Annotated in this window: 59 protein-coding genes and 1 pseudogene (1 of these 60 cut by a window edge); 22 read left to right on the top strand and 38 right to left on the bottom strand. The window is 61.0% G+C overall.

The genetic code is table 11. The features are described 5' to 3' along the window. Positions 1–558, bottom strand: the 5' portion of a protein-coding gene (locus tag AC1DUP_RS24900) for an inorganic phosphate transporter (RefSeq protein WP_113301503.1). Its footprint begins 447 nt before the window's first position; 558 of the gene's 1005 nt are visible here — the first part of the coding sequence; the start codon lies at positions 556–558; its stop codon lies off the left edge, out of view. Beyond that, positions 558–1202 carry a DUF47 domain-containing protein gene (locus AC1DUP_RS24895; RefSeq protein ID WP_113301504.1) on the bottom strand — a complete coding sequence of 215 codons (645 nt, stop codon included), beginning with the start codon at positions 1200–1202 and terminating at the stop codon, positions 558–560. Before AC1DUP_RS24895 ends, AC1DUP_RS24900 begins: the two co-directional genes overlap by 1 nt. A 113-nt stretch (positions 1203–1315) precedes the next feature. Here AC1DUP_RS24895 and AC1DUP_RS24890 point away from each other — a divergent pair, with 113 nt between their 5' ends. Further along, positions 1316–1888 (top strand): NUDIX hydrolase, encoded by a 573-nt coding sequence (locus AC1DUP_RS24890; protein WP_477835176.1) that lies wholly within the window; start codon positions 1316–1318, stop codon positions 1886–1888. Between the two features lie 149 nt (positions 1889–2037). Beyond that, positions 2038–2511: a hypothetical protein gene (locus tag AC1DUP_RS24885; RefSeq protein WP_477835174.1), complete on the top strand. Its 474-nt coding sequence runs from the start codon at positions 2038–2040 to the stop codon at positions 2509–2511. An 18-nt stretch (positions 2512–2529) separates the two neighbouring features. Here AC1DUP_RS24885 and AC1DUP_RS24880 read toward each other — a convergent pair whose 3' ends face one another. The 9 genes from AC1DUP_RS24880 to AC1DUP_RS24840 form a co-directional block, all read right to left on the bottom strand. Then, entirely contained in the window at positions 2530–3372 is an 843-nt protein-coding gene (locus AC1DUP_RS24880; protein WP_477835172.1) for an isocitrate lyase/PEP mutase family protein, read from the bottom strand. A 111-nt stretch (positions 3373–3483) separates the two neighbouring features. Further along, a complete protein-coding gene (locus AC1DUP_RS24875) occupies positions 3484–4245 on the bottom strand; it encodes an ABC transporter permease (RefSeq protein WP_113307655.1) in 762 nt (253 codons plus the stop codon). Next, positions 4242–5168 carry an ABC transporter ATP-binding protein gene (locus AC1DUP_RS24870; protein ID WP_113301508.1) on the bottom strand — a complete coding sequence of 309 codons (927 nt, stop codon included), beginning with the start codon at positions 5166–5168 and terminating at the stop codon, positions 4242–4244. The genes AC1DUP_RS24875 and AC1DUP_RS24870 overlap by 4 nt, the downstream gene beginning before the upstream one ends. Positions 5169–5616: 448 nt before the next feature. Then, entirely contained in the window at positions 5617–6198 is a 582-nt protein-coding gene (locus AC1DUP_RS24865) for a cation efflux transmembrane domain-containing protein (RefSeq protein WP_477835169.1), read from the bottom strand. Positions 6199–6343: 145 nt separating this feature from the next. Continuing rightward, entirely contained in the window at positions 6344–6826 is a 483-nt protein-coding gene (locus tag AC1DUP_RS24860; RefSeq protein ID WP_477835167.1) for an N-acetyltransferase family protein, read from the bottom strand. A 93-nt stretch (positions 6827–6919) separates the two neighbouring features. Then, on the bottom strand, positions 6920–7210 hold the full coding sequence (locus AC1DUP_RS24855) for a hypothetical protein (RefSeq protein WP_113301511.1): 291 nt from the start codon (positions 7208–7210) through the stop codon (positions 6920–6922). A gap of 7 nt (positions 7211–7217) precedes the next feature. Further along, positions 7218–7454, bottom strand: coding sequence for a hypothetical protein (locus AC1DUP_RS24850; protein WP_113301512.1), 237 nt, complete (start codon positions 7452–7454; stop codon positions 7218–7220). 399 nt (positions 7455–7853) lie between these two features. Beyond that, a complete protein-coding gene (locus AC1DUP_RS24845; protein ID WP_113301513.1) occupies positions 7854–8789 on the bottom strand; it encodes a flagellin N-terminal helical domain-containing protein in 936 nt (311 codons plus the stop codon). A gap of 172 nt (positions 8790–8961) precedes the next feature. Beyond that, a complete protein-coding gene (locus AC1DUP_RS24840; protein ID WP_477835164.1) occupies positions 8962–9195 on the bottom strand; it encodes a DUF982 domain-containing protein in 234 nt (77 codons plus the stop codon). Positions 9196–9457: 262 nt separating this feature from the next. On the opposite strand from AC1DUP_RS24840, the gene AC1DUP_RS24835 reads away from it, so the two are divergent. Further along, positions 9458–10189 carry a Crp/Fnr family transcriptional regulator gene (locus tag AC1DUP_RS24835; RefSeq protein WP_477835162.1) on the top strand — a complete coding sequence of 244 codons (732 nt, stop codon included), beginning with the start codon at positions 9458–9460 and terminating at the stop codon, positions 10187–10189. A 58-nt stretch (positions 10190–10247) separates the two neighbouring features. Here the strand turns inward: AC1DUP_RS24835 and AC1DUP_RS24830 are convergent, their stop codons facing one another. Next, on the bottom strand, positions 10248–10742 hold the full coding sequence (locus AC1DUP_RS24830; protein ID WP_477835160.1) for a sigma-70 family RNA polymerase sigma factor: 495 nt from the start codon (positions 10740–10742) through the stop codon (positions 10248–10250). A 171-nt stretch (positions 10743–10913) separates the two neighbouring features. Continuing rightward, a complete protein-coding gene (locus AC1DUP_RS24825; RefSeq protein ID WP_477835158.1) occupies positions 10914–11309 on the bottom strand; it encodes a response regulator in 396 nt (131 codons plus the stop codon). A gap of 207 nt (positions 11310–11516) precedes the next feature. On the opposite strand from AC1DUP_RS24825, the gene AC1DUP_RS24820 reads away from it, so the two are divergent. Continuing rightward, positions 11517–11873, top strand: coding sequence for a VOC family protein (locus tag AC1DUP_RS24820; protein ID WP_113507728.1), 357 nt, complete (start codon positions 11517–11519; stop codon positions 11871–11873). A gap of 34 nt (positions 11874–11907) precedes the next feature. On the opposite strand, the gene AC1DUP_RS24815 is transcribed toward AC1DUP_RS24820, so the two are convergent. The 3 genes from AC1DUP_RS24815 to AC1DUP_RS24805 all read right to left on the bottom strand — a co-directional run bounded on the left by AC1DUP_RS24815 (position 11908) and on the right by AC1DUP_RS24805 (position 15828). Next, positions 11908–12489, bottom strand: coding sequence for a DEAD/DEAH box helicase family protein (locus AC1DUP_RS24815; RefSeq protein WP_477835155.1), 582 nt, complete (start codon positions 12487–12489; stop codon positions 11908–11910). Positions 12490–12702: 213 nt separating this feature from the next. Continuing rightward, a complete protein-coding gene (locus tag AC1DUP_RS24810; RefSeq protein ID WP_477835153.1) occupies positions 12703–14058 on the bottom strand; it encodes an extensin-like domain-containing protein in 1356 nt (451 codons plus the stop codon). A 201-nt stretch (positions 14059–14259) separates the two neighbouring features. Then, positions 14260–15828, bottom strand: a complete 1569-nt coding sequence (locus AC1DUP_RS24805) for a peroxidase family protein (protein ID WP_477835151.1) — start codon at positions 15826–15828, stop codon at positions 14260–14262. 509 nt (positions 15829–16337) lie between these two features. On the opposite strand from AC1DUP_RS24805, the gene AC1DUP_RS24800 reads away from it, so the two are divergent. Then, positions 16338–16721 (top strand): nuclear transport factor 2 family protein, encoded by a 384-nt coding sequence (locus tag AC1DUP_RS24800; RefSeq protein ID WP_477835149.1) that lies wholly within the window; start codon positions 16338–16340, stop codon positions 16719–16721. 34 nt (positions 16722–16755) lie between these two features. On the opposite strand, the gene AC1DUP_RS24795 is transcribed toward AC1DUP_RS24800, so the two are convergent. From AC1DUP_RS24795 to AC1DUP_RS24785, 3 genes are all read right to left on the bottom strand, one after another. Beyond that, entirely contained in the window at positions 16756–17085 is a 330-nt protein-coding gene (locus AC1DUP_RS24795) for a hypothetical protein (protein ID WP_113301520.1), read from the bottom strand. Continuing rightward, positions 17082–17507, bottom strand: a complete 426-nt coding sequence (locus tag AC1DUP_RS24790; RefSeq protein ID WP_477835146.1) for a hypothetical protein — start codon at positions 17505–17507, stop codon at positions 17082–17084. The genes AC1DUP_RS24795 and AC1DUP_RS24790 overlap by 4 nt, the downstream gene beginning before the upstream one ends. A 358-nt stretch (positions 17508–17865) precedes the next feature. Beyond that, entirely contained in the window at positions 17866–19686 is a 1821-nt protein-coding gene (locus tag AC1DUP_RS24785) for a methyl-accepting chemotaxis protein (RefSeq protein ID WP_113301522.1), read from the bottom strand. 298 nt (positions 19687–19984) lie between these two features. On the opposite strand from AC1DUP_RS24785, the gene AC1DUP_RS24780 reads away from it, so the two are divergent. The 3 genes from AC1DUP_RS24780 (at position 19985) to AC1DUP_RS24770 (ending at position 21603) form a co-directional block, all read left to right on the top strand. Beyond that, positions 19985–20371, top strand: a complete 387-nt coding sequence (locus AC1DUP_RS24780) for an acyl-CoA thioesterase (RefSeq protein ID WP_113301523.1) — start codon at positions 19985–19987, stop codon at positions 20369–20371. Positions 20372–20375: 4 nt separating this feature from the next. Further along, on the top strand, positions 20376–20960 hold the full coding sequence (locus tag AC1DUP_RS24775; RefSeq protein WP_113301524.1) for a hypothetical protein: 585 nt from the start codon (positions 20376–20378) through the stop codon (positions 20958–20960). Positions 20961–21108: 148 nt separating this feature from the next. Next, complete coding sequence (locus AC1DUP_RS24770; RefSeq protein ID WP_477835143.1) at positions 21109–21603, top strand: hypothetical protein; 495 nt, start codon at positions 21109–21111, stop codon at positions 21601–21603. Between the two features lie 90 nt (positions 21604–21693). On the opposite strand, the gene AC1DUP_RS24765 is transcribed toward AC1DUP_RS24770, so the two are convergent. The 8 genes from AC1DUP_RS24765 to AC1DUP_RS24730 all read right to left on the bottom strand — a co-directional run bounded on the left by AC1DUP_RS24765 (position 21694) and on the right by AC1DUP_RS24730 (position 29718). Further along, on the bottom strand, positions 21694–22866 hold the full coding sequence (locus AC1DUP_RS24765) for a DUF1501 domain-containing protein (RefSeq protein WP_477835141.1): 1173 nt from the start codon (positions 22864–22866) through the stop codon (positions 21694–21696). Between the two features lie 111 nt (positions 22867–22977). Further along, positions 22978–24507, bottom strand: coding sequence for a DUF1800 domain-containing protein (locus AC1DUP_RS24760; RefSeq protein ID WP_477835139.1), 1530 nt, complete (start codon positions 24505–24507; stop codon positions 22978–22980). A 120-nt stretch (positions 24508–24627) separates the two neighbouring features. Beyond that, positions 24628–24981 (bottom strand): DMT family protein, encoded by a 354-nt coding sequence (locus AC1DUP_RS24755; RefSeq protein WP_113301528.1) that lies wholly within the window; start codon positions 24979–24981, stop codon positions 24628–24630. An 81-nt stretch (positions 24982–25062) separates the two neighbouring features. Next, positions 25063–26250, bottom strand: a complete 1188-nt coding sequence (locus AC1DUP_RS24750) for a GGDEF domain-containing protein (protein WP_113507737.1) — start codon at positions 26248–26250, stop codon at positions 25063–25065. A 200-nt stretch (positions 26251–26450) separates the two neighbouring features. Further along, positions 26451–27704: an MFS transporter gene (locus AC1DUP_RS24745; protein ID WP_477835136.1), complete on the bottom strand. Its 1254-nt coding sequence runs from the start codon at positions 27702–27704 to the stop codon at positions 26451–26453. 184 nt (positions 27705–27888) lie between these two features. Further along, positions 27889–28479 (bottom strand): hypothetical protein, encoded by a 591-nt coding sequence (locus tag AC1DUP_RS24740; protein WP_162765410.1) that lies wholly within the window; start codon positions 28477–28479, stop codon positions 27889–27891. A 175-nt stretch (positions 28480–28654) separates the two neighbouring features. Then, a complete protein-coding gene (locus AC1DUP_RS24735; RefSeq protein ID WP_477835133.1) occupies positions 28655–28936 on the bottom strand; it encodes a hypothetical protein in 282 nt (93 codons plus the stop codon). Then, entirely contained in the window at positions 28933–29718 is a 786-nt protein-coding gene (locus AC1DUP_RS24730) for a DUF899 domain-containing protein (protein ID WP_477835131.1), read from the bottom strand. The genes AC1DUP_RS24735 and AC1DUP_RS24730 overlap by 4 nt, the downstream gene beginning before the upstream one ends. 118 nt (positions 29719–29836) lie before the next feature. On the opposite strand from AC1DUP_RS24730, the gene AC1DUP_RS24725 reads away from it, so the two are divergent. Both AC1DUP_RS24725 and AC1DUP_RS24720 read left to right on the top strand, forming a co-directional pair. Beyond that, the gene (locus AC1DUP_RS24725; protein ID WP_477835129.1) at positions 29837–31057 is read left to right on the top strand and encodes a helix-turn-helix domain-containing protein; all 1221 of its coding nucleotides are present in this window, start codon (positions 29837–29839) and stop codon (positions 31055–31057) included. A gap of 30 nt (positions 31058–31087) precedes the next feature. Further along, a complete protein-coding gene (locus AC1DUP_RS24720) occupies positions 31088–31720 on the top strand; it encodes a Vgb family protein (RefSeq protein ID WP_477835127.1) in 633 nt (210 codons plus the stop codon). Positions 31721–31870: 150 nt separating this feature from the next. Here AC1DUP_RS24720 and AC1DUP_RS24715 read toward each other — a convergent pair whose 3' ends face one another. Beyond that, positions 31871–32560: a type 1 glutamine amidotransferase domain-containing protein gene (locus AC1DUP_RS24715; protein ID WP_113301536.1), complete on the bottom strand. Its 690-nt coding sequence runs from the start codon at positions 32558–32560 to the stop codon at positions 31871–31873. 339 nt (positions 32561–32899) lie between these two features. On the opposite strand from AC1DUP_RS24715, the gene AC1DUP_RS24710 reads away from it, so the two are divergent. Beyond that, positions 32900–33166, top strand: coding sequence for a hypothetical protein (locus AC1DUP_RS24710; RefSeq protein ID WP_477835125.1), 267 nt, complete (start codon positions 32900–32902; stop codon positions 33164–33166). Positions 33167–33398: 232 nt separating this feature from the next. Further along, on the top strand, positions 33399–34232 hold the full coding sequence (locus AC1DUP_RS24705; protein WP_477835123.1) for a hypothetical protein: 834 nt from the start codon (positions 33399–33401) through the stop codon (positions 34230–34232). Positions 34233–34330: 98 nt separating this feature from the next. Here the strand turns inward: AC1DUP_RS24705 and AC1DUP_RS24700 are convergent, their stop codons facing one another. From AC1DUP_RS24700 to AC1DUP_RS24690, 3 genes are all read right to left on the bottom strand, one after another. After that, positions 34331–35134: a class I SAM-dependent methyltransferase gene (locus AC1DUP_RS24700; protein ID WP_477835121.1), complete on the bottom strand. Its 804-nt coding sequence runs from the start codon at positions 35132–35134 to the stop codon at positions 34331–34333. Positions 35135–35302: 168 nt separating this feature from the next. Beyond that, positions 35303–36160, bottom strand: a complete 858-nt coding sequence (locus tag AC1DUP_RS24695) for a peptidoglycan recognition protein family protein (RefSeq protein ID WP_477835119.1) — start codon at positions 36158–36160, stop codon at positions 35303–35305. Between the two features lie 31 nt (positions 36161–36191). Next, positions 36192–37097: a hypothetical protein gene (locus AC1DUP_RS24690; protein ID WP_477835117.1), complete on the bottom strand. Its 906-nt coding sequence runs from the start codon at positions 37095–37097 to the stop codon at positions 36192–36194. A 175-nt stretch (positions 37098–37272) separates the two neighbouring features. Between AC1DUP_RS24690 and AC1DUP_RS24685 the strand changes: the two genes are divergently transcribed. Continuing rightward, positions 37273–38019, top strand: a complete 747-nt coding sequence (locus AC1DUP_RS24685) for a hypothetical protein (RefSeq protein WP_477835115.1) — start codon at positions 37273–37275, stop codon at positions 38017–38019. A 123-nt stretch (positions 38020–38142) separates the two neighbouring features. On the opposite strand, the gene AC1DUP_RS24680 is transcribed toward AC1DUP_RS24685, so the two are convergent. Together AC1DUP_RS24680 and AC1DUP_RS24675 are read right to left on the bottom strand one after the other, a co-directional pair. Then, positions 38143–38595, bottom strand: a complete 453-nt coding sequence (locus tag AC1DUP_RS24680; protein WP_477835113.1) for a TspO/MBR family protein — start codon at positions 38593–38595, stop codon at positions 38143–38145. Between the two features lie 87 nt (positions 38596–38682). Then, a pseudogene (locus AC1DUP_RS24675) lies at positions 38683–39585 on the bottom strand (AraC family transcriptional regulator). Positions 39586–39678: 93 nt separating this feature from the next. On the opposite strand from AC1DUP_RS24675, the gene AC1DUP_RS24670 reads away from it, so the two are divergent. Next, positions 39679–40416, top strand: coding sequence for an SDR family oxidoreductase (locus AC1DUP_RS24670; RefSeq protein ID WP_477835111.1), 738 nt, complete (start codon positions 39679–39681; stop codon positions 40414–40416). A gap of 182 nt (positions 40417–40598) precedes the next feature. Here AC1DUP_RS24670 and AC1DUP_RS24665 read toward each other — a convergent pair whose 3' ends face one another. After that, positions 40599–41474 (bottom strand): NmrA/HSCARG family protein, encoded by an 876-nt coding sequence (locus tag AC1DUP_RS24665; protein WP_477835109.1) that lies wholly within the window; start codon positions 41472–41474, stop codon positions 40599–40601. A 111-nt stretch (positions 41475–41585) separates the two neighbouring features. Here AC1DUP_RS24665 and AC1DUP_RS24660 point away from each other — a divergent pair, with 111 nt between their 5' ends. The 6 genes from AC1DUP_RS24660 (at position 41586) to AC1DUP_RS24635 (ending at position 49721) form a co-directional block, all read left to right on the top strand. Beyond that, positions 41586–42503: a LysR family transcriptional regulator gene (locus tag AC1DUP_RS24660; protein WP_477835107.1), complete on the top strand. Its 918-nt coding sequence runs from the start codon at positions 41586–41588 to the stop codon at positions 42501–42503. Positions 42504–42586: 83 nt separating this feature from the next. Beyond that, the gene (locus AC1DUP_RS24655) at positions 42587–43345 is read left to right on the top strand and encodes an adenylate/guanylate cyclase domain-containing protein (protein ID WP_477835105.1); all 759 of its coding nucleotides are present in this window, start codon (positions 42587–42589) and stop codon (positions 43343–43345) included. Between the two features lie 140 nt (positions 43346–43485). Beyond that, on the top strand, positions 43486–44055 hold the full coding sequence (locus AC1DUP_RS24650) for a TetR/AcrR family transcriptional regulator (RefSeq protein ID WP_113312236.1): 570 nt from the start codon (positions 43486–43488) through the stop codon (positions 44053–44055). 137 nt (positions 44056–44192) lie between these two features. After that, a complete protein-coding gene (locus AC1DUP_RS24645) occupies positions 44193–45389 on the top strand; it encodes an efflux RND transporter periplasmic adaptor subunit (protein ID WP_477835102.1) in 1197 nt (398 codons plus the stop codon). Positions 45390–45395: 6 nt separating this feature from the next. Continuing rightward, the gene (locus tag AC1DUP_RS24640) at positions 45396–48554 is read left to right on the top strand and encodes a multidrug efflux RND transporter permease subunit (protein ID WP_477835100.1); all 3159 of its coding nucleotides are present in this window, start codon (positions 45396–45398) and stop codon (positions 48552–48554) included. A gap of 369 nt (positions 48555–48923) precedes the next feature. Next, complete coding sequence (locus AC1DUP_RS24635) at positions 48924–49721, top strand: class I SAM-dependent methyltransferase (protein WP_477835098.1); 798 nt, start codon at positions 48924–48926, stop codon at positions 49719–49721. A 402-nt stretch (positions 49722–50123) separates the two neighbouring features. Here the strand turns inward: AC1DUP_RS24635 and AC1DUP_RS24630 are convergent, their stop codons facing one another. The 3 genes from AC1DUP_RS24630 to AC1DUP_RS24620 all read right to left on the bottom strand — a co-directional run bounded on the left by AC1DUP_RS24630 (position 50124) and on the right by AC1DUP_RS24620 (position 52527). Then, positions 50124–50501 carry a cytochrome c-type biogenesis protein gene (locus tag AC1DUP_RS24630; RefSeq protein WP_113301666.1) on the bottom strand — a complete coding sequence of 126 codons (378 nt, stop codon included), beginning with the start codon at positions 50499–50501 and terminating at the stop codon, positions 50124–50126. A gap of 196 nt (positions 50502–50697) precedes the next feature. Further along, a complete protein-coding gene (locus AC1DUP_RS24625) occupies positions 50698–51444 on the bottom strand; it encodes an SDR family oxidoreductase (protein ID WP_477835096.1) in 747 nt (248 codons plus the stop codon). 183 nt (positions 51445–51627) lie between these two features. After that, positions 51628–52527 carry a helix-turn-helix domain-containing protein gene (locus AC1DUP_RS24620; RefSeq protein WP_477835094.1) on the bottom strand — a complete coding sequence of 300 codons (900 nt, stop codon included), beginning with the start codon at positions 52525–52527 and terminating at the stop codon, positions 51628–51630. A gap of 185 nt (positions 52528–52712) precedes the next feature. On the opposite strand from AC1DUP_RS24620, the gene AC1DUP_RS24615 reads away from it, so the two are divergent. Continuing rightward, positions 52713–53294, top strand: a complete 582-nt coding sequence (locus AC1DUP_RS24615; RefSeq protein ID WP_477835092.1) for a hypothetical protein — start codon at positions 52713–52715, stop codon at positions 53292–53294. Positions 53295–53307: 13 nt separating this feature from the next. Beyond that, on the top strand, positions 53308–53925 hold the full coding sequence (locus AC1DUP_RS24610) for a hypothetical protein (RefSeq protein ID WP_477835090.1): 618 nt from the start codon (positions 53308–53310) through the stop codon (positions 53923–53925). Between the two features lie 403 nt (positions 53926–54328). On the opposite strand, the gene AC1DUP_RS24605 is transcribed toward AC1DUP_RS24610, so the two are convergent. Next, positions 54329–54445: integrase core domain-containing protein (locus AC1DUP_RS24605; RefSeq protein WP_477835395.1), on the bottom strand; the 117-nt coding region annotated here is incomplete at its 5' end.

The raw sequence follows: 54445 nt of genomic DNA, 5'->3' as shown, positions 1-54445 counted from the left end.
ATAGAGCGAGGCCGAGATGAACTGCATGAAACGGAAGGTGCGGTCGACGGCAAAGGGCGTCTGGCGCACGAACATCCAGGAAACCACGAGGACGAAGAACAGCGCCAGGAAAAAGCCGATCGCCGGCGAGAGGAAAATCGCGCCCACCGTCTTCAACAACCCGCTCCAGACGATCGAGCTGACGCCGACCTTCGCGAGCCCCGCTCCGACAAGCCCGCCGACCAGCGCATGCGACGACGATGAGGGTATGCCGAACAGCCAGGTGACGATGTTCCAGACGATCGCCCCCATCAGCGCCGCAAAGATCACCTGCGGCGAGACGATGGCCGGGTCGATGATGCCGGTGCCGAGCGTTTCGGCAACATGCAGGCCGAAGAACAGAAAGGCGATGAAATTGAAGAAGGCGGCCCATGCGACGGCATATTGCGGCCTCAGCACCCGGGTGGAGACGATCGTCGCTATCGAGTTTGCCGCATCATGCAGCCCGTTCAGAAAATCGAAGAACAGCGCCACACCGATCAGGCCGACCAGCAGCGGAAGGGAGAGAGAGGCTTCCATCAGACGTTCTCGATGACGACGCCGCTGATTTCGTTGGCCACGTCCTCGAACCGGTCGACGATCTTTTCCAGGTTGGAATAGATCTCGCTGCCGATCATGTAGGCCATGGCATTGCCGCTGGGCCCATGCCGGCGATAGAGGTCCTTCAGCCCTTCGTCATGCAGCTCGTCGGAGCGTCCCTCGACCCGGGTGATCTCCTCGGCAATCGCCGACAGCCGCGAGGCATTGGCGCCGATCTTGTCGAGCAGCCCGATCGCCTGCTGCATCAGGATCGCTGCCTTGATGATCTCGCCGCCCATTTCCCGCATCAGCGGATCGAAGCTCGACTGCTCGAAGAGCCGGATGATCTTCACCGTCTTGTGCATCATGTCGATAGCATCATCCATGGACTGGATCAGATCCTTGATGTCGCCGCGGTCGAAAGGCGTGATGAAGCTGCGGCGGATCGCCAGCAGCACCTCGCGGGTGATCTGGTCGGCTTCGTCCTCCAGCGCGACGATACGGTCGCAATTTTCCTGAACCGCCTCGCCTTTCAGGAGCTTCTCCATCGCCTCGGCTGCTGCCACCACGGTTTTCGCATGCCTGGAGAACATATCGAAGAAGCGGTCCTCCCGCGGCATCATCTTGCGAAACACGCTCATCATCTCGGGCGATCCTTCCCTGTGCGAACGACTGTCCATAGGAGACTGTCATAAATCTGTCATAAAGCGTCGCAGGCAATTGATCGAAAAAGTAAAATTTGACAATGCTAGATGTCATGAAATCCAATAAAAAAGGCGCAAAATCCCGCGCCGGCACATCCCAGCCACTGCTGAAGCAACTTGCAGCGAGGCCCGAGAAGCTCTTCTCCGGCGCCTTTCGCCAGCAATATGGCGCGCTCTGCTTCCGTCGCGGGAATGCCGGCCACGATAACAAGAACCCCGCAAACAAGAGTCCCGAGATCGAGATCCTCGTCGTCACCACGCGTGACAGCGGCCGATGGATCATTCCCAAGGGCTGGCCGATGAAAAAGAAGAAACCGCATGAAGCGGCCGCCATCGAGGCGTGGGAGGAAGCCGGCGTGCGCGGAGCGGTCAGCAAGCATCCCATTGGCCGCTACACCTATCTGAAGGAACTGGACGACGGTGACGTCGCTCCCTGCATCGTCGATATCTTCCAGATCGAGGTGGAGGCAGCACAAAGCGAATTCAGGGAGGTCGGCCAGCGCGTGCTGGACTGGGTCAGCCCCGATGAAGCGGCACGGCGCGTGCGCGAACTCGAACTGAAATCCCTGCTCGTCGATTTTCGCCCCCGGCACGGCAAGCAGAAACAGCGCAAGAAGAATGGTTGATTGGCAGGCATCCGGGTTCTGTTATCTTGCACTTACAACCATCACCTGTTTGACGCCGGGCCGCCATCGTAAAGCGGCGGATAAGCCGCAATTCGAGTCCAGCTTCGCGCAACTGGCAGGAATTGGCCTGCCCGAATGGGGAAACACCGATGCCCGGAGCATCATCGAGCGCGCGCATGCAAACAGGCTTCCATGCGATTTTCGTCCTGTTGGTCCTCTGCCTGCGGCCAGCAGTCGGGATGCCGCGATGTCCTCCGCAGAATGAGCTGCTGGCAAAGGCGAAGGTGGTGGTCGAGGCCAGGGTGAAATCGCTTTTCATCGGCGAATCCGGTTTGGTCGTGACGAACGAATTCCCGACCCGGATGATCCGGGCGGATCTGGAGATCAGGAGGGTCATTAAAGGCGAATTCGCCGGAAAGGAGGTGACGATGTATGGCGCAATGTTTCCCCCAGGACCGTACCGGGAGTTGAGCCTGATGGCATTAGTGGCCGGGTATGACGGTCACGACACCTTCGAGTGGGAGCTCTCATCTTACGAGCTCGGCGATACCGGCATGTCGCTCTTCGTAATGAGCGACTGCATATACTACAAATTTCCCGACCTCATCACCAATCCGCAATGAGAGGCCATCGATGCTGCCCTACTGCCGGTCGCCCTGCTTCTCCTGCGACATGAGCTGGCTGAGCGTGGCTGCCGGGATCGCATCGGCGGCGTAGGTGAAGGTGCCCGACGATTTCACCTCCTCGGCCGCCCGCAGCAGTGCACCAAGTGCCGCGCGCGCAAAGGATCCGCCCACGCTCACACGGCGCACGCCGGCAGCCGAGAGTTCGGCAACGCTGTAGCGCGGCCCTTTCAGGCCCATCACCACGTTGACCGGTTTGTCGACGGCGGCGCAGACGGTTCGAATGGCGTCGATATCAGGCAGCCCGGGCGCATAGAGCACATCGGCGCCGGCTGCAGAAAAAGCCTGCAGTCGCCGGATCGTGTCATCGAGGTCGGGCCGGTTCCAGAGAAAATTTTCTGCCCTCGCCGTCAGCAGGAAAGGCAGTGTCCGCGACGCTTCCGCGGCGGCCTGCACGCGTTCGGCGGCCTGCGACAGATCATAGATTGGCCTTGCCGGATCGCCGGTGGCGTCTTCGATCGATCCGCCGATAAGACCGACTTCGGATGCCAGCCGGATCGTCTCGGCACAGATTTCGGGCGCCGCACCAAACCCGTCTTCGAGATCGGCCGAGACGGGAAGATCGGTCGCACCAACGATCTCGGCGGCATTGTCGAGGATCTCGCCCCGCGTCAGGCTCGCAAAGGAATCCCGCTTGCCTTTCGAAAAGGCATAACCGGCGCTGGTCGTCGCCAGGGCCTCGAAACCGAGGCTCGTCAAAATCCGTGCCGAGCCGGCATCCCACGGGTTCGGAATGACGAATGCCTCATCCCGGTAGTGCAATGCCTTCAGCCGCTCGAACTTCGCCTGTTGCTCCGCCACGACTCTCCTCCTCCGCAAATGACAGCGAGGCCAGACTAGCAGTCGCGAACAAAATGTGAACGATTTTGTGCCGCCTGACCGGATTTTGTTCGGTGGCTGTCGCCCGTCCGCTCAGTTGCGCAGCCTGTATCCCGTCTTGAAGATCCAGCCGAGCGTGCTCAGGCAAATCACCAGAAACAGCGAGATCATCCCGAGACTGACCAACGGGTTCACATCCGCGATCCCGAAGAAGCTCCAGCGGAAGCCGCTGACGAGATAAAGCACCGGATTGAGATGGCTGACGGCCTGCCAGAAGGGCGGCAGCATGGTGATCGAGTAGAAGCTGCCGCCGAGGAAGGTGAGCGGCGGAACGACCAGCATGGGGATGAGGTTCAACTGCTCGAAATTCGTCGCCCAGATGCCGATCATGAAGCCGAACAGGCTGAAGCTGATCGCCGTCAAAAGAAAGAACAGCACCATCATGAACGGATGTTCGATCCGGACATCGACGAAGATATTGGCCGTCACCAGGATGATGACGCCGATGAGCAGCCCCTTGGTGGCCGCCGCCCCGACATAACCGATCAGGATCTCCGTCATCGCGACCGGGGCCGACAGGATTTCGTAGATCGTGCCGGTGAATTTCGGAAAATAGATGCCGAAGGAGCCATTGCCGATGCACTGGCCGAGCAGGGTCAGCATGATGAGGCCGGGCGTGATGAAGGCACCGTAGGAGACGCCCTCCACCTGCTGGATGCGCGAGCCTATGGCAGCACCGAAGACGATGAAATAGAGCGAGGTGGAAATGACGGGCGAAATGACGCTCTGCAGCAGCGTGCGCCGGGTCCGCGCCATCTCGAAATAATAGATCGACTTGATCGCTTCGAAGTTCATCTTGCGCCTCCTACCAGCGATACGAAGATGTCTTCGAGCGAGCTCTGGCGCGTCGAGAGATCCCGGAAATGGATGTTGTTTTGCCCGAGCCGCGTCAAAAGCGACGCGACGCTTTCATGCTCGTTGTGGGTGTCGAATTCATAGACCAGCCGGTTGCCCTCGGCCTCGATCGACAGGCCGTTGCCGGCAAAGCAGTCCGGCAGTTTTTCAAGCGGTTCGTTGAGTTCGAGGATGAGTTGCTTGCGGCCGAGCTTGGCCATCAGCGCCTGCTTGTCTTCGACGAGCAGCAGCTCGCCGCCGTTGATGACGCCGACACGATCGGCGATTTCTTCCGCCTCTTCGATGTAGTGCGTCGTCAGGATGATGGTGACGCCCTCGCCCCGCAGCCGCTCGACGACATGCCACATGTCCTTGCGCAGCGTCACGTCCACGCCGGCTGTCGGCTCGTCGAGGAAGAGGATGGACGGTTCGTGCGACAGCGCCTTGGCGATCAGCACGCGCCGCTTCATGCCGCCCGAGAGCTGGCGCAGCGTATTGTCCTTCTTGTCCCAGAGAGACAGGTCGCGCAACACCTTCTCGATATGGGCGGGGTTGGCCTTCTTGCCGTGCAAACCGCGCGAAAAGCTGACCGTATTCCACACCGTCTCGAACTGGTCGGTGGTCAGCTCCTGCGGCACCAGGCCGATCAGCGTGCGTGTGGCGCGGAAATCCTTGACCACGTCATGGCCGTCGACGACGACCGTGCCGCCGCTCGGATTGGCGATGCCGCAGATGATCGAGATCAGCGTCGTCTTGCCCGCCCCGTTCGGCCCGAGCAGCGCCAGGATTTCGCCACGCTCGATCTCGAGGTTGACGCCCTTCAGCGCCTGGAAGCCATTTGCATAGGTCTTGGTGAGATTTTGGACGGAAATGATTGGTGCCATGGGGCTCTTTGCGGATATCAGGTCAATTCGCCCGCTATATAGCCCCTTTGTGAAACTTTGACATCCCGAGGGGCCTGAACACTGAATTCACACCATCGGCCTATCCGCCAATAATGTCGGGCATCGGTTGCTCATCCACAGGCCAAATCAGCCGATGAAAAGAAAGTCGTCTCCCGGCTCCCGATGTCATCAATCGGTGATGTTCGTCCCGCATAAAAACACGCGAGGACAGCACCGGCTCCCGCCCGCCGCCACCCTTTTGCGGAGCCGCCCTCTCGGCGATCTCGTTACGCCTTTTCTGCTGTCCTCGGCATTGTAGTGAAATTTATTATCAGTCACGAAATGCCAGGAACCGGCCAGTATCCTCTGTTCAGCCGCGTTCGTCTAAGCCGGCCCTAGGCCGGCTTTCTTTTTTCTGCGTGTCGGCCGCTTCGTTCGAAAACGCAGCTTAAGGCACGGCCTCACGCTCTTCCCGCGCCGCCTCCCAGACTTCCTTCGCCGCATCGAGGTTCATCAAGGCAATGGCAAGTCCGACGAGGAGATCGGGCCAGATCGAATGCCAGAGATAGGCCGTCATCAGACCAGCGGCGATGATGGCGACATTGGCGGCCGCATCGTTGCGGGCCGACAGAAATGCCGCCCGCGTCAGCGAGCCGGCGGCATGGCGGTGGGCGGCAAGGATATAGGCGCAGAAGAGATTGACGGCGAGCGCACCAAGTCCCGCAAGCGACAGCGGCAAAGGCAGCGGCGGCACCGGATGAGCAATCTTGCCCCATGCCATCAACAGGAAGGCAAGCGCCGGCACCAGCAGGATGCCCGCCATGCCCATGCCGACCCGCGCCCGATTCTTTGCCGACCATGCCATGGCGAAGAAGATCAGCAGATTGACCGAAGCATCTTCGAGGAAATCCACGCTGTCGGCGAGCAGCGAGACGGAACCGATCGCCAGCGCCACGGCAAATTCCACGCCGAAATAGCCGAGATTCAGGAGCGCAACCGTCATGACGGTGCGTCTCAATGTCTGCTCCATATGCTGTTCCCCTACCCGAATCCGGCCAGACGTCGTGAATACCCCTGCCCAATCCCTCCCCACAAGCGGAACGACTGACGTCGGGCGCCCCTTCACTCGCCTGAAACAGCAGTCAGGCGCGGCAACGGGGTCTATAATCCGCAGCTTAGAGATCCCTGAACATCACGAGCGCATCGACATAGCCGAGATCAGGATGATTGAACGCGCCCGGAAGCCGCCCGACGACCTGGAAATCGAGTGACTGCCAGAGCCGAACTGCCCGCTCGTTGGAACTGACGACGAAATTGAACTGCATGGCCCGGAAGCCGCGCTGGCGCGCATGGGCAAGCGAGTGCTGATGCATGATGCGCGCGACACCCTGGCCCGCCGCTTCGCGCGCGGTCATATAGCCGCAATTGCAGACGTGATTGCCGCCGCCGGCTTGATTGGCCCTGATATAGTAGGTGCCGATGATGCTGCTGCCGTCATCGGCGACGAAGGTTTCCTTGTCGGGGCCGAGCCAGTAGTCGAGCGCATCGGCCTCGCTCATGTCGCGGTCGAGCGTATAGGTTTCGCCCGCCCGGACGACAGGTTCCAGGATCGCCCAGATGGCGCTGCGGTCTTCGGCTTTGGCAGGTCGGATCAGCATGGCCTGATGTTTGCACGACCAGATGGCGCTCCGCAACTGCGGCATGGCGCCCGGAAGCAGGCAGCGGAACAGGAAGACGTGGAGGGATCTGCTTCAGTCGTTGACGCTCTCGAGGATATCGTCGAGCAGCCGCTCGGCATAGCGCATCGTCTCGAATTGCTCTTCCGGCGACAGCTTGTGTGCAACGCATTCCGCCCGGATGGCTGTTCTCAGCTTGGCCAGCAGGGCCGCCTGTTCATAGGGCGTGAAAGCGCTGTCGCGAACGGTGATCTTCGCGATCGTTTCCAGAATGGCGATCCTCCCCTCCACCTGCCTTGTCGAACCGACATAGAACGGCCGCTGCGACCGGAGGTTTCGGCGCGGGAATGTTACGACATTGCTCATGGTGCCCTCACAGGGCCGGCGTCTTGAAATCGGAACCTGACAGCATGGTGTGCAGCTTGTGCTCGCTGTCGGCGCCCTGCCGGTAAAGGTCGATTGTTATGCGGGCGAGTTCACGCGCCTCTGTGCAGTCGCGTGACCAGCCGCGCTCGGCGCAAAGCTTGTCGAAGGCCTTTTGCACGATCGCAAGCTCCACAGCACCGATCCAGCGGTCCACAGGTGCATCCGTTATAATCTTCGGTTGCATGATCTCCTCCCGATCGCTCCATAAAGATGCTGCCAAACGCATGAAGGAGAAGAGAGTTCCACACAAAATGCAGGACGCAAAAAGAATCCCGGCAGGCGCTGGAAAAGGCCGGTTTCAGGGTCTGCCGTGCGGCGTTGGCTTGCATAAATGGAAAAACCAACGCGATGAAAACCGCCTTACCGGGTGCGCGCGGCTACTGTTCGGAAAATTACAAACGCAACCTACAATCGTCATGGCAGTCTATGTCAACGCGAAAGGTCAGCCCGCTCTCTGCTCGACGAGGCGCTGCCACAACAAGCTCCATGTCATTCTTCCGCGCTCGTGCCTGCACGAGGAGGGAATGAGGGCCTGCTAAACCTCTATGTTCTTCACGCTGCGCCTCGTTAAACTGCACCCCGTTTAACCGCGGAAGAGTGACAGGATGTTCTGCGGCGCGCTGTTGGCGATGGAGAGCGATTGCACGGCCAGCTGCTGCTGCGTCTGCAGCGCCGACAGCCGCGATGACTCCGCCTCCATATTGGCATCGACCAGCCGGCCGACGCCGCTGTCGACGGAATCGCCGAGCTTGGAGACGAAATCCTCCTGCATGGCGATGCGCTTCTGCAGCGAGCCGAGCTCGGAAGCCGTGGCAACCATCTGGCCCAACGCCTGCTCCACATCCTGCAGCGCGTTGCCGATGCCGCCTGACGTGGTGAGCGTCGTGATGTCGAGCGCGTAGACCGACTGGCCGGATAACTTTCCAGCACTCGTGCCGAGTATGCCCTCATTGAGATTTTCGAGGCTGCCGCCGGTCGCCCAGGCACCGAACATGGTATTCGAATCAGTGAGATTGCTGCTCCTGGCAACGTAATCCGTCAGCGTCACCTTCACATTGCCATTGCCGTCGCGCACGAAGGAGGACACGACCGATCGGGTCGTCAGGTCGATGGCGATCATCCAGTTCTCGCCGGAGAAGGAGGCCGACCGGGCGATGCTCAGCAACTGATCCTGCAGCTGGTCGATCTCTTCCTGCACCTTGCTTCTGTCGACGCCCTTCTCCGAAGCGGCGACGAGCTTTGCCTTGATCTCGCTTACCACGTCCACGGCGCTCGACATCGCGGTATAGGCCGTGTCCACCTTGGCCGCACCAAGGCCCAGCGCATCCGAAACTGCCGAGAGCGCCTTGTTGTCCGAACGCATGGTCGTGGCGATCGACCAGTAGGCGGCGTTGTCGGCGGCCTTGTCGATCCTGTATCCCGAGGAGACGCGATGCTGCGTATCCTGAAGGCTGCCGTTCACGTTGCGAAGTGTCTGAAGTGCGGCAATGGCGGAATTGTTCGTGATGATCGACGACATCAAAAGCTCTGTTATTCAACGAGAAAGCGATCATTGGACAGGAGAATCGATGCGTCATGCACCCGGAAGATGAAGGAACTTATCGGCGGAACAAGGTTAACAATTCCTTGCTAAATTACCTCTTGATCTGATGGCCGACCACACCACCTGCCCTCATCAGGCGATGGCAATGTCAGGCTTCGTCCTCACTCGACCAGTTGACGCCGGCGGCATCCGCCGCTTCGATGAAGGCTTCCCGCGCCTCGTCGGGCAGAAGCTGGCCTTCCGAGACGGCCGCAAAGGAGGCAAGAGCATGCTCGAAGGCCAGACCGTGGGTGACTGGCCATCTCTCCGCAAGGAGCGCTGCCGCATGGCCCGTACCACGCACGGTAATGGGGTTCACCTGGCCCGGAAGCCGGATATGCAACGGTGTGGTCCAATCTGACATAATGAATAGCGGGCTGCCCTGGATCGACTGTTTCCGCGCAGCGAACGCGGCGACCAGAACAAAGTTCCGGCCCGAGCGCTCCAACTGCCTCAAACAGGATCACCATTTGGTGACAAGTCTGGAGCCTCCGGAGCGCGTAAGCTGAACGGCGGTAGCCATTCCCACCAGAATCACCGCCGAATTCAGCTGCGACCGGGAACTTCAACGACAGTCCGGAGTCTTGAGACTGAAGAGGAAGATCATGGACAAGGCGCTTTATACGGCGGGTAATAACATCTTGCTCGGAAGGATGGACGAGGAGGCGAGACGGCACCTCACCCCTTACCTTGAGCCGCTCGCCCTGCCGCGGGGCTTTGCGCTTTCTGCCTTGGGTCAGCAGGTGGAACATTGCTATTTCATCGAGGACGGCATCGCCTCGATCATCGCGAGATCGGCGGGCGAACGATCGAGCGAGGTCGGCATTGTCGGGCGCGAAGGCATCGTGCCGCTGACGCCGATCCTCGACAGCGCGCACGCGACCTTCGACATTTTCATGCAGGTGGAAGGGCATGGTTCGCGCATCGTCGTGGAGCCGTTGCGGGAATCACTGGAGGCCGTGCCGTCGCTGCGCAGGCTCCTGAACCGCTATGTCCAGACCTTCATCGTCCAGGCGGCTTCCACCTCGCTTGCCAATGCCAATCATTCCATCGAGGCGCGGTTGGCGCGATGGATCCTGATGTGCCACGACCGCCTCGACGGCGACCGCATCGGCCTGACACACGAGTTCCTGGCCCTCATGCTCTCGATCAGACGTGCCAGCATCACCACCGCGCTGCATGAGCTGGAAGGCAGGCAACTCATCTGGTCGGAACGAAGCATGATCGCTGTCCGCAACCGGACGCGCCTCGAAGAATTTGCCGGTGATTCCTATGGTCGCGCTGAGCAGGAATATCGCCGGCTGATTGGCGAACTGAAACAGCGGGATACCGTTTAGCGATTATTGGCTGGCGATAATGCGGCTTACGGCATCGGACCTAATCGACGCGCGGTATCTAATGATAATAGCCGATATCGTGCGCAATGCGCTGGCGGGCGCGGTTCACCCGGCTTTTAATGGTGCCAACAGGGCAATGGAAATGGTTCGCCGCTTCCTCATAGGAGCGCCCGTCCACGAAGACGAAGGAAAACGCGGCGCGGTATGGCTCCGGCAGGTGTCCGCAGGCAGCTTCCAGCTCATGGCCGCGCAGATGCCATTCCTGGTCGGCCGGCACGCTGCCCTGTGACGAGACGCACTCATCCGAACCGAGCGTTTCGCGCTGTTTGATCCGGAAGCGCGTGCAGAAGGCATTGCGCATGATCGTGAACAGCCAGGATTTCATCCTCGTGCCCTGTTTGAACTGCTCGATATTGCCGAGCGCCCTGACCAGCGTTTTCTGCACAAGATCGTCCGCATCCGTGGATGTCCGGTAAAAAGTGCGGGCAAATGCCCTGAGCGCTGGAATGAGCGTGACCACTTCCGCTTGAAGAGTTTCGGGGGAATGTTTCATGTCCAGCTCCCTGGCCCTCGGTACGGAGGGCCTTGATACGGAGAACCCCTAATATCGAGGGTCTCCGATGCTCAGGGAAAGGGATGCAGCCTTCTGTTCGTTCCATAACCTGATGTCTTGGTACGATACCGCACAATAGGCATGCTGACGGCATTCGAAGCCGGGCGAACCTCAGTCGCTATTTTCGCGCGGCGCAAAGAGCGCCTTGGCGATCTCGGCAAGTGCGGCGAGGCTCTCGGTGAGGCGGTAGCCGCCGTATTTCGCGCCAATATCCGCGTCGGCATGAGGCAGCGCAAAAACAAAGGGTATTCCGGCATCCTGCAGCCGCTCGGCGAGTGGAAACACCGTCTCGCCCTCGAGGCCGATATCCAGAATGGCGCCGTCGATCCTGATAATATTGAGCAGCGCCAGGCCGATCTCCACTGACGACGCAGGCCCGACGATGACGACGCCGGCCCGCTCCAGCGCAAGCCGCACTTCGTCGGCAACCAGATCACCTCTCCCGACAATGAGCAGATGCTTTCCCGTCAGGAGCCTGAGATCGCCGATCTCCATCCATCCCCGCAATCGCCTCATCCCCCCGGGATCATGCCCGGGATCAGGCTGAGTGTTCCTAACTGCTCACCACGGCAATGGTTTCCGGCGCAAGTCAGGATATCTGGCGCGCCTGTGACAAGGCAGCCAAAATCGGCTTGTTCCGGCCGGACGCGCCGTGGCAAACTCCGCCGCAAGTGCCTTGCTGGCGCATCGTACGAGACGTCATGGGAGGCTGTCGTGCCACTGAACCGATTGGTGATCTATGCCGGCGATATCGAGGAGACGGCCGCATTCTACGAGACGCATTTCGGCTTCAAGCCCATGCAATTGCCTGGCGACCGGATCGTCGAGCTGGTCTCGCAGGATGGCGGCGCCAACATCATGCTGCATCAGGCCGCAAAGGGCCAACGCAGCGGCCAGTCAACCGTCAAGCTGGTTTTCGATGTCAGGGATATCGAGGCATTCTGCGCCGAATGCGCCGGAAATGGTTTGATATTCGGGCCGGTCCACAAGGCGGACGGCTATGTCTATGCCAACGCCAAAGACCCGTGCCAGAATCCGATCCAGGTTTCCAGCAGGGCCTTTCGGACCTGATGTTGAGGACGTGCTGAAGCGTCGGGCCGCGCGTTTAGCTGCGGAGGTGGCTCGAGAGAGCCTGCACATGCCGATGAACAGCAGCCGCACTCACCTCTGCCGACATGGCGGTGACGTCGAGGTTGAGCGTATTCGCATGCTCGGGGTCGAGCACCTCCAAGGTCCGGCTCCGCTCCCGCGAGGCCTCGGCATTCACCGATTTCAGCCGCTCGCGCCGTTCCGGTATCGCGACACGCCGCGCCAGCTCCTCCGCCTCGCAGAAAAGCCGCACCGGCACCAGCAGCGATCCCCGCTTCTCGGCGGCATCAGCAATCTGCCGGAAGGTGCGATGGCTGCGCTCGTCGCCCTGAATGCCGGCATGGGTGAAGATGAAATTTGCCGAGGGCGCGCAGGAAGTCACGATCGTATCCAGCACCGTCTGCCGTATCCTGCCCGTCTGCTCCCATATCTCCGCCGGCAGCGGCTTTGCCGGATCGTGGTCGAGGACGCCGAGCACTGGATTGTTGACCCAGTGATTGTCGATGATTTTCGCTGAAAACAGTGGGCTCAGCCGCTTGGCTATGGTGAGCTTGCCCGTGCCCGGAAAGCCGATGAGCAGGAGGAAAATGCCGGTCATGATGGTGCGACTTTGAAAATATTGCTTACGCTATGCCGGCAATCTGACCACTTACGCCGTCGTCTGCAAGGGCTTGCGAGAGCGCTTTAATTTCGAAGGGCTTCTGTCAGTCGAACCAATTTTCGATGTCGCGCAAATCTTCTCAAGGACGCGCAAGCTGTCGACGCGATCTCGGCACCATCGAGGTCACGCAGACCTTTCCCCGATGTCAGCCTATTTGCAGACGCCTCTTCCGCTTCTGCGCGACATGAGGTCGAAGTGGAAATGGTTCCAGTGCTCCGGATTGTAGCCGGGCCCGAGAACCGTGTTGAAATATTTGCAGCTGTCGCTGCGCACGGCCTTGAGCAGCCGCCCTTCGCGGAAGGAGAACAGGCCCTTCTTGCGCACGTCGATCTCGTGGCCGTCCTTCAGCACGAACTTGCCGACATCGATGGCGTTGCCTTTGGCATGTTCCGAAATCGGATTGTATCGCTGGCGGCTGTTATTCATGCGCCGGCAGGAATAGCCGCCGAGCGGCTGGATGGTCTTGATACCGGTCCAGTAACGGAAGCGGGCCGAGGGGGCGAGTTCGTTCTTCACCCATTTGGCAAAGGCGAGTGTCACCTGGCAGTTCAGCACCACCGCCGGCTTGACGCCGATATTGCCCGAGAGGCCCTTCAGCGACACCGGATAGGCCACCTGGCAGGAAGGCCCGTTGGAAATCGGCGGGCGATCCTCGAAGATCACGCCCATGCGCTTCAGCTCACGCCGGCATGACAATTCGGAAGACGGCATGACGCCGGGATCGATCGGAGCCGCCGGCTCGCTCATCATCGGATTGTTCGGCCGCAGCATGGCGACTTCTTCCGGCTCGTCCTCTTCGGGCACGCGCGTCGGGGCGAGAACCGGGCTGCCGTCATTCCACGTCTGCGCGCGGTTGCCCTGTACAGTGCGCATCGGCGCGCGGTTCATTTGCGCGGCGGCAACCGGCTGCGGCATGTTCCGCTGATTGAGCTGGGTGGGATTTTCCGTGCCGATGCCGTCGACGACAGGCTCGGTGGCATTGCCCTCGGCGATCTGCTGCTGTTGCTCCTGCGCCAGGCCGACGACCGGCTGATTGCCTGGCCCGGCACCGAGCTCCTCATCCATGTTGACACCGCCCTGGGGAACGGCGAGCGGCTGCACGCCTCCCCAGTTGCCGTTAGATGCCTGTTGCGGGCTCTGTTGCGCCAGGGCTTCATCGCTATCGATCATCGGCAGGCGCCGCTGCCCCTGCTGTGTCATGCCTAAGGGCTGGGATTGCTGCGCCGGAGAGCGCATCTGCTGGCCTGAGCCAGCAAGGTTCGGCGTATCGAGATAGTCGATCTGCCCCTGCGTATTGCCGACAGGCGCTCTCGCGACGGGATAGGGTTGCTGGCTCTGGACCGGCGCCATGCGCACCGCGCCGTGCGCCGGCGTAATGGAACTGACGCGCGTGCTGCTATCGACATTCTCGGGCGGCACCAGCCCATCGCTGATCGAACAGGTCGTCAACGCCGTGGAAAGCAGGACTGGCAGGGCGATACGCCGGAGAAGGGAGATAAACGCCATACTTATCGCTTCCGCATGCGGTTTGTGATCGGAAAACCTCGATTCAAATTTAATTAAAAACGGTGAATGAAAGCTTTACGTGTGGAGGATGACCGATCAGGAGCGTTCGCACTCGTCAGAGAGGTATCTGCATGCCGGTAGGAATGATGGCGGCGTATCCCGTAGCGCAAGCCTTGCTTTGGGCAGCGCCGCCACCCAAGCCTACCCGTTCGTGAAATTGATCAGATCCGCAATCGTGAAATGCCCCCTCTCCTTACCCGGCAATGTCGGCCGCCATTTCGGCCATTGCGCCAGGAAGGAATGGCGATCTTCCGCGATGAGGCCGGCGATGACCTCGGCGATGATCGTGCCGCCGACGGGTCCGAGATGCTTGCTGTCGGCTGCTATCTCCGCCTCGCGCAGGATATAGAACCACAGCGGCGCATTGCCCTCGAAGATACCGGGATTCTGTCTCAGCACCTTGCCGCGCGCCGCTTTCACATCGGCATCCTCGCTGTCGAAAAGTTGCTTGTCCGTCAGCGCCTCCATTTCCATGTGCCGCGCGACCGCCTGCCCCGACGGCAGGCCAAGCCGCCAACCGCGAAGCAGGTTGAGAGCCGCAAGCGCCCTGCGGATCTTGATAGGCTCCTGCTGGTGATCGGGCAGGCTTGTCAGCGGATCGACCAGCAGCGTATCGATCTTGTAGGACGGCTGCGGCAGCACGGCGCCTGGAGGCGGCGGTCCATCGGGCGTGACCCCGTCGAAGAAGAAGGACCAGTCGATCGCCCAGAAGCCGGGCAACTCGCGAAAACCGTTCAAATTCGCCAGCGGATGCTGCGCCACATCCATCAGCGAGAAGATCGGAATACGATTGAACGTCGCCTGCTTGCCGTTGAACGGCTGCTGCACGGGATTAGGCGCCTTGACGATCCTGTTCAGGGAGTAGCTCGGCCGCACCATGGAATGACCGTAGCGATAAGCGGCAACCGAGAATTCGACAGGGATGAAAGCGTAGCGGCCCTGCGGATTGTAGAAGCGGATATTGGGCTTTTCGCCCTTGCCGACGATGACGCGCTCATATGTCTCCCGGCCGATGATACGCCGCAGAAAATCATGCAGCACGATCCACTGATAGTGCCAGCGCACCGTCTGCTGACAGAGCTCGAAATCACGAGTGCCGAGCGTATCGACCACCTTGTTGTGGAACCTCAGGAAGGTGGTGTGGAGCTGCGAGACGATGACATTCTCGTCGTTGCGCTTGTCGCCGAGCAGCGCACGGCGGATCTTTGCGGTGTTTCGCGGCAGGTCGGGACGCTTCTTCCGCGCCTGGTCGAAATCCTTGTCGTCCCCGAGCAGCATGTGCAACTGGTCCTCCTCATAGAGGAAAGGCTGGTCCGACGGTCCCGAGCCATAGACCGAATCGAGATCCAGGCGCGGCGTGCGAAAGTCCTGCAAGGCATCGGGGTCGTTGAAGCGATCGAGCGATGAGGCCGGATCGAAGGTAATGTCGTGATCGAGAAACTGGCCGAAATAGGTAAAGCCGGCCGGAATGGTTGGGTTCTCGTCTTCCGGCTCTTTCTCGTTGAGCGCCACATCGACAGGCTCGTGCTTCTCGATCTTCTCTGCGAACTCCCCCTGAAACATCGTCTTTGCGAGATCGACGAGCGCGTCCTCGGTATAGGCGGCGGACGGCAGGTTGCGGAACATGCGCCCGAACCTCTGGTCGCGAACGCTCGATTGCGCGACGTTATCCATGCCCCTCACGGGCGAACCATGCTTGCTCTGGGCCATTTCGGGCCTCCCTCGGTTACAAAGCTGGAATGCGATGGCGAAAATCTAGGTTTCCGTATGCACGTTGGCAGCGATGAGATTGAGTGGCAGCGGCTGGATGCGGATGAGTGCAGGCGGCGGATAGTCATTCGCCGACCGAAAATTGCGGGAAATAGACAACGGCCGCAGCAAGGCGGCCGTGACAATGGTCTCGGATATGTATGGGATGCGGAGAAGTGTACTGGCTTTTATGTCGGTAGCAATCGCTGCCCTGATATCTCGCCTCTCAAGTACAACTTAGATTAAGCATATCGGCAGGGTGTTTGCAATGATATTCTCCTTGTACTTGAATATATGACTCCTGATAAATCATTTTTCTCAGTATGTTATTCGCGAAATCGTCAAATTTCACAGGCAAGGCCTTCCGATGACTGCAACTATCGAACGATCAGGAAAGTGTCAGCGCCGGCAGCAGTTGCAGCCTCATGCTCTCGTCGCCGGGTTGTCGGCAAATCTTGGGAAGAGATGAGATGAGCGCCATCGAACCCGGCATTGACGAGATCCGCGCCCGCGAAGAAGCCCTGCACCGCCGGGATGTCCGCCATTCCAGTGATGCGCTCGAAGAGCTGCTCGCCGAGGGTTTCCACGAGTTCGGATCGTCGGGTCGGGTCTACAGCCGCGACGTCATGATCGAGCTCCTGCTGCAGGAACAAGACAGCGCCGAGGACGGGGAGCTGCAGTCCGCCGACTACGCGCTGACACCGATTTCAGCCGATGCGGTGCTGTTGACCTACCGCACATGGCGCAGACAGGCGGACGGATCAGAACGCCATGTGCTGCGCAGCTCCATCTGGAAACATGACGGAGGAAGATGGCAGCTGCTCTTTCATCAAGGCACGCCGACGCGGGCGTAGGCGGAAGGTTTTTTGAGAACGGCTGCAGACAGCCTCAAATCAGCGGGAAACCAATCGCCCCGTTTACAACCTGCGCGACTGCGCCAAGCGCAGCATCAATAGCTCGTTGCGCCGTGATGAGGCCGATTCCCTCAATGGTCAGAAACACAGCGCGAGCTGCATTCTTATGCATCTCCAGAAGCACACTGGCCTCTGCCTTCGACACCTGCCCGGTCACGTAGAGCTTGGTGATCTGCGCGAGCGTCTGCGCCAGCTTCTTGGCTTCGCCCTTCGCATATTCCTTCACGGTGGCCCAACCGTCTTTGAGGATACCCTTGAACGCCTCAAGAATGGATTTGCCGAGTCCGGCGACGTCGAGGCTCATGATGCTCCTCCTCCGAGCTTCTTCTTTTCCAACTCCAGTTTCAGTATTGCGCCGAATTCGATATCGAATAGCGATTTGATTGGCCCGACGAAAACCGGGTTGAAGGCGGAGCTGCCGCGACCGGCCGCTTCCACTGTCGCGCCATATTCAACCCGACAACTGACGCTGACATCGATACCGTTGGTCTGAACCGTATGTTTCTGCGCATCCGTCAGCGGCGCCGTCACGCAGCCTTTGTGCAGCAGCGTCATGTAAGCGAAATTCTCCTTGATGAGCTTGACCTGCTCGACCGTCAGGCTGTTCGCATTGATCGACTCCGTCCTGATCTCCAGGGAGTCGAGATCGACCGCCGCCTTCTGATAGAAATGCTGATTGGCAGAGAAGTAACGATCGCTGCGCGAAGGCGACGAACTCATCTTCACCAGAAAAGTGTCGATGTCTTTCTGGAGTTGCGTGGCCGCAGCGTCCGTCTGTTCGTCATAAGACGATATCGTCGATATACACGAAGAAAGTGGAAATGTAATGAAAACGACGGCAAGACTTCTTAGAAGAAAGCCCATCATAAACACCAAAAACCGAACCAGATGAAGCGCAATAAAACTTTAAATTTCACTTAAAGTAAAGTGCAATCATATACTGACGCAAAGCGAATTTGTGTCCAAAAAACCTTGCGCATTGCGCCGATATGACCCCGATATTTTGACTGGAATTTTCCTTGCGACAAAAGAAACGGGCCACAGCGAATAACACTGTGGCCCGATCGTTACGCCGCCCGGGTCCTTAAGCAGCCCGCTCGTACCGAGCACCCTGCGCTACCTGCCCCCGCAACCGGAACTTCGACAAGAGCGACCGCAGCTGCTGGCTCTCTTCCGCCAGCGTCTGGCTCGCAGCCGTCGTCTCCTCGACCATCGCGGCATTCTGCTGGGTCATCTGGTCCATGTGGTTGACGGATGTGTTGATCTCATGCAGCCCCGTCGCCTGCTCCCGGGCCGCGGTGGCAATCGAGTCGACATGGGCGTTGACGCGGTTGACGAGCGCCTCGATCTCGACCAGTGCATCGCCGGTGGAGCGCACCAGCGCCACGCCACCCTGGACTTCCGTTGCCGAGCTCGAAATCAGCGCCTTGATCTCCTTGGCCGCATTGGCCGAGCGCTGCGCCAGTTCGCGCACTTCCTGAGCCACGACTGCAAAACCGCGACCGGCTTCACCGGCACGTGCGGCCTCGACGCCGGCGTTCAGCGCCAGGAGATTGGTCTGGAAGGCGATCTCGTCGATAACACCGATGATCTGGTTGATGCGGCTCGAACTATCCTCGATGCGGCTCATGGCCGAGACGGCGTTGCGGACGATCTCGCCGGATTTGCCCGCACTCGTCTTGGTTTCCGCCACCATGTTGCGGGCCTCGTTGGCGCGTTCGGAGGCGGTGCGAACCGTGGCGGTGATCTCGTCGAGAGCGGCTGCGGTCTCTTCGAGTGCTGCAGCCTGCTGTTCGGTACGCTTGGAAAGATTACCGGTCGCCTGGCTGATATCCCGGGCGCTGTCATTGACGATATGGCTCGATTCCGCGATCGCGTTGATGACGCCGTTCAACGCATCGACCGCAGCGTTGAAGTCGCTGCGAAGCTTGGCATAATCCTGGCCAATATCGTCGATCGCGACAGTCAGGTCGCCGGCAGCAAGCCGTTCCAGTCCGGCGCCGAGCGCCTGCATCGCCGCAGTCTGGCGTTCGGAGGATGAGCGCAGGCTCGCCTCGTTGCCGCGCCGCTCGCCCTCGATCTCCCGCTGGCGCTCGTCCTCGCGAACCCGAAGCTCGGCACGCTCGGCGACGGAATCGCGCAGCACGATCAGCGATTTCGCCATCTGGCCGATCTCGTCACGCCGGTCGGCATCGGTGATATTGACCGAGGCATCCTCATCGGCAATTGCATTCATCGCCGTCTTCAGCCGGGCAACCGGCGAGGTAACGCTGCGCACGATTGCATAGGCGATGGAGAGCGTAGCGATGGCGCCGAGCAGGCAGAGCGCCGCAGCCCATATCGCATTCTGGCGGTAAAGAGCAGCAAGGTCGTCTGCATAGACGCCGGTGCCGACGACCCAGCCCCAGGGCGCAAAGCCCGCCACATGCGAATATTTCAGGACTGGCTGATCGGCGCCCGGCTTCGGCCAGTAATAATCGACGAAGCCCTGCCCGCTCGCCTTCACCGTATTGACGAATTCGACGAACAGGAACTTACCGTTCGGATCTTTGTTCTGCGACAGATCTGTGCCGTTGAGCTCAGGCTTGACCGGGTGCATCACCATGGTCGGATGCATGTCGTTGATCCAGAAATAGCCGGTGCCGCCGCCGTAGCGCATGGAAGCCATCACTTCCTTGGCAGCAGACTGCGCCTGCTCGCGGGTCATCGTGCCCGCCTGCTCCAGCTTGTAATATTTGTCGAAGATCGCAAGCGCCGTGGCGTCCATCTGCGCCAGACCAGCTTTGCGCTCGGCCTCGAGCTGGCGATAGGAATAGTTGAGGAAGAAGATCATCGTTGCGGCCAGCACGGCAAGCGCGAAGGCGACGAGGCTGTAGAGGCGGGTTGAAATCCTGATGTTGCGCATGGGGTTCCGGCGGCTCTCATATGTGACAATGAGCAGATACTGATGGAGGCCGCTTACCGGACGGTAAAGCTTGATTAGAATATGACGAAATAACGTAACGTGAGGCAATCAGGCGCAGCACCAACCTTAGATCAAGCACTTGAATTCGAACCAAATTTTAACGGCTGGGAATTTTGCGCAGCCAGCGGATATTTTTTGCGGGCCCGCCCGGAACAGCCGGTTTTGCGGGCCTTCGCACCGCCCGGCCTTTGCATTAGGGTGATTCCAAATGAATCACCGGCCAGATGAGGAGCCCTTGATGACCGATGCCGCCAAGCCGACAGGCGAACTGACCTTGCGTACGCTCGCCATGCCCGGAGACGCCAATCCGGCCGGCGATATCTTCGGTGGCTGGGTCATGGCGCAGATGGACCTTGCAAGCGGCATCCGCGCCGCCGAGCGCGCCAGGGGTCGTGTGGTGACGGCCGCGGTCAAGGAAATGGCCTTCGAACTGCCGGTCAAGATCGGCGATACGCTGTCGATCTATACCGAGGTGGAGCGGGTCGGCCGCACCTCCATCACGTTAAGGGTAGAAGCCTGGGCGCACCGCTCGCGCTATAACCAGCAGGAAAAGGTCACCGCCGGCACATTCATCATGGTGGCGCTCGACGAAGACGGAACACCCAAGGTCGTCCCGCAGGAGTGACATCATGCAGGCGGCGGCGACACCGGAGGTTTACGTCTACATCCGCACCGTGATGTCGATGGTCATCGGCCTCTCGCTCGCCCGCCTGCTGACCGGCCTCGGCGGCATCGTGCAGTCGCCCGGCAAGTTCAGGGTCTACTGGGTGCATCTCGGCTGGGTCGCCTCGATGTTCCTGTTCATCATCCATTTCTGGTGGTGGGAATATCGCCTGCAGTCGCTCGCCGTCATCTCCTTCGGCGTCTACCTCTTCCTCATCAGCTTCTGCTGCCTGTTCTTCTTCCTCTGCGTGCTGATCTTCCCGACGACGATCGAGGATTACGGCGGCTACGAGGAATATTTCATCTCACGGCGCAGATGGTTTTTCGGCATGCTGGCCGTGACCTATGCGGTCGATTTTCTGGATACGCTGCTGAAGGGGAAAGCCTATCTGGCAGCACTCGGGTGGGAATATCCGCTGAGGAATGCCGTCTATATCGTCCTTTGTATTGTCGCGGCGTGGACGGCGAACCGGCGGTTTCATGCGGTGTTTGTCAGCGCGGGACTCATCTATCAGATCACCTGGATTTTCAGGCTTTACGATTTGATCTGAGGAAAAAAGCCCCCCTTGCGGGGCGGGATTTAGGGCAGGATCTTCATCCCAAGCATCAAAGAAACAATGCCGCCCCTCGACCAGCTTCGCGCAAGTAAAGGCAAGCATTGTCCGGCGCATCAGGATGATCCCGATCAGGAGACTACCCATGCGCATCGATGGAAGCACGCCAAGCTATTCCGCGTTTTCGACCCAGAAGAAGGGCGCAGCCGGCGGTTCGGCTTTCGCCGCCAGCCTCGACGATATCGGCCAGCCGGTCGATCAGGATACGTCCGAGGGAGAAGAAGAAGGCGGCTCCTACGATTTCACCCACATGACGCCAGCCGAAATGCGCGATCTCACCGGCGATCTCTATGATTCCGGCGATCTCGACCTCGCGCAGGTCCTTCAACTGCAACTGTCCGGCGTGCCGCTCGGCAAAGTCGGGCCGAACGGGACCCTCATCCCCTTCTCGGACGCTGAAAAATCCGCCTACGACAACACCTCGCAGGATTTCCTCGGCATTGCCAGTAACACCGTCGACAAGATCGAAACTCAAGGCCGTGCCAGCGACCCGACTTCGGGCTATCAGAGCTGGCAGGGCATTCTTTCCGTCCTGAATAGCCTTCAGGTCAATGGCGGGGCTGAGGATGAGGCGATCTGACCGGTCGGCTTTTCAGCTTCCCGACGTAATTTGAGAGGGATCGGCACGCCTGCCCTCTCACTTTGCGTTCCGGCTTCAGGGTCAGAGCGCTCAAGCCCGCAAAAACTGCGATCCCTTGTCGAAACTCAGCCCCGGGAAAATCTTCCCCGACAGATCCTCCGCCGACACATCGAACTGCCGGTAGAGCATCGCGGCAGCAAGCTCGCGCACATCCGCCGTCGGCATCAGGTCGCGGTCGTCGAGCAGACTGCCATCTGCGAGCCCAGGCCATTTGCCGAGAATCCTCCCGCCATCGATCGCACCACCAGCCAGCACTGCGCAGCCGCCTGTGCCGTGATCCGTGCCGCCGGAACCATTCTCGCGCACCGTGCGGCCGAACTCCGTCATGGCAAGCACCACCGTCTTCGACCACAGATCGGGACCGAGCGTGACCTTCAGTGTCGTGATCGCCTGCGCCAGATCCTGCACCGGCCGCTTGAACTGGCCGAGTTGGCCGACATGCGTGTCCCAGCCGGTGATCGAGAAGCTGGCAATGCGATAGTCGCCTTTCAGCATGTTGCTGGCAAGGGCCGCCACATCGGTGATCTTCTCGCCGCGCTGGCCTGTCGGCTCAGCCATCATGGAAGCACTGTTTGCCCGCATCGCCTCGTCCATCGCTTTCGCAAAGGCCGGGTCGCCGGCATAGAGCCGCATCAGGAATTGCGTCTCATCCTTGGCCGGCCCGAGATTGGAGTCCGACGCCCAGACATCGACATTGTTCGGCCCGGTCAGGATCAATTCGGTGGAGGTGTTGACGTCGATCGCCTTCCTCGCATCCGAGCGCGGGACGACGGCCAGCGCCCGGTTCAGCCAGCCGGTCTTTTCCTCTGCCACATGCTCGCCGCCCGATTCCAGCATGTCCTGCCCGTCAAAATGGCTGCGCTGGTCGCGATAGGGCGTGGAGACGGCATGCACGAAGGCAAGCTCTTTCGCCTTCCAGAGCGGCATGAGATCGGCCGCCGCCGGATTGAGCCCGAAATGCCCGTCGAGATCGATGAGCCCCTTGTCCGGCGTCAGCGAGAGCGTCGGCCTGAAGGCCGCAAAGCCGGCATCGCCATAGGGCTGCACCAACGCGAGCCCGTCCATCGCGCCGCGCAGCACGATCGTCACGAAGCGGTTGTCGCCGGGCATCGCCGCAAAGGTGACGGGCGTGAAAACAGGCGCTGCGGCCAGGCAGCAGGCGGAAGCGAGGAAACCGCGGCGGGAAAGCGTAAACTCTGTCATGACGGGCTCCTAAAGCAATTCCAGCAAAAGTGCTTAAGTGGTTTTGCGTCCGGAATTGCGTGAAAAGAGAGAGATAGAGGATGTCCGTATTTTGAAGAAAACGGAGATCCTCTATCGCCGGTTGAATTCGGGAGAAGCGAGAACCAGCGTCAGACCACTGGTCCTGTTCGGCGCCTGCGAGACGACACGGATCGTCTCGTCGCGGGCGGCATCGGCCAGCGTCGCCTTCAGGAATTCGCGCGGATCGACATCCCTGCCGAACTGGGCGCTGGCGCGCCGCGCCCATGACAACCGCTCGGAAAGCTGGCTGGCGGTAATCCAGGCGGAGAAATTCTCCTCGAAGCCGGCCGGGCTCGGCGGCAGCCATGTCGGCTGGCCCATGCGGCGAAGAGCGCCCTGCCCGAGCGAGCGCGCCATCTGGAAAGCCTTGCGACGCTTCATGCGCGCCTCGTCGTCAGGGCTTGGCGGCGCCTGCATCATCGCCTGTCCGTCGGTTGCGGGCGCCGCATCCTTTTTCGGCGTCGCCATCATGTCGTCGCTGTCGGTATCGTCCTGCCGATAGGCCTGCATGAAGGCGGCGACATCGCCGGTGTCAGCACCGCTGTTCAGCGCCCGAAGCCCGGTGACGATATAATCAAAAGGCTGGCGCGCCTTGGCGCCCTCGTCCCGCCAGGCGGCCGGGTGGTTGAGCATGGCGCGGCAGACGGCGGACAGTTCCCCATCCGTTTTCTTCCACGCCTCGCTCATAGCCTGGATCATCTCCTGCGGCGGCTGGTCGGAGATGAAATGCACCGCGAGCTTGCGGCTGATATGCTCGGCCGTTTTCGGATTGACCGCGAGATCGTCGAGCATGGCAAGGTAATCCTTGCGCGTGCGCTTCGCCCCGCCGTAGCTCACACCAAGCACCTCATGTTCGCCAGGCTCGGAGATCTGCGGCCGGAAGGCGGTCTCCATTTCCTCCTGGTCGACTGTCAGCCCGGTCAGCACCATGGCCGCCGAGCGCACGTCGGCTTGCGTGTAACCGCTGCCGGCGCCGAGTGTGTGCAATTCCAGAAGTTCGCGGCCAAAATTTTCGTTCAGCCCCTTGTTGCGCCGCATGCCTCCCTTGGAATCCGGCCCCAGCGACTGCGCCTGATCGAGATAGATCAGCATGGAGGGATGCTCGGTGGCGCTGCGCAGCAACGTCGCGAACTTGCCGCCCATGTAAGGACGGATCGCTTCGGCCTCGTAAAGCGGTACGATCAGCCGCATCGGCAGGCTCTTGTTGGCGCTGGTGGAGAAATGATTGGTCCAGAAAGTCGCCAGCCGTTCGTTGAAACCGTCGGGCGAAAGCACCGATTGCATGAGCCGTGCATTGGCATCCATCTGGAAGAGCATTTGCGCGCGACGCTGCAGGAGCCGCCGCTGCTGCCGGCGGGCGAGATCGTCGCCATCGGCCTGACGGATCTGTCGCAACCGGTCCTGCAGATCGAGGATCGCAGTATGCCGCGCCTCGACACCGCCGACCGGAAAGCCCGGCACGATATCCGCGCCGCGCATCACCTGCCCGATCAGATCATCCTTCGTCTGCGGCGGGGTCTCGCCCGGCCGCAACCCGTAACCGAAACGGATTGCCGCCATCGTCGAAAAAGACAGGCTCATGACCGTTCACCTCCTCATCACCTGATGGTGACAAGGTCTCAGCCAATTGCGACGGCAGGGTGTAGGAAATGCGGCGATTTCCCGACATGGACGATTTGTAATCTGTTGAAATCGTTGGATTCAACCCCGGAAAATGAACGAAGCACCCACCGCAATCAGAGCAAAGCCGATCGCATGGTTCCAGGTCAGGTTCTCACCAAGCCAGAAGACCGAGAAACCCGAGAACACCAGCAGGGTAATCACTTCCTGCATGGTCTTCAGCTGCGCCGTGGAATAGACCGCCGAGCCCATGCGGTTGGCGGGCACTGCAAGGCAATATTCGAAGAAGGCGATGCCCCAGCTGGCGAGGATGGCGAGGAAGATCGCGCTGCCCTTGTGTTTCAGGTGCCCATACCAGGCAAACGTCATGAAGACATTGGAGACAACGAGCATGATCACCGGCCAGAAGGCGGCCGGGTTGAGCGAAAAGGGCATGGGCTGATCCTGTAGCAAATACTGAAATGGGTGGAAACGCACCATTTACCGGAGGTTTCCGGGCAATCAAGACCCGATCGCTCAGCAGCCGTGCTTTTCGGATGCGCGATAAAGACGCGGTCCGGACATGTCGCTGGGGGGCTCGCCTTCGACCATCACCTTGTTGCGTCCTGCCTCCTTGGCGGCATAGAGCGCCTTGTCGGCCCGGGCGATCTGCTCATAGAGGGAATGATCGGCCGAACTGGTGCCGGCGACACCGAAACTTGCGGTGATCTTGCCGTCGAAGCCGATCGCCTTGCGGTCGGCGCCGGCAAAGGCAAGCCGCACCCTGTTGGCGAAATCCGCGCCCGAAACCAGCGGCGTTGCCGGCAGGAAGGCCACGAATTCCTCGCCGCCGAAGCGCGCCGCAAAGCCGCCTTCCGGCAGCCGCAACTGCAGCATCTCGGCAAAGGCCTGGATGACAGTATCACCAGAGCCATGGCCGAAGGTGTCGTTGACCCATTTGAAATTGTCGATGTCGCAGATGATGACAGCGCCTTCGGTGCGCCCGTTGTCGGCCACCATCCTGTCGAAGCCGCGCCGGTTCAGCATACCCGTCAGCGGATCGCGCTCGGCGGCATCGCGGTGCGCGTTGATCATATCGAGTGTGGACGCCGCAAGCGCGGAAAGCGCAAACATCAGAGCGAAAACCGAGGCGCCCACCTGCATGAAGAAGGCATATTGCGAGGCAAGAAAACCATCAGGACCACCATAGGAGGGCGCGATGAAAACCAGGACGGCATTGCGGACGAGGATTTCGGCAACGACGAGGCCGGAGACGCCAAGCAGCACCCGGTCGGCTCCGTGGCGGATGCGGCGCAGGCTCTCGATGATGCCGAAGGTCAGGAGAGCGGCGCAGCCGAGATCGTCGAGCAGCAATTCGGCCGGAATGCTTTCGGCAACCAGCGACGAATAGAGGATGCCCGCATAGGTCACCAGCGTGAAACCAAGGCGCCAGCGCAGATAGGACGGCCGCCCGAAGCGGGCAAGCAGCGCGCCGCCATAGAAGAAGAAAGCCGCAAGAAACAGGGCATCGGCAATCAGCGAGGCATACTGGTCCGTCAGCGCACCCGCCGTCAGCGGCATCAAAAAGGCAACAGCGGCAAAGAGATAACCCGGCCCCCAGAGCTTCGCCTCTCGCGACCCGAACCGGCCGACAATGAGAAACGTGCAGCCGAAGGTCAGCATCATGACCGGTAACAGGAAGGCGAAATTTTCGGTAGAACCCATAAATCCTCGCGGCGGGACGCAATACATGACCGGCGCTCGGGATACGCTAGGACTATGACCTTAAAAAAGGAGAAACCGGCCGGGCCTAGAAAATCGTACCAGAATTAAGCATTCGCGCGGACACACGCCCCAATGAAACAGTCAGCGCGCAAGGAAAGGCCGGCAGCTTTCGCCACCGGCCTTCGTAGCCACGGGCAGCGCTAGATTCTCATCGCGCCACGCGGCTCTTCGGCTTCCTCCATGCCGAAACGCACATCCTTCTTCTCGTGGCCGAACCAGGAGAGCACCGCGACTGCGACGGCAACTAGGGCGGCTACTATGACCAACGCGCTAGCGTAGTCACCGTTCCAATGAAACGCCAAACTCGCCTGCATCGTCGCATTGCCCGAGGCCAGCAGATTGCCGAGCTGATAGGCGAAGCCGGGGAATGTGCCGCGCACTTCGTCGGGAGAAAGCTCGTTGAGATGCACGGGCACGATGCCCCAGGCGCCCTGCACGAAGAACTGCATCAGGAAGGCGCCGATCGCGAGCAGCACCGGCCCCGGCGCATAGGCCCAGAGAGGGGCAATGGGCACGGCGATCAGCGCGGCGATGACGATCGCTCGTCTGCGGCCGATGCGCTGCGACAGCGCCCCGAAGAACAGCCCTCCGAGGATGGCGCCGATATTGTAGACGATGGCGATCGCGCCGACTGTATAGCTCGAATAGTTGCGCTGGGTTTCGAGGAAGGTCGGGTAGATATCCTGCGTGCCGTGACTGAAGAAATTGAAGGCGGTCATTAAAAGCACCGCCCATATGAAGAGCGGAATGTTTTCGCGCAACACCGTTAGGAACGGCCGACCACCACCCTGCTGCTGGCGTTTCAGGAAGGCCGGGCTCTCTTGAACGCTGCGGCGGATATAGAGCACCAGCAGCGCGGGCAGAACACCGACGAAGAACATGCCGCGCCAGCCGATGACGGGGAAGAGCAGGAAGAACAGCAGCGAAGCAAGCAGATAGCCGGAAGGGTACCCCGCCTGCAGGATACCCGAGACGACGCCGCGGCTTTCCTCCGGCACAGTCTCCATGACGAGCGAGGCGCCGACACCCCATTCCCCGCCCATGGCGATGCCGTAGAGCGCGCGCAGCACCAGGAACACGGTGAGGCCGGTCGAAAAACCGGTGAGGAATTCGAAGAGCGAATAGAGCATCACATTCACCATCAGCGTGATGCGCCGCCCGTATCGGTCTGCCGCAAGCCCGAAGATCAGGGCGCCGAGCGCCCGCATGGCAAGGGTGAGAAAGATCGCCACGGAGACCGTGGGAACGTCGGTGTGAAACTCTTCAGCGATATATTTGAGAACGAAGACGAGAATGAAGAAGTCGAAGGCGTCGAGCGTCCAGCCGAGATAGCTGGCGATGACGGTGTTGCGCTGCTGCGGGGTGAGCGCGCGCAGACTTGCCAATGCGGACATATGCGTTTCCTCCGTCCGAAAGCGGCGGCGAGGCGGGGCAATTCCGGATGCCGTCGGAAGGGGTGTGCCCAGGATGGGCATTGGCTGCCGGGAGACAGCGAGGCGGAAACGTCAGGGTTATTGACCCGGTTCCATCACGTTGGCGCGATTGGGGATCGTACAAACAGGCAACCAGAAGCCAGATTTACTTCTCCGTTGTGTCATCGTTACCGCCTGGAAGGCCGCTCGCGATCCCATTCCAAGTCCTTGAAATCCAGTTTCCGTCATCGAAAGGTCCGTCAGGCGCAGCACTCCTGCGGAGATCGTAATCAAAGACTTCCAGAACGGTGCCGCTGGTCGATCCAAATTCCGACCTCGCGTATTCCGCATCCCTGAAGCGCCTCTCGAGCCGGACAAACCGTTTGTCTTTTGGGCGGAACCAGACATGCATATCAGCCTCGATGGATTTCTGGTGCCACATGCCGCTGTAATGCCAGACGGACTCACCACCCTCCATCTCTTCGGCGATGAACGCGCAGGATGTGTATTTTGGGCCGTTTTCGTCACTGAGAGCCCGCTTCAAGCGGGGATAACGCTCCCAGTCCGCCGCCTCCACCCGCTTGTGATACTCCGTATCCTGATTGAACCGGTGCTCAAATTGAAGCTTGCGCTCGCCATCCGCATCAATATCGTAGAGCTTCTCGCTGTATATCGTGGTCGACCGCGTCGCGGCATAGGCGTCATTCAACTCCGCACAGGACGGGTCCAGTTTTTCCTCCTGGCTGAAAGCCGACACGGAGGCCGTCAAGGCTATCAACAGCCCGCACGAGATCGCAAATCTCCGCAATATTCCGCCCCCAAAACAGCGCCGACATTAACCTGGGCTTCATACGACTTATTCGGGCACACAGGCAATATGCAACGTTTGGTCAAATTTATCCCAAGGCAATGATATGCCGAACCTCCGCCGCCTACGGGCGGCGAAAGCCTCCCTCGCCGCCCATCCACTTGAGCCAAGGCCCGATATGGAACAGGCTCATCAACACATACATCAGCACCATGCCGCTGAAGACCGACGCCCCCTGCATCTGCATGCCGCTCATCGAGCAGATCATCTCGGCCACCGGCTCACTCGCCGAAAGAACTGCCATCACCGCAAAGACCGGTGCCGCCGCCAGCGACAGCCACCGCGCTATGCCGGACAGAATCGGGCCGGCGCTGCCGCCGGCCCCCATTCTAGAAGGCGTGCTCATTGCCCTGCCCCATACCGGTCGTGGTGACGCCACCACACACCTTCCTCGTTGCGGCCGAGCGGCGCGCGGTCGAGCCACTGGTACATGCCCCAAACACCGTCAAGCCCCCGGGCATAGGAGGAATAGGTGTGATAGATCTCGCCGTCCTTCATCACGAAGGCGCTGAGACCGGGGCGGTCGCGGGTGAAAGTGTTGATGTCGGTGCCGGTCATCGAGGCGATCAGGTCCGCCGGGCTTTGTTCGGCTGATGGCTGCTGCTTCTGCAGCACGGCCGGGATCGGTGGTTCGCGGCGGTAGTTATAGTCGATGCCGCCACTCTGCTGTTCCTCCGGCGTGAACCAGACATTGAAATCCCGGTTGAAATCGCTGCCATCGGACGAGGCCCAATCGAAAGTCCAGCCCATGCGGCGCTTGAATTCCAGGAGTTTTTCAAGCGGCGCACGGGAGACGGCGCTGAAGGCGACGTCATGATTTTCCAGATGGACCACGACGCCGTTGAAGCCGTCGGCGATCGACGAGCAAGAGGGGCAGCCGGCCGTATAGTCCGGGCCGAACATGAAGTGATAGACGAGCAGCTGCGAGCGGCCCTTGAAGAGCTCCGAAAGCGACTTCATGCCGGTTTCCGTCTCCAGCCGATAATCCTTCTCGATCTTCACCCAGGGCAGATCCCGGCGCATGCCGGCGATCTCGTCGCTGCGGCGCGTCAGCGCCTTTTCCTGATCCAGGAGCGCAATGCGCGCCTGCAGCCATTCCGCCCGTGTTCCGGTTTTGTGCATCATCATGGGTCTTCTCCTCATTAGCGTTGAAACTTCGGTGCCGGCCGGCCCGTTGCCTGCCGATAGGGAATAAACTAGGTCTTGTTGCCCAAGAGGTGGGAGTTACAAGTGTGACGGGATTCCGATGGACTCGCTGATCGTTGCTGCCGCACAGGCGCTGGCCGCCGGCGATGCGCTGGGCGCGATGAAGCGCGTGGCCCTGCGCGACGACCCGCCGGCGCTCGCCCTGCGCGGCATTGCCATGGCTCAGCTCGGCGATCTCGCCCGCGCCAAGGCGCTGCTGAAGAGTGCGGCCCGCGCCTTCGGCCCGCGGGAGGCGGTGGCGCGCGCCCGCTGCATCGTCGCCGAAGCCGAGATCGCTCTGGTCTCGCGCGATCTCACCTGGCCGGAAAAGGCGCTGGAAGCCGCTCGCCTGACGCTCGCAAGGCGTGGCGACCGCGTCAATGCCGCCCACGCCCGTAATCTGCAGATCCGCCGCCTGCTCCTGATCGGCCATCTGGATGCGGCTGAAAAGCTGCTCGCCGATCTCGACCCCTCGCCGCTGCCGCCCGCTGCCCGTGCCGGCCACGAGCTTGCCGTTGCCGGCGTCGCGATCCGCCGGTTGCGCACGGAACCTGCGAGGCAAGCGCTGGCACGCGCGGCGGAAGCGGCGTCGAAGGCCGATATCCCGGCACTTGCCGTCGAGGTGCGCGAGGCGGCAAAGGTGTTGGAAGCCCCCGCCGCCCGGCTGATCGATGGCGGCACGGAGCGCCTGTTGCAGCTTCAGGAAGTCGAGGCGCTGCTTGCCTCCGACACGCTGGTCATCGATGCCTGCCGCAACGTGATACGATCAGGCGGCGAGATCCTGCCGCTGGCAAGCCGCCCGGTGCTCTTCATGCTCGCCCGCACGCTTGCCGAAGCAGCACCATCAGATGTCATCCGTTCCCTTCTGCTGGTCCGCGCCTTCCGCGCCCGCCATGCCGATGAATCCCACCGGGCGCGTCTGCGTGTCGAGATCGGCCGGCTGCGCGCGGCGCTTGCCAACCTTGCCGAGGTGAAGGCGACAAGCGGCGGTTTCATGCTGATCCCGCTCGGCGGCCGTAATGTCGTGGTGCTTGCCCCACCGGTCGAGGAGGAACATGCCTCGCTGCTGGCGCTTCTCGCAGATGGAGAATCCTGGTCCAGCACGGCGCTTTCAATTGCGCTGGGCTTGAGCTCGCGCACCGTGCAGCGGGCGCTGGAAACGCTGGAAGAGGCCGGCAAGGTGCAGTATTTCGGCAATGGCCCGGCGCGGCGCTGGATGATGCCGCCGGTCGTCGGCTTCCCGACAACATTGTTACTCCCCGGTCCGCTGCCAAGCGAATAACATCTCTCCTGTAACAGAGGATGGAACACCATGAAGACATCACAGGCAGAGATCATCCGCGAATACGGCCCCTTCGACGGCGCGCGTAATGTCGGCGGCGTCACCTATGACGGCAGCCGGGTCTGGTTCGCCGCCGGTGAAAACCTGCGGGCGCTGGACCCCGAAAGCGGTGCCGAACTCACCACCATCGACGTCGCCGCTCATGCCGGCACTGCCTTTGACGGCCGCTATCTCTTCCAGATCGCCGAAGACAAGATCCGCAAGATCGACCCCGAAACCGGCACCGTCGTCGCCACTATTCCTGCTCCCGGCAAGGGTGCGGATTCCGGCATGGCCTGGTGCGAGGGCAGCCTCTGGGTCGGCCAGTACCGCGACCGCTGCATCCACGAGATCGATCCAGAAACCGGCAAGATCCTGCGTACGATCGAATCCAAGCGCCATGTCACGGGTGTCACCTGGGTCGATGGCGAGCTCTGGCATGCGACCTGGGAGGACGACAAGAGCGACGTGCGCCGGATCGATCCGAAGACCGGTGACGTGCTGGAGCGGCTGGAGATGCCCGAAGGCACAGGTGTTTCCGGGCTGGAGTCCGATGGTGACGGTGTGTTCTACGCCGGCGGCGGCGGCAGCGGCAAGGTGCGGGCAATCCGGCGGCCGCGATGATGGGACGATGTGAGACAAGCGCCTGATTGCGCCTGTCTCATTTGACCGCCGTGGTCCATCCGGACGCACAAGGGACGCTCTAACTCCTCGGATCTGCGCATCAGGCTTTCCGAAAATCGATTCCGATTTCCTGGCCGGTGCTAGAGCGAGTTACTTGCCCTGTTTGCGAAGCGCGTCGATCAGGACCAGCGCGGCCGGGCCAGACGATGCCGGGTTCTGGCCGGTGATCAATTGCCCGTCGGTAACGGTGTGAACGCCCCAGTCCTTGACCTTGGAAAAGATCGCGCCAAGGCTGAGGAGCTCGTCCTCGACGAGGAAGGGAACGACCTTCGTCAGGCCGACGCCTTCCTCCTCCCCATTGGTGAAGCCGGTAAGCTGCCGGCCGGCCACGAAGGGCGTACCATCCGGGTTTTTCACATGATGAAGCACGCCCGGCGCATGGCAGACGAGAGCGATGGTCTTGCCGGCCGCAATGAAGGACTCGATCAGCTTGATGGAGTTGGCATCCTCGGCCAGATCCCACATCGGGCCATGGCCACCGGGATAGAAGACCGTGTCGTAGTCAGCCTGGTTGACGCTGTCGAGCCGCACCGTGTTGGCGAGCCGCGCCTTGCCGGCCTCGTCGGCATTGAAGCGCCGCGTGAGATCGGTCTGGAATTCAGTCTCGTCACTCTTGGGATCGAGCGGCGGCTGGCCGCCCTTGGGCGAGGCCAGCGTCATCTCGGCGCCCGCATCCTTGAATGCGTAGTAAGGGGCCGCGAGTTCCTCGAGCCAGAAGCCCGTCTTTTTGCCGGTATTGCCGAGCTGGTCATGTGAAGTCAGTACGAGCAGAACTTTCATGCTACCTATCCTTCTTGGCCTGGGGTTGAACTGATCAGAGACCGAAACCGAAAACCTGCCATCGTGCAGACGATGGCATCTGCGATTGACGACTGCATGAAGATTTGGGTCAGGGCGGAAGTAGCGGACAACTGTGACGAGGGAATACCGCTTACGGGCGAAGATATCAGGGACAAGCCCGGCGATGCGCCGAGTAAATGGCAAGGCCGTCCCGCGAACTGAACAGCGCACTCCGTATTCCCCACGACCGCAACTGAAACTTAACCATACGAGAACCCCTCCGGAACCGCCTCCCGCGGCGGGAAGTTTCCCTCCTGTAATCGAGCAGGTGGGAATGACATGGTTCAGTGGTTTCAGGAGCGGTATATCGCACGCGAAGAGCATCAGCGGATTGTCGATTATTATCGCAAGCTGGTGGCGCAGCTCCATGGCAATGTCAGGGATTTGCGGGCGCGGGCCGAGGCGCCAGTGACGGACGCTCCGCAGCCCGCCGAAGAGCCGGACGACGTGACCGAAGAGCCTGCCAAAGTGCCGCAGGAAAGAGCCCTTGGGCCAAATGTCATCAGCCTCGGCTTTTACCGCGACCGCCGCAACTCCGGTGCCTGATATCGGCGATCGGCTGCAGCGCGCCGGTTTTCAGCGATGCCGGAACAGCCACCTTCATCAAGGGATTGAAGAGGAAATAATGGCCGGATCCGGCAGGCAGGATCCCATTGCCGGCGTCATGGAACCTTCCGGAATCGCGCCCGTTGTCATCAACAGGGCGCCAAAGCCGGCTGCGAATGCAGCAGCGGCACAGAGCGCATCCAGGATGATGATAACGCCAGGGAGTGATCACATGGCAAATCCCTACAACGAGACCGCGCCGACCTTTGCAACGGGCACGGCAAACAGCAACCTCACCGCCTTCTTCGACAGCCGCGACGCCGCCGATAGTACCGTCGAGCGCCTGAAGGATGCGGGCATCCCGATGGATTCGATCCGCCTCCTTCCCGGCTACGAGGCCGATAGCGACCGCGCCAATGTCGCAAGCGATGACCGCTCCGGTTTCTGGGCAAAGCTGGAGGGCTGGCTCTTCCCCGATGATGACCGCGCTGTCTATGCCGAAGGCCTGCGCCGCGGCGGCTTCCTCGTCTCCGTGCAGGTCGACGATGCGAGCTATGAAACCGCGCACGATATTCTTGACGATGAAGGCTCGATCGACATGGACGAGCGCGCCGACCACTGGCGGCGCGAAGGCTGGGAGGCGCAGCGCTCGACCGAGGCCTATGCCGTCTCGAGCTATAACCGCAAGGGAGCAGCGGAAGGCGACATGACCGTTTCAGAAGACGCTTTCGCGCCAGATACCACTGCCACGGAGCGCGCCATGGCATCGGCGACCGTATCGGATGACGCCGGTCCGGGCGGGGAAAACCCGCGCGTCGGCAGGCGTGACGTCAACAACGGGTCGCTGCGTGTACGCGCCTATACGGTTGAGCAGCCCGCCGTCTCCGATGACGCCCAGTTGAGCGAGGAGACCGGCGTGCCGAAGATGGCATCCGGCAGTAGCGAGACGCTCGGTGATAGCGCGAGGAAGATGGAAGCGGAGCGCGGTGACGAACGGATGGGCGGCCAGTCGCAGTCGCAGAGCGGTGGTGGCCAGAGCCAGTCGCAGGGCTTTCGGCGGGAATAGAGCCAACTGCGGATGATGGCGGTGCTCACACCCCCTCTGCCCGGGAAGGCGGAGGGGTGTGGCTCAGCACAACGCTTCATCTCTGCAATTACGCCAGCTCACCCGGGCACCCTGCCCCGGCAGGCCCAGGCAACTGAGGCAAACGAGCGCGGCCCATCCGGCTTTCCAGCCTCATAGGCATCCTTCACGGCAATATCGACCGCCTTGCGCGTCTCCGCATCCAGCCCCGCCACATACTTGCCGAGCGGGCCTTCTCCTGACGCGATCGGGTCCCAGTAATCGGCAAACGAGCCGTAATCCATACGGATCGTCAGCGAAGTCTCCTCGACATCGACAAGGCCGTTGCTGACAAAGCTCGCCTTCATTTCCCCCGGCTGCGTCATCGGCTGGAAGGAATAGCGATGGCGCATCGCCCGCGCATTGGCGTCGATCATGGTGACCGTGTCCCACATCATGCGCATGCCGGACATGCCGCCATAGTGGTCCCATACGGCGGCGGCAACGACACCGCCCGGACGCACGACACGCCGCATTTCGGCGACCGCCTTGCCGGCCTCCGGCACGAAATGCAGCACGAGCAGCGAGAGTGCCCGGTCGAAGCTGTTATTCTCGAAGGGAAGCGCGCAGGCATCCGCCTGCCGGATCGTCACCCGCGGATCCGTGTTGCGCCGCTTTGCGGCTTCCACGAAGACGGGCGAAAAATCGATTGCCGAGATCGCCTTGAGACCGGGATTCTTCGCCAGCGTGAAGGTGAGGCTTCCCGTGCCGCAGCCGACATCGAGAATGCTTTCCCCATCAGCAAGCCCGGCGAAATCGATCAGCCCGGGCGCGAGCCTCTTGCTCCAGCGTCCCATCAGCCTCTCGTAACCATCTGCACTTTCGACATTGAAACTCGACGGCATCGCAGTCCCCCCCAAAGAGGCAAGTAAACGGGACAATGTCTGCACCGACATTAGGGCTGCGCGAGCCACGCCGCAAGCAAATCGGCCGTCTTCGTTTCACACAAATTCGGCCGCAAGACCGCGTCACGGTTTGCTGCAGTTGCCCTATGGTTTTCGGGGCGCGCTAAACTATTTCACTTTAACGAGCAGGCGTCCGAATGCGGCATCGAAATCCTCCAGGCTGAAATTCTGCGGGTCGTCATGCCCGTCGCTCAGGCCTTGATCGATTGCCGCATGAAATGCCGGAACGAGGCCAGTCTGGGCACGCATGCTCGCCACGAGATAAAGGAGCGCGAGGCGATCATACTGGGCTTGCGAGAAACCCGGCGTTGGCGCATTGCCGTCGGGTTGGCTCGGGTGTTTCCGGCGCGGCTGGACGTTCTCGATGTGAAGGAACATGCCACGCGCCAGGGTTCCGATCTGCAGTTCCAGCTTGGTTGCGCGCCAGGGCACGCCAAAATCATGGCCGACATAAATCTCGCCCCGGCGGTTGAGAAATATGTGCGCCTTGGCGTTCGACGCGCTCTTGAACCCGTCAAGCCGATTGACCTGGTTGCTTGTATCGATGTCGGCGGGAAACTGCGCCACGTTCCCGAAATTCGGCGAACTCGTGTCGTGAATGACGAAATAGCGCGCGAACGGCGCATGCGGATTGTTCGAATTGCCACGGGATACCGGGGCGTCGAGACTGCCTCCGAGCCCGGCTTCGGTGAGCCCCTGGGCGGAGATTTCTTGCTGCACCTTGGCCTTGGAGATATCGACCGGTTTGCCGATGAAGCCGGCAAGATTGGACGGCAGCTGCGCCGGCGCGGCATCTACATTTCCCAGTATTTTCACCTTGCGCAGCAGACAGGACGCCTGTTCGCTGGAATTTCCGGCGAAGGCCATGGTTTCCGTGTCGAATTTGCATTTTCCGAAAATCGCCGCACTCGTCTGGCCGGTCGTACCGGCGAGTATGAGAATGCCCAGGGTCAAAAGGTAACGCATCGCAAACTCCTCTCCTGTTTGCTTGGAAACATCACGGGCACATTGCGCCGCCCGTCAGGTTGAGCTTCTGCTTGGCAAAGGCACATAATTTCGAGATGGCGTTCTCCGGCTTCAGGTCGGTGTCCCGGCTGCCTGGGTAGGCGATGAAAATCACGTCGTGGCCGAGCCCGAAATTCTTGTAGGGATAAACGTGTCCCGGCCCGACGCAGGCGGTTCCATCGCTGTTCCACTTCTTGCAACGGCTTTCGCCAATTGCCTCGAAGACCCTGCTCGATCCCTCGCCGAGCCGTATGAAAGGACCACCGTCCGCGATCAGAACCGGCGTCCACCGGTCCTTGTAGACGACGATCCCCATATCGCCGAGCCGCAGTCCGGTCTTTTCCGCGAACATGCGGCCCATTTCACCGCTCTTGCTGCCGGTTATCTTGGAAAGGCCGGCCGTCGGTATCACGATGAAGGGAATGCGGTCCGGATCGATTTGCGCGGGTTGCGCGGAAGGATTAGGTGAACCTGGCCATTTATAGGACGTCTCCTTCAGGTCCGTAGCGCCGGGCAGACCGTTCCATGCCGCCCAGGATCCATCGACATCGAGCGCCATCTTGCTGCGCCAGTAGATCCCGCCGTCCTTGAGACGTAGCAACGCCTTCACATTGCTGGGGTCGCGACTGCACAGGTAGTACTGTTTCGATTCCGCGACGTTTGGAAGCCTCAGGTTAAAACCGAGAAACTTATCCTTCCTGCTCTGTCCGGCCGCGCCGTCGCAACCGACAAACTCTCCCCGATAGGACTCGTCGAGCGGCGTCGCAGCGGAGAATTCGACGGCTTTGAGGACGTCGGCGGAGCTCGCCGGCGGTTCCGCGGCGTGAGCGCGAATAGCGAGCATCGCGACGCCAAGCGTCACTAAAACGCGGGATAGTTGAAGCATGTAGAGAGACATGGTCTGCGGCTCCTCCTGCTCGGCTCCGTTGCAACGTGAGCAACCCAAGTGACTATTTCATTTAATCTTAGATTGTGCAATATTAACGACAATAAAAACACCAATGTCTCCGCAGGTTGAAAGTAATTCCCATAAATATTTTGTACGGACGGTAAAAATGCAGCGGCTGCTTCTTATGACCTTGAGAAACGTTGGGCTTGCCATTGTGGTCGCCGGGTGCGCCACGCGCGTCACGCAGGCGGCAGAAACCGACCCGGCATCGCTGGTGGCTGAAATGGAACATCGCTTCGAGATGCGCATCAGCGGCGGGCAGTATATGAGGTCATCCTGCTCGCCAACGGCGGCTGACGACTGGCCGGGCGTCGAACTCCTGCGCTGCACCTACAGAGAACTGAACACCGAGGCGACGGTGACGCTCGCCTTGCCGAGCGCCGCACAGCTGGCACGCTGGACAGTTTCCGCCTGCCGCGACGCCGGAGCGACCGACATGAAGGCTTGCGCGCGCCACATCGAGAAGCGCATCTGGTCGGCTTCGAATGCCCAGTTTCCGGTGCGTGGCTATGTGATCGAGCCGCAGTCCGTGATCGGTGGCCCGGCAGACAAGGCCTACTGTTTTCTGTTCCGCGATGGCGTGACGGTAAGGACGGCCGCGGTGACGTCACGTCCGCCGCAAGACGGCAAATGCGCTCCGCAAACTGCGGAAAATGATCCGATCACGCGCGCTTTCACCTACGCGCGGATCGCGTCGACCACCCGGGCCGAGTTGGCGCTTGCCCCCGGCGCCCCGAGCGAATCCGCTCTGGCGGGCACGGCTTTTCCCGATGCGGTGCGCAAGGAATTTGTCGCCGCTTGGACCGCCGACCGCAACCGCCTGATCTCAGGTGCTGCCATCGCCGACAAGGCGAATAGGAAATTCCACTGACCGTGTTTCCCGTTTCTATCTAGAGCAATTCCAGCAAAAGTGGGAACCGGTTTTGCGTCCGCAATTGCAGAGAAAACAATAAGCTAGAGCACTGAAGGCGAATCCGTTTTCGCCGGAAAGGCTCTAGTTCATCGAGACGATGGCGGCATTGAGCGCCGTCGCATAAGCCACCCAAACGGCATAGGGCATGAACAGAACCGACGATATCCGGTTACGTTTCCACGACAGGCCGATGAAGGCAAGGATCAGCAGGAGCAGCGGGATGATGATCATCAACCCCAGGCTCGGGGATCTGAGGCCGAAAAAGGCTGGCGACCAGGCGAAATTCAACACCAGCTGGGCGATCCAGCTGGTCATGACGGGTGAACGCCTGCTGCGCGCATAGGTTCGCGCGCCCGCAATGCCGATGAGGATGTAAAGGACCGTCCAGGCCGGGCCGAACAGCCAGTTCGGCGGCGTGAACCAGGGCTTGGCAAGCGACTGGTACCATTCATCCGGCAGGTTGATGAGACCGATGAGAAGCCCGCCGCCGAGCGTGAGCAGAATGAAAACGAGATAATGATCAAACCGGTGCAACGGACCCCCCGCCAGAATCCTAACTTTGAGTGACGATTGAAGTGGCGTCCGCCGGCGCGTCGTCAAGAGCGCCAGGAGTCCGCCCGATCAGGCATCCCGCCAGTAGCGCTTCGGCGCACGGCCGAAGACACGCTTGAAGGCATTGCCGAAGGCGCTTTCGGAGGAATAGCCGAGGGTCGCGGCAAGCCCTGAGACCGTTGCCTCCTTGCGGCGCAGCGCCTCGCGGGCGCGGTGCATGCGCCAGCGGGTGACGTAGTCGAGGGGCGCAACACCGACCAGATCGCGAAAGCGCTCTGCAAAGGCAGACCGCGACATTCCGGTGCGGCTTGCGAGCTCGCCCACCGTCCAGCGGTATCCCGGGTCGTTATGAACAAGGCTGATCGCCTTGCCGATTGCGGGATTGCCGAGCGCGCCGATCCAGCCCGCATTGTCTGTGCCGGCGCGGGCGACATGGGCGCGCAGCGCCTGCACCAGCAGGATATCGCCCATCCGCCGTGTCATCAGCGTCGAGCCCATTTCGCCGGTCCCGAGCTCGTCATCGAGAGTGGCGAGGGTGGCGCTGAGGAGCGCGGCGGCGCGGTCGCTTGCGGGGATATGGATGAAGGGCGGCAGCGCATCGAGCAGAAGCTGCGCATTGCCGCCGGATATGATGAAACTGCCGCCGATCAGCGCCGTCTCGTCGCCGCCATGCCGGGCAATATTGGAATGCTCCCAGTCAAAGAAGGCGATGCCATCCTCCGGCTCGTTCTAGAGATCATTGGCGATCACATAATCAGGCGCATTGGCAAGCAGGAACGTATCGCCAGCCTCAAGCCTGAAAGGTGACTCGCCCGGTAAAATTATCCAGCACCCGCCCCTCAGCACCGCGACGAATTTCAGCGCCGGCTTGGGCGGGAAGCGAAAGGCCCATTGGCCGCCGACCTCGAAACGAGTGCAGCGGGCGCTCTGGATATCGACAAGCGAAAAGACATCGGACAGGGGATCGATCATGATTTCCGGACGATCTCGACGAAATGAAAGAGCCTGCAGCATAGATTCTCCAAGCTGCGGCTGCAATCCTCAGGGAGAGCAAAGGAGAACAAGATGTCACTGATCAAGGACAAGATTATCGCCATTACCGGCGCCAGCAGCGGGATCGGCGAAGCGACCGCACTTATACTGGCCGAGCACGGCGCCAGGATCGTGCTCGGCGCAAGACGCACCGACCGGCTGGAAGACCTCGCACGGCGTATCAGGGAGCGAGGCGGCGAAGCCATCCATCTCGCCGTCGATGTGAAGAAGCGCGCCGATCTGGAAGCGTTGGTCGCGTTGGCCTGCGATACCTATGGCAGGCTCGACGTGCTGATCAACAATGCCGGCATCGGGCCGATCTCGCCGATGGATGAATTGCGGGTCGAGGATTGGGAGGAGATGATCGACGTCAACATCAAGGGGCCGCTCTATGGCATCGCCGCCGCCCTGCCCGTTTTCCGCCGCCAGGGCTTCGGGCATTTCGTCAATACGCTCTCGACGGCCGGTATCACCATCAAGCCGACCATGGCCGTCTATGCCGGCACGAAGAACGCCATGCGCACCATTGCCGAGGGCCTGCGGCAGGAGGCTGGCCCGAACCTGCGTGTCACCAATGTCTCGCCGGGCTTCATCAAGACGAATTTCGCCGACTCCATGACCAGCCCGACGATGAAAGCCGGCATAACCAGGAGCATGGAGGAGATGGCGATCACGCCCGACGCGATCGGCCGCGCCATCGCCTTTGCCATCGAGCAGCCTGACGATGTCGATGTCGGCGATATCGTCATTCGGCCGACGGCGCAGGCGTGAGGATGGCGCCACTCGCAAGCGCCGCCATATGACGACGACGGCCACCCCCACCCTCCGTCATGCTCGGGCTCCTCCCGAGCATCTGCAACGCTTCCACGAATGGCACGTTGGTTAGATCCTCGGGACAGGCCCGAGGATCACGGAAGGCGCGGCAGTCGCTCCCACATAACGCGAGAACTCACTCAAGCCTTGTCGAGAACACTCCAGTCAAAACTCTTCGCCCAGTCGGCATAGCTGTGCCAGCCAACATCAGGGAAATCCCGGCGCAGGGTGGCGATATCGGCGGAATAGCCCGTGCGGTCGAACCATTCGAACATCAGCGCCGCATCTTCGCTCTGCTGGCGCATGGCCGCAATCGGCAGCTCCTGGAAGCGGATCGGCTGGCCGAGCGCCTCGGTGAGAATCTTCGCCTGCTCCTCGCCGGAGAGCTCGTCGCCTGCGATATCGAAACGCTTGCCGAAGACCTGCTCGCGCCGTTCTGCAAGGGCGGCGACGAAATGGCCGATATCGTCGATGGCGATCTGCTGCAGCTTGCGGCCCGCAGGCAAGGCAGCGGCATAGACACCCTGTTTCAGCCCACCGATCGCCCAGGGAGCCACAGTATTCTCCATGAAGGCGACTGGAGCCGAGATCGTGTAGGGAATGCCGAGCCCGGAAATATGCTGTTCGACCAGATATTTGCTGTCGAAATGCGGAATACCGGTCTTCCTGTCGGCATCGCCGACCGAGCCGTAGATGAGATGGCCGATACCGGCCTCCTTGGCTGCATCGGCAGCGGCAATACCCTGGCGCGTCTCAGCTTCGATGCCGGCCTCATAGCTGTTGCCCATAAGGTACATCGTCTCGGCGCCCTTTGCTGCCTGCACGACGGAATCCCTGTCATCGAGATCGCCGGCGACCACTTCGACGCCTGTGGCGGCAAGCCGTCGGGCGGCATCGCTGTCCGGTCTGCGCGTCAGCCCCTTGACGCGATGGCCGCGTGAGGCGAGCGCGCGGGCGACGGCGCCGCCCTGCTGGCCGGTGGCGCCCGATACGAGAATGGTTCTGGTGTTGCTCATGTCTCTGCTCCTTCTATTGCTCATGGCAGTTGCTGATGGAGCAGATTTAGGATTGCCGCATTGGTTCATAATGGCCTAAAAATGCCAAACATCGTCCCATTGAGAGCAACAATGATCGATCTCAACGACATCGTGATCTTCTCCCGCGTCATCGAAACCGGCAGCTTCACTGCGGCGGCCCGTCTGCTCTGCATGCCCAAGACGACGGTCAGCCGCAGGGTTGCAGCCCTCGAGCGTGACCTTGGCGTGCGCTTGCTGCAGCGCACGACCCGCAGCCTCGGCATGACGGAGGCCGGCCGTCTCTATTATGAGGAGGCGGGTGAAGCACTCAGGAAAATCGAAGGCGCCAACATCAAGCTTGCCGAAGCGCAGGCCGAGCCCTCGGGCACGATCCGCATATCGGCTCCCGTCGGCTTCAGCGGCCATTTCCTGCAGGAGGCGACCTTCGAATTTATGGCGACCTATCCGAAAGCCAAGGTCGAGCTGCGGCTGACCGACGAGCGGCTGAACCTCGTCGACAATGGCATAGATCTCGCCTTCCGCACCGGATCGCTGGAGGATTCCACCCTGATCGCCCGCAAGCTTGGCCCCACCTATCGCCTGCTCTGCGCCAGCCCCGCCTATCTCGCCCGCGCCGGCAAACCGGCGACCCCTGACGATCTCGCAGGCCATGACTGCGTCATCGCCGGGCCATCGGCCGCCCACGCGCAATGGGTGCTGGAAGGCTTGGCCGGGCAGGAAACGGTGTCCGTATCCGGCCGCTTTGCCGCCAATGAAATGCAGGCGGTCATGGAGGCCGCGATCGCCGGCCACGGCATCGCGCAGCTGCCTTACGGCGTCGCCTTCGCCTGTATCGCAGACGGGCGACTGCAGCGCGTGCTCGAGGACTATACGACGGCCTCCGGCGGCCTGTATGTCGTCTATCCGAGCAGCAAGCACCTTTCGCCGCTGGTACGCGCCTTCATCGCGCTCGCGGAAAAGCGCCTGCATGCGGCCGATACACGAAACATCCTGCCGGATAGTCCATAGGTCAGCCGCGCTTCAGCCTGAATGGTTGCCAAAGCCGCCCGATAGGCAGAAGCTCGTTTTCTGTGATCGGGGGAAAGCGGCATATGGCGATATCAGCGATATCAGGGCAGCCGGCAAAATCCGGCAGCGCCGGCATCTGCCGTGGCTGCTGGGACCAGATGCATATGCCGATCCCGATTGGCGGTCCGCTCTCGCTGCCCCTGCGCGCCTTCGGCATCACCAGAAGCAAGATGAACCCCGATATCTGCACGATCTGCGAGCGCTCCTTCAAATATGTGAAGAAACAGCGCCATATCACCTCCGGTGCCACCATCCTGTTTGCCGATATCAGGGGCTATACCGGCCTTTCGGAACGCATCGGTGCCGTCGAGCTCAGCCATATCGTCAGCCTCTTCCAGGACCGTGCGGCGCAGGCGATCTGGGCCAATGACGGGATCGTCAACAAGCAGATGGGCGACGGGCTGATGGCGATCTTCAACTTCCCGATCACCCGCAAGGACCATGCCGCAGCCGCGATCATGGCGGGCAAGGACATCCAGCGTTTCTGCGGCGAGGCGCTGGCCACCCTCAATATCGGCCAACCGCTCGGCGTTGGCGTCGGCATCCATACGGGCGACGTGCAGATCGGCGAATTCTCCAGCTTCCGCAGCGATTTCACCGCGATCGGCGGCGTGGTGAACCAGGCGGCCCGGCTGGAATCGCAGGCGGCACCCGGCGAGATTCTTGTCTCGCTGGAAACCACGCTCCAGGCCCCCGAACTGATGGGCGGCACGGAAGCACGGTCGCTGTCGTTGAAGGGCATCGAGCAGCCAGTGGAGGCGCGGGTTTTGCGGGTAGAGTGAGCCGAAATCCCATATTTCCCAGGCTTTTCAGCGCTGTGGCTCCGGCTCCTTTCACCGCCCTGTCATTCCATCAAAACAAAACCACTTGCATTTAAATCCGAACGTTCGTATTTTTATCCACGAAACCGGGAACCATATTCGTGACGCGAACGCGCAAGATCACCACTGACGACATTCTCGACGCTGCCGAGCGCGTCGTCGTACGATCAGGTGCGACCGGGTTGTCGATCGATGCGGTGGCCAAGGAAGCCGGCGTCAGCAAGTCGCGCGTCGTCTATGACCACAAGACCAAGAGCGCACTGCTGGAAGCGCTGGTCGATCGCCGCGTCGGCGCCGATATCGCCCATATGGAAGAATGCGTGAAGGTAAGCAGCGACACCCCTCACCCGGAGCTCTACGGTCGCATCGCGGCTGCCGACAAGACGCTTGACGATACCGACCGCGCCGTGGCGATGGCGATCAGCGCCTCCATGTCGAGCGAGGAAAATCTGCAGCAGATCATCCGCAAATGGGTGGTGACCGATCTGGCGGCGATGGCCGCCGGGCCGAAGCCGCGGGCAGCACTGATGGCCTATCTGGCGCTGACCGGCTTCTATTGTACCGAACTCTTCGATTTCCACCGCTGGAGCGGTGAGGAGCGGCAGGAACTGCTCGAGGATATCCGCAAGGTCTACACGACCTTCCCCGAGCAGCCTGAAACGAAGACTTGAAAACCTCGAAACCACAATACCTTAAGCAATTCCAGGAAAAGTCTGAAACGGCCTTCCGTCCGGAATTGCGTGAAAATGAAGAAACCAAAGCAATAACCTAGCAAGCCGCCGGGGGCGGCCAAAAAGGGATGTTACCGATGTTGCGCAATACCAGACTGCCTCGCCCTTTGGCGTTGATGGCAGCCACGACCCTTCTCGCACTGGTCGCCGGGCAGACGTTCGCCCAGGAAGGTGGCATGCAGATGCCGCCGGCGGCCGTCGGCGTGGTCGAGATGAAGAGCCATGCCGTGCCTGTGGTCAACGAATTGCCGGGCCGCATTGCCGCCACCCGCGTTTCGGAAGTGCGCGCCCGCGTCTCCGGCATCCTGCAGGAGCGCGTCTTCGAACAGGGCACCTTCGTCAAGAAGGACGACGTGCTCTACCGCATCGATCCCCGCATTTTCCGCGTCCGCGTCGCCTCTGCTGAAGCCACGCTGCAGCGCGCCAAGGCGACACTGCAGAATGCCCGCCTGCAGCTGGAGCGCCAGCAGAACCTGAAAGAGCGCAATATCGCGACCGGCATCGATTACGATTCGGCAGCCGTCGCCGTCGCCCAGGCCGATGCCGATGTGGCAAGTGCCGAGGCCGGCCTCGATGAAGCGAAGATCAATCTCGATTACACCGAGGTCCGTGCGCCGATTTCGGGCATCATCGGCGGCGCGCTGGTGACCGAGGGCGCGCTCGTGACCGCCGACGGCACCTCCAATCTGGCGCTCATTCAGCAGGTCGACCCTGTTTATGCCGACTTCACCCAGTCGGCTCAGGATCTCTTGAACCTCAAGCGGGCGGTGGCCGACGGCAAGCTTGCGAGCACCGCACCCGGCGAAGCCCGCGTCGAACTCGTCTTCGACGATGGCAGCCTCTATGCCGAGCCCGGCCGGCTGCTCTTTGCCAGCGCCAATGTCGACCCCAATACCGGACAGGTGACGCTGCGCGCCGAATTCCCCAACAAGAACGACGATCTCCTGCCCGGCATGTATGTGCGCGTGCGCATCGAACAGGCCGTGCGCCAGGATGCGCTGACCGTGCCGCAGCGCGCGGTGACCCGAAACGAAGCCGGCCAGGCGCAGGTCTACGTGCTCGCCGAAGGCAACAAGGCGGAGCTTCGCCCCGTCACGCTCGGCCAGGTTCTGGGCTCGGAATGGGTGGTGGAATCGGGCCTGAAGAGCGGCGAAACCGTCATCGCCGATGGCGTCCAGAAAGTGCAGCCCGGCGCGACAGTGGCGCCCGAACCCTGGAAGCCGGATGCGGTAGCGAATGCCCCGGCCGCCGCTCCCACGAAGCCTGCGGAGTAAGAACTCATGGCACAATTCTTCATTCGCAGGCCGATCCTGGCCTGGGTCTTCGCGCTGTTCATCTCGATTGCCGGCATCATCGCGATCCCCTTCCTACCGGTCTCGCAATATCCGAAGGTCGCCCCGCCGCAGCTCTCGATCTCCACCTCCTATCCGGGCGCCTCGCCGCAGGAGATCTATCAGGGTGTGACGCGCCAGATCGAGGATGAGCTGAACGGCGTCGAAGGCCTGATGTATTTTGAATCGACCTCGGACAATTCCGGCTCGGTCAGCATCAACGCCACTTTCCGCGCCGGCACCGATATCGACCAGGCCTCCGTCGACGTGCAGAACGCCATCCGCCGCGTCGAAGCCCGCCTGCCCGCCACCGTCCGTTCCCAGGGCATCAACGTGGAAGAGGCAAGCTCCGGCTTCCTGATGTTCATCGCGCTCACCTCCACCGACGGCACGCGCGATGAAGTGGCGCTCGGCGATTACATCACCCGCAACATCATCGGCGAGCTGCGCCGCATCGATGGCGTCGGCCGCGCCCAGCTCTTTGCCGCCCAGCGGGCGCTGCGCGTCTGGATCGACCCGGACAAGATGGTCGGCCTGAACCTCACAACCGATGACATCAATGCCGCTATCACCGCCCAGAATGCCCAGGTCGCCGCCGGCCAGATCGGCGCCGCGCCGAACCCGGTCAGCCAGGATCTGACGGCGACGGTGCTGATGCAGGGCCAGCTGCAGACGCCGCAGCAATTCGGCGAGATCATCCTGCGCGCCAATCCCGATGGCTCCACCGTGCGGCTGAAGGATGTCGCCCGCGTCGAGCAGGGTGCGGAATCCTATAACTTTACGAGCCGCCTGAACGGCCAGCCGAGTGCGGCCATCGCCATCCAGCTCTCGTCGACGGGCAATGCCGTCGCCGTCTCCAACGCCGTCAACGAGAAGATGAAGGAGCTTTCGCGCTTCTTCCCCAAGGGCATCGAATATTCCGTTCCCTACGATACCAGCCCCTTCGTCTCGGCTTCCATCGAGAAGGTCATCCACACGCTGGTCGAGGCCGTCGCCCTCGTCTTCGTGGTCATGTTCATCTTCCTGCAGAATTTCCGCTACACTGTTATCCCGACCCTCGTCGTGCCGGTGGCGCTGCTCGGAACCTGCGCGGTCATGTATGCAACCGGCTTTTCGATCAACGTGCTGACCATGTTTGCCATGGTGCTGGCGATCGGCATCCTTGTCGATGACGCGATCGTCGTCGTCGAAAATGTCGAGCGCATCATGGCCGAGGAAGGGCTCTCGCCAAAGGCGGCCGCCCAGAAGGCGATGAGCCAGATCACCGGCGCCATCCTCGGCATCACGCTGGTTCTCTCATGCGTCTTCATTCCCATGGCCTTCTTCCCCGGCTCGACCGGTATCATCTACCGCCAGTTCTCGCTAACCATGGTCGTCTCGATCCTGTTTTCGGCCTTCCTGGCGCTGTCGCTGACGCCGGCGCTCTGCGCCACATTCCTGAAGCCGATCAAGCAGGGCCACCACCACAAGCGCGGCATCGGCGGCTGGTTCAACCGCAATTTCGAGCGCATCACCGCGGGCTATTCGAAAAGCATCACCGGCATGGCGCGCCGCGCCGGGCGCATGATGATCGTCTATCTCGCCCTCGTCATCGGCCTCGGCTACCTCTTCATCAACCTGCCGACGGCCTTCGTGCCGGATGAAGACCAGGGCTTCATGATCGTCGATATTCAGGGTCCGCCGGAAGCGAGCGCCAACCGCACGATCGAATCCATCAAGCAGGTGGAAAAGATCTTCCGCACCGAATCCGCCGTCGAGAATATCGTGGCGATCCAGGGCTTCTCCTTCTCGGGCAACGGCGCCAATGCCGCACTTGCCTTCGTCACCCTGAAGGACTGGGCAGACCGCGGCCCCGGCAATAGCGTTCAGGAAATCGCCAACCGCGTGAACGGCCAGCTCTTCGCCCTGAAGGATGCCACCACCTTCGCGCTGTCGCCGCCGCCAATCGAAGGCTTCGGCGCCACCGGCGGCTTCTCCTTCCGCCTGCAGGACCGCGGCGGCAAGGGCCAGGTGGCCCTTTCGGAAGCGGCCGGCCAGCTGATGGGCATGGCTGCCAAGAGCCCTGTCCTGACGGGCATGCGCGTGGAAGGCATGCCTGACGCAGCCCAGGTGCTGATGGTGATCGACCGCGAAAAGGCCAACACCTTCGGCATCTCGTTTGCCGACATCAACAATGCGATCACCGCAAACCTCGGCTCGTCCTATATCAACGACTATCCGAATACCGGCCGCATGCAGCGCGTCATCGTCCAGGCGGATGATCGCGCCCGCCTGCAGATCGACGACGTGATGAAGATCAACGTGCGCAATGCGAGCGGCGGCATGGTGCCGCTCTCCTCCTTCGCCATCGCTCAATGGCAGAAGGGCGCACCGCAGATCGTCGGCTATAACGGCTATCCGACCGTGCGCATCTCCGGCGCGCCTGCCCCCGGCCAGTCGTCAGGTGCGGCAATCGCCGAAATGGAACGCCTCGCCTCGCAGCTTCCTGATGGATTCGGCTTCGAATGGTCCGGCCAGTCGGCGGAGGAAATCACCTCCGGCAGCCAGGCGCCGATCCTCTTCAGCCTGTCGATCCTCTTCGTCTTCCTGCTGCTTGCAGGTCTCTACGAAAGCTGGTCGATCCCGCTCGCGGTCATGCTGGTCGTGCCGCTCGGCGTCCTCGGCTCGGTCGCGGCGGTGATGCTGCGCGATATGCCCAACGACATCTACTTCAAGGTGGGCCTTATCGCGATCATCGGCCTCTCGGCCAAGAACGCCATCCTGATCGTCGAATTCGCCAAGGACTATTACGCCGAAGGCAAGTCCCTGCTGGATTCGGCGATCGAAGCCGCCCGCGTCCGCTTCCGTCCGATCATCATGACCTCACTCGCCTTCACCCTCGGCGTCGTGCCGCTGGCGATCGCGACAGGCCCGAGCGCCGCCAGCCAGAACGCCATCGGCACCGGCGTGCTCGGCGGCATGATCTCCGCCACCGTGCTCGCCATCTTCTTCGTCCCGGCCTTCTTCGTCTTCGTGCTGAAGCTGATGCGCACGAAACGCCCGGTCACTGAGGAGCAAACGCCAGCAGCACCCGAGACACCGCCACCCGCACCGGCCATCCACTCCTGACCTACGACCGGTGCGTCATGCCTCCCGGGCTCCCTTGAGGGCCCGGGAGGTTTTTGTTTGGGGTGTAGTTGAAGCCAATCGAGGCGTTGTGCAGCGTGGCACCCCCCTCTGGCCTGCCGGCCATCTCCCCCACAGGTGGGGGAGAAACGCTAGGCGCGCCGGCTTCCCCAAACAATCAGCGTTATAGCTTGGCGAAACGGTAGAGAGACGCGAAGGTCGGGCGGCTCGTTATCTCCCCCACCTGTGGGGGGAGATGGCCGGCAGGCCAGAGGGGGGCGCCACACGGCACACACGAAACTTTTGCCCAATAGACACCCCATCCACCCGCCCTATATCCGCCCGGCAAAAGCACAATTGCCAGGAGCGCCCATGCCATCCACCTTCATCGCCAAGGGCGCTACCGCCTATGAAGCCAGCATGGGCCGCTGGAGCCGCAAGCTCGCCACGCCCTTCCTTGACTTCGCCGGCGTGCCCAAAACCGGCCGCGTGCTGGACGCCGGCTGCGGCACGGGCAGCCTGACGCTGGCGCTATCGGCCCACCCCGGCCTCATCGCCATCGAAGCCCTCGACTTCGAAGATAATTTCGTCACCGCGCTCCGCACCCGCACCGAAGACCCGAGGATATCAGCGCGCCAGGGCGACGTCTGCGTCCTGCCCTATGAAGACAAGAGCTTCGACGCCGCCTATTCCCTGCTCGTCCTGCACTTCGTCTCCGATGCCGACAAGGCCATCACCGAAATGCGCCGCGTCCTCAAACCCGGCGCCACCGCTGCCGCCGCCGTCTGGTCCTATGGCGGCATGCCGAGCTGGCGCCTTTTCTGGGACACGATCCGCGCCCTCGAACCCGAAGCCGAAGGCAGCGGCATCCCCTCCGGCCCGCGGCCGATGACGGCGGAGGGCGAGTTGCGGGCGCTGTTTGCAAGCGCGGGCTTTGCCGATGTCGCCGAAGCGAGGCTGACGATCATGATGGACTACGCCGGGTTCGACGATTTCTACCTGCCGAAAGTCTATGGGCAGGGACGGTTTTCGGCCTTCTTCGATGGATTGCCAGCGCCCAGACAGGATCGGCTGCGGGAGGCGCTGAGGCTGGCCTATCTGGATGGGAGAAGCGAGGATGGGCCGCGCGGGTTCGAGAGCATGGCCTGGGCGGTGCGGGGTACGGCCTGAGCCCACACGCGTGCGGTTCCGACCATCCGTTTATGGGGCCAGTTTCCGAAGATGGCGTTTGATGAGGACGATGAAAAAGACATGGCGCGGGAGCGTGTAGTATTGCTGACTACAAACGCAATACGTGTTATTCGTGGAGACGGGAGCAGTCCCGCTCCCGAAAAGGAGGACTCATCATGCGTAATCTTCTTGCTAAGGCAATGGTCGCACTGCTGACATCTTCATCGGCCCTGCTTCTGCTGGCGGTTGCCGCAGAAGCCTCAAGGTCAGGCGGTTAATTCAGAGACTGTCGCGGCTACAGGGAAGGCACACTGCCCTGTAGCCGCTGGACGACTACAAGGCGTGCGACAATCTCGTCGGCTTCGGCAGATTGGCGAGGTGGCCAGAGCCCCTGCCTCTTCGTCAGTACTTCATATGAAGCAGCTCAGGAAAATCGTAATAGCGCAGCCGCTTGTCGTGGCAGCGATAGTCATTTTGCGTGGAGTCGATGATCATGTTGTTTTTCAGGGCGATCCCGATATACGACCAGTCCGGAATGGAACGCTCCGTCGTTCGAATGCAGTACGCATAGATCTTCTCTTCCGGTCTGAGCAGAACCACGCTTGAAATCTCGGCCTTTAAGAAATCCCCCGCCTTGATACGCCCACGCAGCATATCAATGATCTTGTGTCGCAATGCGCTGGACGGAGGACGCTGCGAATCCGCAACGGATTGCGGGGCCGGAGTCTGGCAGCCGGCCAACGCCATCGCGGCGGCACAGAGAAGTACAGTCGTCCTCATTCAGTTCAATCTCCCCCGAAAAGCGCGCAGCACCGAATATTTCCTACAAACATTACGAGAATAATATTTGCAATACTCGGGTTCGAAGAATCATCAAGGCCGCGAAGCGCTGCGCTGGAACAATCGCGGTTATCGTGCGCGGGGCACCGCACAAGCTAGGACTTCGCGCTGATATTATGCGGCGCCCCGGACGGGCTTACCAAGCCTGCTGCGTCGGCATCACGAACACCTCAGCAATATCCACATGCGGCGGCGCCTGCAGTGCAAACAGCACCGTCTCCGCAATATCCTCGGCCTTCAGAAACTCCATCTGCGTCTTCAGCTCCTCCATCTGCTGGCGCGCGGCCGGGTCCGATATCTGGTCGTAAAGTTCGGTCTCGACAGCACCCGGCTGCACGCAGGTCACGCGGATATTGTGCTTCTTGCCGAGCTCGATGCGCATGCCATCAGACAGCGCGGTGATTGCATGTTTCGTCGCGCAATAGACCGACAGGCCCGCAAAGACCTTGCGGCCGGCAATCGACGAGGTGTTGACGATATGGCCGGATTTCCGGCCGATCATGTGCGGCAGCACGGCGGCCGTCGTGTTGAGCACGCCCTTGATATTGACGTCTACCATCCGGTGCCACTCATCCGTCTTCAGCGCATCGATATCCGACAGCGGCATCAGGCCGGCATTGTTGAAGAGGATATCGATCGGGCCGAAGGCCTCGGTGAGCTTTGCGACGCCTGACGCAACGGAAGCGCTGTCGACGACATCCATCTCCAGCGCTATTCCCTGCCCGCCGGCCTTTTCGATCTCGGCAACGAGCGCCGCCAGCCGCTCAGTACGCCGCGCGGCAAGACCGACCTTGGCGCCATTGGCCGCAAGCTTCAGCGCCGCGGCAGCGCCGATACCGCTCGATGCGCCGGTGATGAGAGCAACTTTTCCTTGGAGAGACATGGTTTCATTCCCTTTTCTGCCGTCCTGAGACGGTTGGTTTCGACGGGAACAAACTACAAAGATGGCCGCGCGCTTTCGCTCGGCCGCTTGCTGAAACTGTCGGGGATTTGCTGTGAAAGAGAGCAATTCCAGCAAAAGTGCACAGCGGTTTTGCCTCCGGAATTGCCTAAAAACAGAAAGGCTCTACCCGCGATAGTCACGCGGGCTGACGCCCACCTGCCGGCGGAACACCTGCGCGAAATGGCTGGGGCTGGAATAGCCGAGATCGAGTGCGATCTGGATGATGCTGGCCTCCGTCTCACGGAGCAGCCGGCGGGCCTCGGCCATCTTCAGCTGGATGAAATAATCCGATGGCGAAGAACCGGTCGATTGCTTGAAGACGCGGGAAAAATGAAAGGCGCTAAGCCCCGCCTCGGCCGCCAGGCTCTTGAGATTGAAAGCCTGATCGAGCCCTGCCTCCATCATCCGCACGATCAGCTGCAGCTTGAAGGCCGGCAGCGCCCCGCGCCGGGCAGGCAGCGCGCTATCCCGCTTGCCGTACTGCCGCACGAGATGAACGGCGAGCGCCTGCGCAATGCCCTGCACGACCATTTCGCTGGGTTCGGCAGCACCCGTCAACTCTTTCAGGATCATCCCCATCAGCCCCGAAATCGCCTCATCCCGCGCCCCCGAAATATCCGCCAGCCGAAACCGCTCCGCGCCGTCAGCGCCAAAAACCTCCGCTACCGCCCGCTGGTAGATCGGCAGCCCGAGATAGAGATGCATGACGCAAAGCGGCTCGCCTTCACTCGTCTCCCACCGCATCTCATAGGGCGTCTCACTCTGCGTCAGATAAAAATCCCCCGCCGAGACCTCCACCGACATCCACTCCCCGCCGATGTCCCGCTCCTCGATCCGAGCCGAGCCGGAGACGATCCAGACCAGCAATGGCTCGGCAACGGCGGGCACGAGGAGATTGGTTTCAAGCGGCTGATGGGACAGCAGATGGACGGAAATGGTGCTCCATGCCGGGCCGTGACTCCGGGCGAGAAGGCGGGCGTGGATACGCTGGCTCAAGGCTTCGGGGGTGGATTTTTGGGGCATGGGGTTTTGGGTTCGACTGCGTTGTTCTCAATTCTTATCAGAACGAGCGAAATCGTCGCGACATTCGCGGAGCCGAATCTGCAAGTCTCAGGGTATCCGATTAAATGCCCATCGGGCTATACCCTTGCGAACGGGTCCGCTTGTATGGAAGATTGTTTGTATGTAATTCAGACGGAGACGCGGCTTTGGATACCGTTGAGGGATATCGCATATCGGCTGATAAGTTGCCGGAATTATATCCCACACAATTTCATAGCGCGGAATTCTGGGAGATATTAGGCCGGACCATCGGGACTTTTGGATTTCTGGAAAATGTTCTCGGAAGAGCTATCTTCGCATTCACGGGAACCAAGGAATATTCAGAAAGCGAGCTTCAAGCTGCGTTGGAGGCATGGCTCCCACAGCTCGAAGGGGCGCTGAGCGATACTCTTTACCGTCTTATCGAAAGCTACGCAAAAGCCGTTAGACAGCACCAGCACCAACAGCTAGTTGGGTTTGACGATCTCATAGCTGATCTGAAAAAGGCAGCCGAACTTAGAAACGTTCTGTGTCATGGCTTTTGGGGAGCACCAGATGCCAATGGGGCCACAATCCCGTTCTACATGCGGTCCCGCGACAAACAGGTCTTCAATGACCCCGTGGATATCGCGTACCTTAGACGTATTCAGAAATCAGCAACTGCGCTGGCAGTCGCGGTAGTGGATTCAGTTGCCGCGATGGGGGTTCAGTTCCCCGGCTCCTTAGGCCCCGGTAAGCCGCTTATTTAGAGAGACCGAAAAGATGAGCGAACCACAGGTTGCGGGTCTCTCTAAAATAGCGCTTGTGAAGGCGGATCCTGATACGCGAGCCTTCACGCTAGTCGGCGCGTTTATGGGCTTTTTCGCGTTACTGGAGGCGGGAATCGACGTTGCGCTCGGCGAAATACTGGAGGTGCATGGCGCACGCCGCGTTATCGTCACTCGCAACATGGCTTTCGATGACAAGATCAAAACACTTCGTTCGTTAGTTGACATGTTCCTGAGTGATCGAGAAGAAGCGAAACGCTTTGACGAGCTTGCGCGCCGCGCCCGCACCTACGGTGAAAAGCGCAATATTGTCGCGCACACGCCATTCCGATCCAGCCCGAAGTCAGATGGCGTCGAGTTTTTCGCCATTTCTGCAACAAGCACGCTGAAATTTCCCGATATTGACTGGTCTATCGATGAATTTCTCCGACAGATCGACGAGATAAACTCTATCGACAATCAGCTGCGTTCTATTGAGAGCAGAATGGCCCTGGAGCGCGTCGCGCGCGCGCTTGCTCGACCTGAGTCCAGCCGCAAACTCGGGGGCCTGTTTGGATTAGGTGCAGACCTCTTATCTACGGAAACAAAGCCCGATTCTTCCGGCGCCACCTAGCCAGCTTTTCGCTCAGCCAAGAGGAACAGCGCGCGTGCTTTATACCGCGCGTACCACGGGCGCATGGGGAAACCCCGCGCGCAATCAGGACGGGACGCCTCAAATTTGACGACGGCTGATAGAAAACGGTCGGAGGTTGGGGCACAACCAGCGCATCGAGCAGCCACCGACTTACCCAGCGCCTATCCCATCCATCCTCCGGCTGATGGCGGAAAATGTCGCGCCACTTGACGAAACATCTGAGTCCCGCGTCAAGCCATGGTGACGCCTTACGTGTTGCTGATATCTTATCGAGGCTGAATTTGGGGGAGCACTCGACGCAAGGCTTGCGTTAACTCTGGAACAATATTGCTTCGCAGCGCGCGCGTGAGTGGAGTGCCCCCCATTTCGCCGGACAGATCAGCTATTGAGACAATGCTTTGATGAACTCCCTTGGGGAGGCCATTTTCAGCGCTGAGTGTGGGTGGATTTCATTATAGTCTTCGATCCATCCGTCGATCTTCCGGAGGGCTGTTGCGGC

It is taken from the genome of Rhizobium sp. 01L419, assembly GCF_056400025.1.
This window is presented reverse-complemented; position numbering and strand designations above follow the sequence as displayed.

Bases quoted from the DNA above. Each gene is read 5' to 3' on its own strand.
- AC1DUP_RS24865 (WP_477835169.1), bottom strand. From the start codon at position 6,198: ATGGAGCAGACATTGAGACGCACCGTCATGACGGTTGCGCTCCTGAAT.
- AC1DUP_RS24895 (WP_113301504.1), bottom strand. From the start codon at position 1,202: ATGATGAGCGTGTTTCGCAAGATGATGCCGCGGGAGGACCGCTTCTTC.
- AC1DUP_RS24870 (WP_113301508.1), bottom strand. From the start codon at position 5,168: ATGGCACCAATCATTTCCGTCCAAAATCTCACCAAGACCTATGCAAAT.
- AC1DUP_RS24700 (WP_477835121.1), bottom strand. From the start codon at position 35,134: ATGCCGTCGAGTTTCAATGTCGAAAGTGCAGATGGTTACGAGAGGCTG.
- AC1DUP_RS24715 (WP_113301536.1), bottom strand. From the start codon at position 32,560: ATGAAAGTTCTGCTCGTACTGACTTCACATGACCAGCTCGGCAATACC.
- AC1DUP_RS24630 (WP_113301666.1), bottom strand. From the start codon at position 50,501: ATGAGGACGACTGTACTTCTCTGTGCCGCCGCGATGGCGTTGGCCGGC.
- AC1DUP_RS24610 (WP_477835090.1), top strand. From the start codon at position 53,308: ATGAGCGAACCACAGGTTGCGGGTCTCTCTAAAATAGCGCTTGTGAAG.
- AC1DUP_RS24755 (WP_113301528.1), bottom strand. From the start codon at position 24,981: ATGCCCTTTTCGCTCAACCCGGCCGCCTTCTGGCCGGTGATCATGCTC.
- AC1DUP_RS24800 (WP_477835149.1), top strand. From the start codon at position 16,338: ATGAGCGCCATCGAACCCGGCATTGACGAGATCCGCGCCCGCGAAGAA.
- AC1DUP_RS24815 (WP_477835155.1), bottom strand. From the start codon at position 12,489: ATGACCGGCATTTTCCTCCTGCTCATCGGCTTTCCGGGCACGGGCAAG.
- AC1DUP_RS24805 (WP_477835151.1), bottom strand. From the start codon at position 15,828: ATGGCCCAGAGCAAGCATGGTTCGCCCGTGAGGGGCATGGATAACGTC.
- AC1DUP_RS24785 (WP_113301522.1), bottom strand. From the start codon at position 19,686: ATGCGCAACATCAGGATTTCAACCCGCCTCTACAGCCTCGTCGCCTTC.
- AC1DUP_RS24725 (WP_477835129.1), top strand. From the start codon at position 29,837: ATGGACTCGCTGATCGTTGCTGCCGCACAGGCGCTGGCCGCCGGCGAT.
- AC1DUP_RS24655 (WP_477835105.1), top strand. From the start codon at position 42,587: ATGGCGATATCAGCGATATCAGGGCAGCCGGCAAAATCCGGCAGCGCC.
- AC1DUP_RS24625 (WP_477835096.1), bottom strand. From the start codon at position 51,444: ATGTCTCTCCAAGGAAAAGTTGCTCTCATCACCGGCGCATCGAGCGGT.
- AC1DUP_RS24850 (WP_113301512.1), bottom strand. From the start codon at position 7,454: ATGCAACCGAAGATTATAACGGATGCACCTGTGGACCGCTGGATCGGT.
- AC1DUP_RS24710 (WP_477835125.1), top strand. From the start codon at position 32,900: ATGGTTCAGTGGTTTCAGGAGCGGTATATCGCACGCGAAGAGCATCAG.
- AC1DUP_RS24845 (WP_113301513.1), bottom strand. From the start codon at position 8,789: ATGTCGTCGATCATCACGAACAATTCCGCCATTGCCGCACTTCAGACA.
- AC1DUP_RS24760 (WP_477835139.1), bottom strand. From the start codon at position 24,507: ATGAGCCTGTCTTTTTCGACGATGGCGGCAATCCGTTTCGGTTACGGG.
- AC1DUP_RS24695 (WP_477835119.1), bottom strand. From the start codon at position 36,160: ATGCGTTACCTTTTGACCCTGGGCATTCTCATACTCGCCGGTACGACC.
- AC1DUP_RS24770 (WP_477835143.1), top strand. From the start codon at position 21,109: ATGCGCATCGATGGAAGCACGCCAAGCTATTCCGCGTTTTCGACCCAG.
- AC1DUP_RS24795 (WP_113301520.1), bottom strand. From the start codon at position 17,085: ATGAGCCTCGACGTCGCCGGACTCGGCAAATCCATTCTTGAGGCGTTC.
- AC1DUP_RS24835 (WP_477835162.1), top strand. From the start codon at position 9,458: ATGGACAAGGCGCTTTATACGGCGGGTAATAACATCTTGCTCGGAAGG.
- AC1DUP_RS24685 (WP_477835115.1), top strand. From the start codon at position 37,273: ATGACCTTGAGAAACGTTGGGCTTGCCATTGTGGTCGCCGGGTGCGCC.
- AC1DUP_RS24640 (WP_477835100.1), top strand. From the start codon at position 45,396: ATGGCACAATTCTTCATTCGCAGGCCGATCCTGGCCTGGGTCTTCGCG.
- AC1DUP_RS24635 (WP_477835098.1), top strand. From the start codon at position 48,924: ATGCCATCCACCTTCATCGCCAAGGGCGCTACCGCCTATGAAGCCAGC.
- AC1DUP_RS24810 (WP_477835153.1), bottom strand. From the start codon at position 14,058: ATGGCGTTTATCTCCCTTCTCCGGCGTATCGCCCTGCCAGTCCTGCTT.
- AC1DUP_RS24765 (WP_477835141.1), bottom strand. From the start codon at position 22,866: ATGACAGAGTTTACGCTTTCCCGCCGCGGTTTCCTCGCTTCCGCCTGC.
- AC1DUP_RS24735 (WP_477835133.1), bottom strand. From the start codon at position 28,936: ATGAGCACGCCTTCTAGAATGGGGGCCGGCGGCAGCGCCGGCCCGATT.
- AC1DUP_RS24720 (WP_477835127.1), top strand. From the start codon at position 31,088: ATGAAGACATCACAGGCAGAGATCATCCGCGAATACGGCCCCTTCGAC.
- AC1DUP_RS24745 (WP_477835136.1), bottom strand. From the start codon at position 27,704: ATGTCCGCATTGGCAAGTCTGCGCGCGCTCACCCCGCAGCAGCGCAAC.
- AC1DUP_RS24750 (WP_113507737.1), bottom strand. From the start codon at position 26,250: ATGGGTTCTACCGAAAATTTCGCCTTCCTGTTACCGGTCATGATGCTG.
- AC1DUP_RS24885 (WP_477835174.1), top strand. From the start codon at position 2,038: ATGCCCGGAGCATCATCGAGCGCGCGCATGCAAACAGGCTTCCATGCG.
- AC1DUP_RS24730 (WP_477835131.1), bottom strand. From the start codon at position 29,718: ATGATGATGCACAAAACCGGAACACGGGCGGAATGGCTGCAGGCGCGC.
- AC1DUP_RS24890 (WP_477835176.1), top strand. From the start codon at position 1,316: ATGAAATCCAATAAAAAAGGCGCAAAATCCCGCGCCGGCACATCCCAG.
- AC1DUP_RS24860 (WP_477835167.1), bottom strand. From the start codon at position 6,826: ATGCTGATCCGACCTGCCAAAGCCGAAGACCGCAGCGCCATCTGGGCG.
- AC1DUP_RS24620 (WP_477835094.1), bottom strand. From the start codon at position 52,527: ATGCCCCAAAAATCCACCCCCGAAGCCTTGAGCCAGCGTATCCACGCC.
- AC1DUP_RS24645 (WP_477835102.1), top strand. From the start codon at position 44,193: ATGTTGCGCAATACCAGACTGCCTCGCCCTTTGGCGTTGATGGCAGCC.
- AC1DUP_RS24830 (WP_477835160.1), bottom strand. From the start codon at position 10,742: ATGAAACATTCCCCCGAAACTCTTCAAGCGGAAGTGGTCACGCTCATT.
- AC1DUP_RS24705 (WP_477835123.1), top strand. From the start codon at position 33,399: ATGGCAAATCCCTACAACGAGACCGCGCCGACCTTTGCAACGGGCACG.
- AC1DUP_RS24660 (WP_477835107.1), top strand. From the start codon at position 41,586: ATGATCGATCTCAACGACATCGTGATCTTCTCCCGCGTCATCGAAACC.
- AC1DUP_RS24875 (WP_113307655.1), bottom strand. From the start codon at position 4,245: ATGAACTTCGAAGCGATCAAGTCGATCTATTATTTCGAGATGGCGCGG.
- AC1DUP_RS24780 (WP_113301523.1), top strand. From the start codon at position 19,985: ATGACCGATGCCGCCAAGCCGACAGGCGAACTGACCTTGCGTACGCTC.
- AC1DUP_RS24665 (WP_477835109.1), bottom strand. From the start codon at position 41,474: ATGAGCAACACCAGAACCATTCTCGTATCGGGCGCCACCGGCCAGCAG.
- AC1DUP_RS24670 (WP_477835111.1), top strand. From the start codon at position 39,679: ATGTCACTGATCAAGGACAAGATTATCGCCATTACCGGCGCCAGCAGC.
- AC1DUP_RS24690 (WP_477835117.1), bottom strand. From the start codon at position 37,097: ATGTCTCTCTACATGCTTCAACTATCCCGCGTTTTAGTGACGCTTGGC.
- AC1DUP_RS24855 (WP_113301511.1), bottom strand. From the start codon at position 7,210: ATGAGCAATGTCGTAACATTCCCGCGCCGAAACCTCCGGTCGCAGCGG.
- AC1DUP_RS24775 (WP_113301524.1), top strand. From the start codon at position 20,376: ATGCAGGCGGCGGCGACACCGGAGGTTTACGTCTACATCCGCACCGTG.